Source organism: Flavobacterium erigeronis (assembly GCF_054075165.1).
This window is the reverse complement of sequence record NZ_JBSKGP010000012.1, coordinates 115,343-173,013: the sequence shown is the minus strand read 5'-3', so window position 1 is coordinate 173,013 and position 57,671 is coordinate 115,343. Positions and strand designations below refer to the sequence as shown.

At 34.7% G+C, this 57,671-nt stretch carries 51 protein-coding genes (2 of these 51 running past the window's edge); 35 read left to right on the top strand and 16 right to left on the bottom strand.

Annotated elements, in window-relative coordinates; translation table 11 throughout:
• The 7 genes from ACWA1F_RS21670 to ACWA1F_RS21640 all read right to left on the bottom strand — a co-directional run.
• A protein-coding gene (locus ACWA1F_RS21670; RefSeq protein ID WP_456896856.1) for an ankyrin repeat domain-containing protein crosses the window boundary here: on the bottom strand, positions 1 to 137 show its 5' end (the start). The gene continues 262 nt to the left of window position 1, outside the view; only the first 137 of its 399 coding nucleotides appear in the window; it begins with the start codon at positions 135 to 137; its stop codon lies beyond the left edge, outside the window.
• Positions 138 to 278: 141 nt separating this feature from the next.
• Entirely contained in the window at positions 279 to 1,412 is a 1,134-nt protein-coding gene (locus tag ACWA1F_RS21665; protein ID WP_456896854.1) for a glycoside hydrolase family 26 protein, read from the bottom strand.
• Positions 1,413 to 1,443: 31 nt separating this feature from the next.
• Positions 1,444 to 2,397, bottom strand: a complete 954-nt coding sequence (locus ACWA1F_RS21660) for a phosphoribosylaminoimidazolesuccinocarboxamide synthase (RefSeq protein WP_456896852.1) — start codon at positions 2,395 to 2,397, stop codon at positions 1,444 to 1,446.
• A gap of 92 nt (positions 2,398 to 2,489) precedes the next feature.
• Complete coding sequence (locus tag ACWA1F_RS21655) at positions 2,490 to 3,083, bottom strand: hypothetical protein (RefSeq protein ID WP_456896850.1); 594 nt, start codon at positions 3,081 to 3,083, stop codon at positions 2,490 to 2,492.
• Between the two features lie 112 nt (positions 3,084 to 3,195).
• Entirely contained in the window at positions 3,196 to 4,026 is an 831-nt protein-coding gene (locus tag ACWA1F_RS21650) for a Cof-type HAD-IIB family hydrolase (RefSeq protein ID WP_456896848.1), read from the bottom strand.
• Between the two features lie 137 nt (positions 4,027 to 4,163).
• Entirely contained in the window at positions 4,164 to 4,526 is a 363-nt protein-coding gene (locus tag ACWA1F_RS21645) for a DUF1801 domain-containing protein (protein ID WP_456896846.1), read from the bottom strand.
• 119 nt (positions 4,527 to 4,645) lie between these two features.
• Positions 4,646 to 5,596, bottom strand: a complete 951-nt coding sequence (locus ACWA1F_RS21640; protein WP_306156511.1) for a PhoH family protein — start codon at positions 5,594 to 5,596, stop codon at positions 4,646 to 4,648.
• A gap of 251 nt (positions 5,597 to 5,847) precedes the next feature.
• Between ACWA1F_RS21640 and ACWA1F_RS21635 the strand changes: the two genes are divergently transcribed.
• The 6 genes from ACWA1F_RS21635 to ACWA1F_RS21610 all read left to right on the top strand — a co-directional run bounded on the left by ACWA1F_RS21635 (position 5,848) and on the right by ACWA1F_RS21610 (position 12,117).
• Positions 5,848 to 6,675 (top strand): SAM hydrolase/SAM-dependent halogenase family protein, encoded by an 828-nt coding sequence (locus ACWA1F_RS21635; protein ID WP_306156509.1) that lies wholly within the window; start codon positions 5,848 to 5,850, stop codon positions 6,673 to 6,675.
• A 257-nt stretch (positions 6,676 to 6,932) separates the two neighbouring features.
• Positions 6,933 to 7,229 carry a putative quinol monooxygenase gene (locus ACWA1F_RS21630; RefSeq protein WP_456896844.1) on the top strand — a complete coding sequence of 99 codons (297 nt, stop codon included), beginning with the start codon at positions 6,933 to 6,935 and terminating at the stop codon, positions 7,227 to 7,229.
• Between the two features lie 190 nt (positions 7,230 to 7,419).
• Positions 7,420 to 8,145 carry a gliding motility-associated ABC transporter permease subunit GldF gene (gldF, locus tag ACWA1F_RS21625; RefSeq protein WP_456896842.1) on the top strand — a complete coding sequence of 242 codons (726 nt, stop codon included), beginning with the start codon at positions 7,420 to 7,422 and terminating at the stop codon, positions 8,143 to 8,145.
• Complete coding sequence (gene gldG, locus ACWA1F_RS21620; protein WP_456896840.1) at positions 8,145 to 9,830, top strand: gliding motility-associated ABC transporter substrate-binding protein GldG; 1,686 nt, start codon at positions 8,145 to 8,147, stop codon at positions 9,828 to 9,830. Before gldF ends, gldG begins: the two co-directional genes overlap by 1 nt.
• A gap of 108 nt (positions 9,831 to 9,938) precedes the next feature.
• Complete coding sequence (gene dnaN, locus ACWA1F_RS21615) at positions 9,939 to 11,057, top strand: DNA polymerase III subunit beta (RefSeq protein ID WP_306156501.1); 1,119 nt, start codon at positions 9,939 to 9,941, stop codon at positions 11,055 to 11,057.
• 430 nt (positions 11,058 to 11,487) lie between these two features.
• Complete coding sequence (locus ACWA1F_RS21610) at positions 11,488 to 12,117, top strand: DsbA family oxidoreductase (protein WP_456896838.1); 630 nt, start codon at positions 11,488 to 11,490, stop codon at positions 12,115 to 12,117.
• 88 nt (positions 12,118 to 12,205) lie between these two features.
• On the opposite strand, the gene ACWA1F_RS21605 is transcribed toward ACWA1F_RS21610, so the two are convergent.
• Positions 12,206 to 12,337, bottom strand: a complete 132-nt coding sequence (locus ACWA1F_RS21605) for a hypothetical protein (protein WP_456896836.1) — start codon at positions 12,335 to 12,337, stop codon at positions 12,206 to 12,208.
• Between the two features lie 224 nt (positions 12,338 to 12,561).
• Here ACWA1F_RS21605 and ACWA1F_RS21600 point away from each other — a divergent pair, with 224 nt between their 5' ends.
• The 11 genes from ACWA1F_RS21600 to ACWA1F_RS21550 all read left to right on the top strand — a co-directional run bounded on the left by ACWA1F_RS21600 (position 12,562) and on the right by ACWA1F_RS21550 (position 24,209).
• Complete coding sequence (locus ACWA1F_RS21600; protein ID WP_456896834.1) at positions 12,562 to 12,879, top strand: hypothetical protein; 318 nt, start codon at positions 12,562 to 12,564, stop codon at positions 12,877 to 12,879.
• A 14-nt stretch (positions 12,880 to 12,893) separates the two neighbouring features.
• Positions 12,894 to 13,280 (top strand): YidH family protein, encoded by a 387-nt coding sequence (locus ACWA1F_RS21595; protein WP_456896832.1) that lies wholly within the window; start codon positions 12,894 to 12,896, stop codon positions 13,278 to 13,280.
• 47 nt (positions 13,281 to 13,327) lie between these two features.
• Entirely contained in the window at positions 13,328 to 14,332 is a 1,005-nt protein-coding gene (locus ACWA1F_RS21590) for a ligase-associated DNA damage response exonuclease (RefSeq protein WP_456896830.1), read from the top strand.
• A gap of 65 nt (positions 14,333 to 14,397) precedes the next feature.
• Positions 14,398 to 15,999 (top strand): ATP-dependent DNA ligase, encoded by a 1,602-nt coding sequence (locus ACWA1F_RS21585; protein ID WP_456896828.1) that lies wholly within the window; start codon positions 14,398 to 14,400, stop codon positions 15,997 to 15,999.
• Positions 16,000 to 16,622: 623 nt separating this feature from the next.
• Positions 16,623 to 19,082, top strand: coding sequence for a ligase-associated DNA damage response DEXH box helicase (locus tag ACWA1F_RS21580; RefSeq protein WP_456896826.1), 2,460 nt, complete (start codon positions 16,623 to 16,625; stop codon positions 19,080 to 19,082).
• A 6-nt stretch (positions 19,083 to 19,088) separates the two neighbouring features.
• The gene (pdeM, locus tag ACWA1F_RS21575; protein WP_456896824.1) at positions 19,089 to 19,730 is read left to right on the top strand and encodes a ligase-associated DNA damage response endonuclease PdeM; all 642 of its coding nucleotides are present in this window, start codon (positions 19,089 to 19,091) and stop codon (positions 19,728 to 19,730) included.
• A gap of 196 nt (positions 19,731 to 19,926) precedes the next feature.
• A complete protein-coding gene (locus ACWA1F_RS21570; RefSeq protein WP_456896822.1) occupies positions 19,927 to 20,766 on the top strand; it encodes an STAS domain-containing protein in 840 nt (279 codons plus the stop codon).
• 16 nt (positions 20,767 to 20,782) lie between these two features.
• A complete protein-coding gene (locus ACWA1F_RS21565; protein WP_125723478.1) occupies positions 20,783 to 21,181 on the top strand; it encodes an STAS domain-containing protein in 399 nt (132 codons plus the stop codon).
• On the top strand, positions 21,162 to 21,578 hold the full coding sequence (locus ACWA1F_RS21560; RefSeq protein WP_306156482.1) for an anti-sigma regulatory factor: 417 nt from the start codon (positions 21,162 to 21,164) through the stop codon (positions 21,576 to 21,578). The genes ACWA1F_RS21565 and ACWA1F_RS21560 overlap by 20 nt, the downstream gene beginning before the upstream one ends.
• On the top strand, positions 21,571 to 22,584 hold the full coding sequence (locus ACWA1F_RS21555; RefSeq protein WP_456896819.1) for a SpoIIE family protein phosphatase: 1,014 nt from the start codon (positions 21,571 to 21,573) through the stop codon (positions 22,582 to 22,584). The genes ACWA1F_RS21560 and ACWA1F_RS21555 overlap by 8 nt, the downstream gene beginning before the upstream one ends.
• 5 nt (positions 22,585 to 22,589) lie before the next feature.
• Positions 22,590 to 24,209 carry a sensor histidine kinase gene (locus tag ACWA1F_RS21550; RefSeq protein ID WP_456896817.1) on the top strand — a complete coding sequence of 540 codons (1,620 nt, stop codon included), beginning with the start codon at positions 22,590 to 22,592 and terminating at the stop codon, positions 24,207 to 24,209.
• Positions 24,210 to 24,407: 198 nt separating this feature from the next.
• Here the strand turns inward: ACWA1F_RS21550 and ACWA1F_RS21545 are convergent, their stop codons facing one another.
• Positions 24,408 to 24,701, bottom strand: a complete 294-nt coding sequence (locus ACWA1F_RS21545) for a winged helix-turn-helix transcriptional regulator (protein ID WP_456896815.1) — start codon at positions 24,699 to 24,701, stop codon at positions 24,408 to 24,410.
• Between the two features lie 399 nt (positions 24,702 to 25,100).
• Between ACWA1F_RS21545 and ACWA1F_RS21540 the strand changes: the two genes are divergently transcribed.
• From ACWA1F_RS21540 to ACWA1F_RS21485, 12 genes are all read left to right on the top strand, one after another.
• Positions 25,101 to 27,455: a mechanosensitive ion channel family protein gene (locus tag ACWA1F_RS21540; protein WP_456896813.1), complete on the top strand. Its 2,355-nt coding sequence runs from the start codon at positions 25,101 to 25,103 to the stop codon at positions 27,453 to 27,455.
• A 209-nt stretch (positions 27,456 to 27,664) separates the two neighbouring features.
• Positions 27,665 to 28,267 carry a phage tail protein gene (locus ACWA1F_RS21535; protein WP_306156472.1) on the top strand — a complete coding sequence of 201 codons (603 nt, stop codon included), beginning with the start codon at positions 27,665 to 27,667 and terminating at the stop codon, positions 28,265 to 28,267.
• 50 nt (positions 28,268 to 28,317) lie between these two features.
• On the top strand, positions 28,318 to 29,448 hold the full coding sequence (locus ACWA1F_RS21530) for an ABC transporter substrate-binding protein (protein WP_456896811.1): 1,131 nt from the start codon (positions 28,318 to 28,320) through the stop codon (positions 29,446 to 29,448).
• A gap of 14 nt (positions 29,449 to 29,462) precedes the next feature.
• Positions 29,463 to 35,732 carry an MBG domain-containing protein gene (locus ACWA1F_RS21525; protein WP_456896809.1) on the top strand — a complete coding sequence of 2,090 codons (6,270 nt, stop codon included), beginning with the start codon at positions 29,463 to 29,465 and terminating at the stop codon, positions 35,730 to 35,732.
• A 29-nt stretch (positions 35,733 to 35,761) separates the two neighbouring features.
• Entirely contained in the window at positions 35,762 to 37,081 is a 1,320-nt protein-coding gene (locus ACWA1F_RS21520; protein WP_456896807.1) for an OmpA family protein, read from the top strand.
• Positions 37,082 to 37,328: 247 nt separating this feature from the next.
• Positions 37,329 to 38,261, top strand: coding sequence for a quinolinate synthase NadA (nadA, locus tag ACWA1F_RS21515; protein ID WP_456896805.1), 933 nt, complete (start codon positions 37,329 to 37,331; stop codon positions 38,259 to 38,261).
• A 29-nt stretch (positions 38,262 to 38,290) separates the two neighbouring features.
• Positions 38,291 to 39,805, top strand: a complete 1,515-nt coding sequence (gene nadB, locus ACWA1F_RS21510) for an L-aspartate oxidase (protein ID WP_456896803.1) — start codon at positions 38,291 to 38,293, stop codon at positions 39,803 to 39,805.
• A gap of 30 nt (positions 39,806 to 39,835) precedes the next feature.
• Positions 39,836 to 40,567 (top strand): iron-sulfur cluster repair di-iron protein, encoded by a 732-nt coding sequence (gene ric / locus ACWA1F_RS21505; RefSeq protein WP_456896801.1) that lies wholly within the window; start codon positions 39,836 to 39,838, stop codon positions 40,565 to 40,567.
• A 245-nt stretch (positions 40,568 to 40,812) separates the two neighbouring features.
• Positions 40,813 to 42,936 (top strand): ribonucleoside triphosphate reductase, encoded by a 2,124-nt coding sequence (locus tag ACWA1F_RS21500; protein WP_456896799.1) that lies wholly within the window; start codon positions 40,813 to 40,815, stop codon positions 42,934 to 42,936.
• Positions 42,917 to 43,081, top strand: a complete 165-nt coding sequence (gene nrdD / locus ACWA1F_RS21495; protein ID WP_306156457.1) for an anaerobic ribonucleoside-triphosphate reductase — start codon at positions 42,917 to 42,919, stop codon at positions 43,079 to 43,081. The genes ACWA1F_RS21500 and nrdD overlap by 20 nt, the downstream gene beginning before the upstream one ends.
• Positions 43,038 to 43,754, top strand: coding sequence for an anaerobic ribonucleoside-triphosphate reductase activating protein (locus tag ACWA1F_RS21490; RefSeq protein WP_456896797.1), 717 nt, complete (start codon positions 43,038 to 43,040; stop codon positions 43,752 to 43,754). The genes nrdD and ACWA1F_RS21490 overlap by 44 nt, the downstream gene beginning before the upstream one ends.
• A 233-nt stretch (positions 43,755 to 43,987) precedes the next feature.
• The gene (locus ACWA1F_RS21485; RefSeq protein ID WP_456896795.1) at positions 43,988 to 44,434 is read left to right on the top strand and encodes a copper resistance protein CopD; all 447 of its coding nucleotides are present in this window, start codon (positions 43,988 to 43,990) and stop codon (positions 44,432 to 44,434) included.
• A gap of 100 nt (positions 44,435 to 44,534) precedes the next feature.
• On the opposite strand, the gene ACWA1F_RS21480 is transcribed toward ACWA1F_RS21485, so the two are convergent.
• The 5 genes from ACWA1F_RS21480 to ACWA1F_RS21460 form a co-directional block, all read right to left on the bottom strand.
• Complete coding sequence (locus tag ACWA1F_RS21480; protein ID WP_456896793.1) at positions 44,535 to 44,879, bottom strand: hypothetical protein; 345 nt, start codon at positions 44,877 to 44,879, stop codon at positions 44,535 to 44,537.
• A 116-nt stretch (positions 44,880 to 44,995) separates the two neighbouring features.
• Positions 44,996 to 46,672 (bottom strand): aspartate-alanine antiporter, encoded by a 1,677-nt coding sequence (aspT, locus tag ACWA1F_RS21475; protein WP_456896791.1) that lies wholly within the window; start codon positions 46,670 to 46,672, stop codon positions 44,996 to 44,998.
• 137 nt (positions 46,673 to 46,809) lie between these two features.
• The gene (locus ACWA1F_RS21470) at positions 46,810 to 47,181 is read right to left on the bottom strand and encodes a hypothetical protein (RefSeq protein WP_456896789.1); all 372 of its coding nucleotides are present in this window, start codon (positions 47,179 to 47,181) and stop codon (positions 46,810 to 46,812) included.
• A gap of 38 nt (positions 47,182 to 47,219) precedes the next feature.
• Positions 47,220 to 47,915, bottom strand: a complete 696-nt coding sequence (locus ACWA1F_RS21465; RefSeq protein ID WP_456896787.1) for a LytR/AlgR family response regulator transcription factor — start codon at positions 47,913 to 47,915, stop codon at positions 47,220 to 47,222.
• A complete protein-coding gene (locus ACWA1F_RS21460) occupies positions 47,912 to 48,934 on the bottom strand; it encodes a sensor histidine kinase (protein ID WP_456896785.1) in 1,023 nt (340 codons plus the stop codon). The genes ACWA1F_RS21465 and ACWA1F_RS21460 overlap by 4 nt, the downstream gene beginning before the upstream one ends.
• Positions 48,935 to 49,075: 141 nt before the next feature.
• On the opposite strand from ACWA1F_RS21460, the gene ACWA1F_RS21455 reads away from it, so the two are divergent.
• The 3 genes from ACWA1F_RS21455 (at position 49,076) to ACWA1F_RS21445 (ending at position 53,097) form a co-directional block, all read left to right on the top strand.
• Entirely contained in the window at positions 49,076 to 51,463 is a 2,388-nt protein-coding gene (locus tag ACWA1F_RS21455; RefSeq protein ID WP_456896783.1) for a TonB-dependent receptor domain-containing protein, read from the top strand.
• Positions 51,464 to 51,629: 166 nt separating this feature from the next.
• Positions 51,630 to 52,217: a TetR/AcrR family transcriptional regulator gene (locus tag ACWA1F_RS21450; RefSeq protein WP_456896781.1), complete on the top strand. Its 588-nt coding sequence runs from the start codon at positions 51,630 to 51,632 to the stop codon at positions 52,215 to 52,217.
• 70 nt (positions 52,218 to 52,287) lie between these two features.
• Positions 52,288 to 53,097: an SDR family NAD(P)-dependent oxidoreductase gene (locus ACWA1F_RS21445; RefSeq protein ID WP_456896779.1), complete on the top strand. Its 810-nt coding sequence runs from the start codon at positions 52,288 to 52,290 to the stop codon at positions 53,095 to 53,097.
• A gap of 209 nt (positions 53,098 to 53,306) precedes the next feature.
• On the opposite strand, the gene ACWA1F_RS21440 is transcribed toward ACWA1F_RS21445, so the two are convergent.
• Positions 53,307 to 54,032, bottom strand: coding sequence for a beta/alpha barrel domain-containing protein (locus ACWA1F_RS21440; protein WP_456896777.1), 726 nt, complete (start codon positions 54,030 to 54,032; stop codon positions 53,307 to 53,309).
• A 212-nt stretch (positions 54,033 to 54,244) separates the two neighbouring features.
• Between ACWA1F_RS21440 and ACWA1F_RS21435 the strand changes: the two genes are divergently transcribed.
• Entirely contained in the window at positions 54,245 to 54,724 is a 480-nt protein-coding gene (locus ACWA1F_RS21435) for a hypothetical protein (protein WP_456896776.1), read from the top strand.
• A 266-nt stretch (positions 54,725 to 54,990) separates the two neighbouring features.
• The gene (locus tag ACWA1F_RS21430) at positions 54,991 to 55,890 is read left to right on the top strand and encodes a carbohydrate kinase family protein (RefSeq protein WP_456896774.1); all 900 of its coding nucleotides are present in this window, start codon (positions 54,991 to 54,993) and stop codon (positions 55,888 to 55,890) included.
• Between the two features lie 9 nt (positions 55,891 to 55,899).
• Here the strand turns inward: ACWA1F_RS21430 and ACWA1F_RS21425 are convergent, their stop codons facing one another.
• Positions 55,900 to 56,109, bottom strand: coding sequence for a hypothetical protein (locus ACWA1F_RS21425; RefSeq protein WP_456896772.1), 210 nt, complete (start codon positions 56,107 to 56,109; stop codon positions 55,900 to 55,902).
• A 151-nt stretch (positions 56,110 to 56,260) separates the two neighbouring features.
• On the opposite strand from ACWA1F_RS21425, the gene ACWA1F_RS21420 reads away from it, so the two are divergent.
• On the top strand, positions 56,261 to 57,671 hold the 5' portion of the coding sequence (locus tag ACWA1F_RS21420; protein ID WP_456896770.1) for an HAD-IIB family hydrolase. The gene runs 770 nt beyond the window's last position; the window shows 1,411 of its 2,181 coding nt (coding positions 1-1,411); its start codon is at positions 56,261 to 56,263; its stop codon lies beyond the right edge, outside the window.

The window sequence follows — 57,671 nt, the reverse complement described above, 5'->3', positions numbered from 1 at the left end:
CTTACTGCAAGATGAAATGGTGAGTTTCCATAAGCAGAGAATTCAACTTGGTTTTTAGCTTCTAAATCAAAGTTTGATGCAAACGAAGCATTTCCTAAAAAGAAAACTGCTCCTAAAATAATTACTGTTTTTTTCATGATGATTGTTTGTTAAATGATTGATGATGATGATTTACTATTTAGACGACTCAAAAATGAATTTGGTTGCATGATTTTGAAAAAAAAAAAGCGCAATTCGGTTTAATCCAAATTGCTCTTTCGCATAGACATAAGAATAGTCTAAATTTTAAACTTCTTGCTATAAATATTCTTTACATCTTTTTCAAATAAAGTAAACGGATCATAATAAAATTTTAGAAAATTACTTTCGCTAACCTGCTCAGGAAAAGGCGCATAATAATGCGTTGGACTTACAGCATCATTTCGCCATACTAAAACGTAAGCCAATTCTAAATTTTGAGATTTTAATGTTTTCAGCAAAACCTCTGTCCACCAATTTTCGTTTGGAATAGATTCTAATCCTGTTTCTGTAAATGCAGCGAGTTTTTTCTTTTTTAGAGCCAAATCAGAAAATATTTTAAGCTTTTTTATTCCTGCTTCTAAATCATATTTTCCGTCTCTGCCAAAATCTCCATAATCATCCATCCCCAACAGATCAACAAATTCATCATCAGGATAACGTTCCAAATATTCCGATTCAGAGTTAAATCGATTGTCTGGGGAAAAAGCGTAAATAAAATTGTGGACTCCCAAAGTGTCTTTCAAATAAGAAACCGTAAACTGCCAAACTGCAATAAAATCTTCTCGAGAAGCATGCGATTTTCCCCACCAGAACCAATCGCCATCAAATTCATGAAAAGGTCTGAAAATCATTGGAGAAAGTTTTCCATCTTTTGCTTTTACCGAATGAGCAAAATCGGCAATTGTTTTTAAAATTTCTTTATACTGCTCATGATGAGAACCTCCGGGTTTTATTAAAGACATTGAAGCTGTTGAAATTCCGTCTTTCCAATAAAATCCGCCTTCAGAAGCGGGATTATTAAAATGCCAAGAAACCGTTGTAATTCCGCCTCTTTCATAAGTGGCAATTACATTTTTTCTTAAAACTTCTTTAGCTTTTTCAATCTGTTCTGTAGGTCGTCCTGAAAAATCACTAAAATCAATCCCAATAACCGCTGGATGAGAACCCGTAACTGACTTTACATCAGAACGATTGGGTTCATTACTCCATCCGTGACCGTATTCGAGTGCGTGCTGATGCCCGAAAAGAATATGATTTTTAGAAATCGTTTTTAAATTCTGGTAAAGGTTTTTCGTTTCTTTTGTCGCATTTTTATCAATTTGCGCAAAAAGAAAATGCCCTGCTGTAAGACATACAAATAACAGGGCATTTTTTTTCGGTATAAAGTTCATGGTTTAAATAGTTCGTTTAAACCCAAAATTACTATTTTGAAGAAAGGTAATCTAATACATTTTTTTCAATACGTTGATCAATATTGTCAATATCAGCTTTTACAAATTTTTCTCCTAAAATATTCTCGTACAATTCGATATATCTTTCAGAAACAGATTCGATATATTCGTCTGTCATATTAGGAATTTGCTGCCCTTCTTGACCTTGAAAACCATTTTCGATTAACCAGCGGCGAACAAATTCTTTAGATAATTGTTTTTGCTCCTCACCTTTTGCTTGTCTTTCTGCATATCCTTCAGCATAAAAATAACGAGAAGAATCTGGTGTGTGGATTTCGTCTATTAAAACAATAACACCATCTTTTGTTTTTCCGAACTCGTATTTTGTGTCTACTAAAATCAACCCTCTTTGAGCTGCGATTTCAGTTCCTCTTTGAAATAAAGCACGAGTATATTTTTCTAAAACTAAATAATCTTCTTCAGAAACAATTCCTTTTGCTAAAATGTCTTCGCGAGAAATATCTTCGTCATGAGAACCATTATCTGCTTTTGTGGTTGGCGTAATAATTGGTTCTGGAAATTTATCATTTTCTTTTAAACCTTCTGCCATAGTAACACCGCAAATTTGTCTTCTTCCTGCAGCATATTCGCGTGCAGCATGTCCAGAAACGTATCCGCGAATAACCATTTCTACTTTAAAAGGCTCGCATAAATGTCCAACAGCAACGTTAGGATCTGGAGTTGCAATCAGCCAGTTTGGAACGATATCTTGTGTCAATTCCATAAATTTTGTTGCAATCTGATTTAGGATTTGTCCTTTGTACGGAATTCCTTTTGGTAAAACTACATCAAAAGCCGAAAGTCTATCGGTAGCCACCATTACTAAAAGTTCGTCGTTAATATTATAAACTTCTCTAACTTTTCCGCGGTAAACTGATTTCTGGTTCGGGAAATTAAAATTTGTAGTTGTGATCGTATTACTCATTATCCTTTTGGTTGTGTTGTTTTTTATGAATGCAAATTTAAAACTATTTGACAGAGCAAACAAAGAAAATATCACTTCAATTTAAAGAGGTATTATTTAAAACTTAAAATGCCTTTTCCAAATGATTTTATGGAGTTGTCTAAACTGCCAAGTGTCGTTTCTGGCAACTTTTTGATATCATGTGATGAAACAATCAAAATTTGTCCGTGATCTTTGGATGGCGCATTGGGCACAAAAACGACAGCGTTTCCGTTTTGATCTTCTTCAATTAAATGGGCTGGCTGCCAAAAATTTCCATTTTTAAGTAAAATTGGCAAATCTGTTACAGGTTTTGGAATAACATTTCTCTTCAATAATTTTTCTTCCGCTTCTTTCTTATTCTTTTCATAACCTGGCAAAAAAATCATTAATTTTTCGTCTATCCATTCTGTAAAGTGTTTTAAAACAGCCAAACGCATCAAAAAACCACTAAAATAAATTAAAGCCAGCAAAATTATTCCGCCAGCTATATCGGTAGCATATTTTCCTAAAACAAGATCCAATCGCAGCAAATGCGCAAACTTTTCTCCGTAATTCTGAAAGAACTTCCAGACTTTTTCCAGCAAAACAAAAAAAACTAAAAGCGGCAATAAAACCAATGCTCCCGAAATACAATTTCGTTCAACTTGAAGTAAAAATCTTTTCATGGTTTGAAAATTAAGGTTAAAAAAATAAGAGCTAATTCACAGAGAATTAGCTCTTATAAAAATAACTATAATTTATTATCCAGCAATAAAACTGAATATAAAACATTATGAATTAGGTTGTTGCAAATTCTTTATCTAGAATTTTAGAGGCAATATATTTTGCTACTCCATCTTCGGCGTTGGTTTCAATAACTTCTAAATCGGAAAGCTCTTCTTTTAGCGAAGCTGGTGCATTCCCCATAATAAGTCCTTTTCCAGCTGCAGAAAGCATTTGAACATCATTGTAGCCGTCTCCAAAAGCAACTGCTTCTTTTAAAGTGAAACCTTCTTTTTCTAAAACTCTTTCAATAGAAACCGCTTTGTCGATCGATTTGTCCATAAACTCTAAACAAGTCGGCAAGCTAAAAGCATGGTGCAAATGTTCTGAAGAATTCGCTAAAATTTCGTCTTTCAACTTCACTAATTTCTCATGATCTGCGCAAGAGAAGAAAATTTTAATGGCAGCAAAATCATCCAAAGCTTTATAATCAACCAATTCTGGACGGTATTTTAATTCTTCTTGAAAAGAATTCAATTTTTCATTCCATTTATTGGTTTGCCAAGTATTTTCTTTAAACAATACAACTGTAATTTCTGGATCGATTTCTACATTTAAAGCCGCTTTTACAATATCACTGTTTAAGTTGAATGCAAAAAGTTCTTCTTTATTTGGCGAATGAATTCGAGCTCCGTTTGAACTCACTAAATAAACGGGAATTTCAAGTTTATCAATGATAGCCATTGCATCCAAATGATGGCGGCCAGTTGCTACCACAATTAGATAGCCTTGATTGTGAAGTTCTTGAAAAATTGTTTTGGTATAGTCTGAAATTCTGTGCTGTGGATTAAGTAAAGTTCCGTCAAGGTCACTTACTACCACTTTTATATTTTTAAGTTTTGTCATCTTAATATTCAAATAGGTATAATTGCAAATTTACGGTTTTAAGCTCGGAAGAACAAAGTTTGAGCCATTTGAAAGCATGAAATACGGCAAGTTTATTATTTATTTAACTATTTCGTTAAATATTAAGTTTTCGATAATTAAACTTTAATAGTTCCTGATTTATATAAATTTAACGCTTTTTGAATAACCGTTTCAATTTGTTCTAAAGGCAAATCTTTTTCTGAATCCATTAAAAAAACCTTCATTCTTGATCTATTTTCTTGAATTAAAAATGGCTCATCAAAATGCTTTCCTTCTACAATTCCGATATAAGGCTGATTTAATTTTTTATGAATCCATAAATAGCAGAACATTTTCTTTTTATAGCAAAAAAATGGCATTCCGTATTTTAGAACATTTGTAATTTCTTTATCTTGACGAAGAATGATTTCGCTTAGAGCTAACAAAGTTTCTCTAAATGGTATTTTTGAATTCTCATAAAAATCATCTACTTCTTTCATTTCCAATTAAAATAAAAAAAATATTCGTTTTGCACTTTTTTTAAAACGTACAAAACGAATATTATTAAATGTTAAAACACAATTCACGATTTACATTTAACATTTCACTAAAATTAGTATTAATCGTGATTTTCAATCTGCTTATAAGCATCAATTACCTTTTTAACCAATCTGTGACGCACGATATCTTTATCATCTAGATAAATAATTCCAATACCATCAATGTCTTTTAAAACCAAAAGTGCTTCTTTAAGTCCAGAAATTGTTCTTCTCGGCAAATCGACCTGACCAGGATCACCCGTAATCATAAATTTGGCATTTTTTCCCATACGGGTCAAAAACATTTTCATTTGCGAATGCGTGGTATTTTGTGCTTCATCCAAGATTACAAAAGCATTATCCAATGTACGTCCGCGCATAAAAGCCAATGGCGCAATCTGAATAATTCCTTTTAAGATATAATCTTCCAATTTTTCATTCGGAATCATATCTCTTAAAGCGTCATAAAGAGGCTGCATATAAGGATCGAGTTTTTCTTTCATATCTCCAGGCAAGAATCCCAGATTTTCTCCTGCTTCAACCGCAGGACGCGTTAATATGATTCTTTTTACTTCTTTGTCCTTCAGCATTTTTACTGCCATTGCAACACCAGTATAAGTCTTACCAGTTCCAGCGGGACCAACTGCAAAAACCATATCGTTCTTTTTGATCGTATCCACCAGTAACTGCTGGTTGGGCGTCATGGCTTTAACTATTTTTCCGCCAACACCATGAACTAAGATTTTGTCATGATCGTAAGCTCTTTTTTCATCCTGACCGTCACTCATTATAACACGTTCAATCACATTATCATCAATATTATTGTAACGTGTAAAATGAAGCATTAATCGCTGAAATCTTTTTTCGAATTCGTCTAAAACTTCTTTTTCGCCAAATGCTTTTAAAGTTGTCCCTCGCGCTACGATTTTAAGCTTCGGGTAATACTTTTTAATAATTTCTAAATGGCTGTCTTGCGCGCCCCAAAACTCTTTTGGTGCAATATCTACTAGCTCGATTATTCTTTCGTTCAAATGAAGTAGTTTTAAATTAAATAATTCAGTTATTATTTTAGAGTTGTCGGGTTCTTTTTGTTTCAGTATTCCGTTTTCAATTGTTCTAATTTTCTAAACAAATATAACTGAATACTTAAAGCTATAAACTGATAGTATTTTAACAAATTGTGTTTTCTTTCTTTCAATTTGCGTTTACTATTATTAGCTTTGCATTTCTCAAATTTAATGAAATTTAGATTTAAATACTATCAATAGTTATAAACAAAATTATGTCAATAATTACCCTTACTACAGACTACGGCTTGAAAGATCACTTTGTGGGGTCGCTGAAGGGTAAAATACTTTCTGAAAATCCAGAGGTTCAAATCGTTGACATTTCTCATGACATTGATCCCTTTAATACTGCCGAAGCCAGTTACATCATTGGCGCTGCTTATATGAGCTTTCCAAAAGGAACGGTACACTTGATTGGCGTTGATATTGAGCGCAATAAAGAGAATCAGCACATTGCCATGCAGTGGAACGATCACTACTTTATTTGCGCCGATAACGGAATCTTGAGTATGCTGACGCAGAAAATCGTTCCGCAGAAAATTGTCGCGATCAATATTCACGATCGTTTCCCGATTGAAGCTACAGATTTGGATATTTTCATTCAGGTAGCTTCTCACCTTTCTAAAGGCGGTTTATTGAATGTAATTGGAAAAGAAATTTCAGCCATTAAAGAAGCTACCGAACTGCAAGCTCTTGTGGCTGACGACGGAAATTCTATAAAAGGCAACATCATTTACATTGATCATTTTGGAAACGTAGTTACGAATATTTCTAAAAAGCAATTCTTAGAAATTTCGCGTGGGCGTCCGTATGAAATCCTGATGAAACCAAAAAGCATCAAAACCATTTTGCCCAATTATTCGGCAATTGCAACTTCTGATAAATATCCGATTAAAACGTATGAAGGCGAAAAACTGGCGATTTTTAACGAAGCTGGTTATCTTGAAATTGCCATTTTTAGAAGCAATCCTTCTAAAGTTGGTTCTGCAAATAGTTTGTTAGGATTGAATTATCGCGATGTGATTACGATTAAGTTTTCGTAACGAAATTTTAGATTTTCAATAGATTTACCATAAAGTTTGTCATCCTGAGGAACGAAGGATCTCCATAAGTAACTCTGCAAAAATTGGAGATATACTTTATGGAACATATTGCGGAGATCCTTCGTTCCTCAGGATGACAAACAAGACTTAAAAAAAAATATAAAAACAACAATCAAATTTGGTATTTTTGCGCACCTGTAAGACTTTAGACTTTCAAAAAATCTAAAATCTGCAATCTCAAATCTAAAATAAAAAGAATGTTTGTTCGAATAGTAAAAATGAGTTTTCACGAAGAAAATATTCCCGCTTTTCTAGAGAATTTTAAATCTATAAAACACAAAATACGAAATGCTGAAGGAAATCGTTTTTTAGAATTATATCAAGACAAAAACAATAAAGAAATATTTTTCACATACAGCTATTGGGAAACTGAAGCTGATTTGGAAAATTATAGAAATTCTGAACTTTTCGATTCGGTTTGGACTTTTACAAAAAAGTTATTCAATGCAAAACCAGAAGCGTGGAGTGTTGATAAACTTGTTAGTTTAGATTAAAATTTAACCGCAAAGCACGCAAGGATTTTATCTTTAGATGCTTTTTAAAAACGCTAAGCTCGCAAAGCGTTGAGTAAAAACTTTGCGAACTTTGCGTAAAACTTTGCGTTCTTTGCGGTTAAAAAAATTAAACACAAAGTAAGGCAACTTGAAACTTGAAACAATAAAAAACTTGAAACAAAATATTTAAATGAAATCAATCATTTTACGAGAAATAAAATCCTTTTTTGGCTCTCCAATTGGCTATTTGGTCATTGCGATTTTCTTAATCAGCAACGGACTTTTTTTATGGGTTTTTAAAGGAGAATACAATATATTAGATACAGGATATGCCGATTTAACTCCGTTTTTCACTCTAGCGCCTTGGATTCTAATTTTCTTAATTCCAGCCGTAACCATGAGAAGTTTCTCTGACGAAAAAAAACAAGGAACTTTAGAATTATTATTAACCAAACCTTTATCAATCTGGGAAATCGTAAATGGTAAATTCTTTGGTTCATTTTTATTGATCATTTTGGCTATAATCCCAACTTTAATTTATGTAAAAGTGATTTCCGATTTAGGCTCGCCAGAAGGTAATATTGATATGGGAAGCACAATTGGTTCTTACTTCGGTTTATTGTTTTTAATCGCTTCTTATTCAGCAATCGGGATCTTTACTTCTACCCTTTCAGAAAATCAGATTGTGGCTTTTATTATTGCCGTATTCTTATGCTTTTTCTTTTATTTTGGTTTTGAAGGATTAAGTTCGCTAATTCCAGGATCAAATGGTTTTATTTCTACTTTAGGAATGCAAAATCACTTTAAAAGTATGAGCCGCGGAGTCATTGACACGCGTGATGTTATTTACTTTCTAAGCATTGCAATCGCATTTTTGTCTTTTACTGTTTACCAATTAAAATCTTATAAAGCTTAATGAAATCTGCTACCAAACATAATTTAAAGACATTAGGCATCACTATTTTTATTTTAGTTGTTTTAAATGTTCTTGGAACCCTATTTTTTCATCGTTTTGACTTAACCAAAGACAAACGATATACCTTATCTCCAACTTCATTAGGAATTCTAAAACAAGTTCAAAATCCGCTTTCTATAAAGATTTATATGGAAGGAGATCTTCCAGCAGATTTTAAACGTTTACAGCAGGAAACAAAACAATTATTAGAAGAATTTCAAGCTTATAATAAAAATATAGTATTCGAATTTGTTGATCCGTTAGAAAATGAAGAAGAAAGCGATGAACTTACAAAATCGCTTTTTCAAAAAGGATTAACCCCAATAAATATTACCGTTGACGACAAAGGAAAACAATCTCAGGAAATGGTTTTTCCGTGGGGAATTGCCGTTTATAACGAAAAAGAAGTTAAAATTCCTCTTTTGAAAAACATAATGGGCGCTTCGACTACTCAGAAAGTAATCGGATCGATTCAGCATTTAGAATATTCTATTGCTGATGCGATTAATAAAGTGACCAAAAACAAGCAGAAAAAAGTTGCCATTATTAAAGGAAACGGTGAATTAAGAGAAAGACACATTGCAAAAATGTTAGAGCAAATTCACGAAAGTTATCTAATTGGACCTTTCACTTTAGATTCTGTTGCCAAAGATCCAAACGGAACTTTAAACGCATTAAAAAAATACGATTTAGCAATTATTTCTAAACCAACAGAAAAATTCTCTGACGAAGAAAAAGAAGTTCTGGATCAGTTTATTATAAATGGCGGAAAAACGCTTTGGCTTATCGATCAGGCGGCTGCCGATATGGATAGTTTGTACAACGACATGGGCGCAACGCTAGCTTACCCGAGAGATTTAAATTTGAATGATATGTTCTTCAAATACGGATTCAGAATTAATCCTGATTTGGTTAAAGACGAACAAGGAAGCCCAATAAAACTAGCCACTGGCGAACAGGGAAGCGCTACGCAATATCAAGATTTTATCTGGAAATTTGCTCCGCAAGTCTATCCGACAAGCCAGCATCCGATTGTAAAAAATCTGGGCGGAATTAGATTTGATTTTGCAAACCCTATTGATACTTTGAAAAACGGAATCAAAAAAACGGTTTTATTGCAATCTTCTCAGTATTCTAAAACCATTGGAACTCCTGTAGAAATTAGCCTGAACATGGTTACCGAAAAAACAACTCCACAAGAATATTTGAACAAAGGCAACAAACCGCTTGCTGTTTTATTAGAAGGTTCTTTTGATTCGGCTTTTGAAAATCGAGTTTTGCCTTTCAAAGACAATTCATTTGCTGCAAAAGGAAAAGCAAATAAAATGATTGTGGTGGCTGATGGAGATATCGCGAGAAATCAATTAGACAAAAATAGAATGCCGGTTGAATTGGGTTACGACCAGAGAACTGGGCAATTATACGATAATAAAGACTTCATCATGAATTGCATTAATTACCTTCTTGATGACACAGGACTTATTAACATTAGAAGCAAAGATGTAGAACTGCCTTTGTTAGACAAAGAAAAAGTTTACGAAAGCTACACTTTTACCCAATTCATAACTATCGGAGTTCCAATTCTAATTTTAGCAGTTTTTGGTTTGGCATTTACTTTTGTAAGAAAAAGAAAGTATAGCAAATAGATGTTAATAAAAAAATGTAATACTTTGAATAGTTTAAGATATATTTGTAATCCGTATATTTAGCCCTTTATTTGCTAATACGGTCCATCAAAAAATAAAATAAAACAGATGAAATTTATAGTATCGAGTTCTTACTTATTAAAACAATTACAAGTTTTAGGTAGTGTAATCAACAGTAACAATACGTTGCCTATTTTAGACAACTTTTTATTTGAACTAAACAATAATGAGTTGACCGTTTCGGCTTCAGATCTTGAAACGACAATGTCGGCTACATTATCTATCGATTCTACAAGTAAAGGAAGCGTAGCAGTTCCTGCTAAACTTTTGCTTGAAATTTTAAAAACTTTCCCAGAACAGCCGTTAACTTTTACTGTAGAAGATAACAATACAGTAGAAATTAGTTCAAATTCTGGTAAATACGCTTTAGCTTATGCTGCAGGAGAAGAATTTCCTAAAGCAGTAAGTCTTGAAGATCCATCTGTAACGCTTGTTCCTGCAGAAGTTTTGGCAACTGCGGTAAGCAAAACGATTTTCGCAGCCGGAAATGATGATTTACGTCCGGTAATGTCTGGAGTATTCTTCCAGTTCTCACCAGAAGGATTAATTTTTGTTGCTACAGATGCTCATAAATTGGTAAAATATGCACGTACAGATGTAAAAGCTTCTCAAGTTGCAGATTTCATCATGCCTAAAAAACCTTTAAACATTTTAAAAAGTATTTTAGGAACTTCTGACGCAGAAGTGAAAATTGAATACAACGATTCAAATGCGACTTTCTCATTTGACAATTATATCTTAATGTGCCGTTTAATTGATGGAAAATATCCTAACTACGAAGCGGTAATTCCGAAAGAAAATCCAAACAAATTAATGATCGACCGTTCTTTATTCTTGAGTTCTGTTCGTCGTGTTGCGATTTTCTCTAACAAAACTACACACCAGATTCGATTAAAAATCGCTGGAGCTGAATTAAACGTTTCTGCAGAAGATATTGACTACTCTAACAAAGCAGAAGAAAGATTGACTTGCGATTATCAAGGTGATGATTTGCAAATTGGTTTCAACTCACGTTTCTTGACAGAAATGCTAACCAACCTTCAGTCTGATATGATTATGCTTGAAATGTCTTTACCAAACAGAGCTGGAATTTTAACCCCAGTTGATGGTTTAGAAGAAGGAGAAACAGTTACTATGCTGGTAATGCCTGTAATGTTAAATAGTTAACATTAAAGTTTCTTTCTGTTACAGGGATATTTTTTAGTTTCGAATTAAAGATATATCATTGTAAAAAAAAAAGATATCGCTATTAACCAACCATTTTTTATACCTAGAAACCGCAATTCCTCTAAAGAGTTGCGGTTTTTTATTTAGGCTTATTTTTGTTTTTTTGTTTCCGTTTTCATGTTTCAAGTTGATATGCTTTATGTTTTTTTATACCGCAAAGAGCGCAAAGTATACGCAAAGATCGCAAAGCTTTTTGAGAAGCTTTGTAAAAGCAAAGTGACGCAAAGCTTTGTGTTCTCTGCATTCTTAAAAAAAATCAAAATAAACTCTTAGCGACCTTTGCGTATACTTTGCGCCCTCTGCGTTAAAATCTCACAAGCCAAGAACTGAAACCTGAAACAAAACAAACAAAAATCCGTACCTTTACAATATGAAAATAGAAATTTGGTCGGACATCATGTGTCCGTTTTGTTATATCGGAAAAAGACAATTGGAAACTGCTCTTGCGGTATTTCCTAATGATGAATTTGAAATTGAATGGAAAAGTTTTCAGCTTGATCCAACGATAACTTCTCAGCCTGATACGGACGTTTACACGTTCTTAGCAGAAAGAAAAGGCATGTCGGTTGAACAATCTAAAGAAATGCATAAAAACGTGGCAGAACGTGCAAAAAGCGTTGGTTTAGATTATAATTTCGACAAAGCCGTTATCTCTAATTCTTTAAACGCGCACAGAATCATTCAGCTTGCTAAGACCAAGAATATGGGCGACCGAATGGAAGAAATTTTCTTTAAAGCTTATTTTACAGATGGACAAGACTTAAATAATGGTCAAACCTTGATTAAATTAGGAACTCAAGCTGGTTTAGAAGAAAATGAAATTAGAGAAGTTCTAGAAAGCGAAAACCTTTTTATTAAAGAAGTGCAAGCAGATATTAAAGAAGCTGCCGAAATTGGCGTTCAAGGAGTTCCTTTTTTTGTATTTGATCGCAAATATGCTGTTTCGGGTGCCCAGCCTATAGAAACTTTTGTAAAAACAATTCAAGAAGTTTTGAAATAAAACTTCAAACTTATAAAAATCTAAAAGCGTGCTGTTTACATTTAAACAGCACGCTTTTATTGTTTAGCTCTACTAAGAAACTAAAAAATTAATGACTTGCTCTACCTTTTGAATCGTTAGATTTTGTTGTAGCGCTTTTTCCTCTAGAACCAGTAGTTGATTTTTGAGTTTTTCCAGAATCTTTCATTCCAGATTTCGAATCTTTTCTTGAAGTTTCCATAATGTTATAATTTTTTAAATTATTAGTATTACAAATTTGCAAAATACGTAAGTGCTTATTTTACAGAATTATATTTCAGTTTTACAAAATAAGAATTAGGAATAATAGGCCTTATAAATAAATCATGTAAGATTAAAAGTAAATCCTATAATTTTTTTAAGCGTCTAATTTTCAAATTTGTATATAGCTTTTAAAAAAAACTTACTAATTTAAAATAAGCAGCCATGAGAAAAGATGCCAACAGCCGATATACTGCAGAAATAAATGATTTTAGATGCAGTAAACCTGATCATATTGACACTGCACATGAAAATGAAGCAATGGATACTGAATTTACTTCTGGAGAAAATCCTGATACAAATTACAGATGCAATGACTTATCTGATGACTGTTACGAAATCATAGAAAGCGGATTAAATCTGGCTGAAGACAATACGCCTTTTTCTTCTCATGACGAATCAAATCCGTATGACAGTTATAATCTAGATCATGAAGATGATAAATACAATTGTCCTCCTTATAGAAATTTTGATCACTACTAATTTGAAAAAACACTATGTCTCCAAAAAATGATCAGGAAATTATGAACGAATACTTGTCTAATGAAAGAACTTTATTAGCATGGATTCGTACTGGAATCGGAATAATGGTTTTTGGATTTGTAGCGGTTAAGTTTTCATTATTTCTAAAACAACTTCCCGCTAAATATATTGCCGAAACTGTTGCACCAAATAGTAATTACACCATTTATTTAGGAATTGGATTATTGATTTCTGGTGCGTTAACGATTTTGCTATCCTATCTGCGTTATATTCACACGATCAAACTATTAAAAGCAGGAAGGTATCAGTATTCAACCGCAATGCTTACCTTTATTACCATGATGCTGTTTGTACTAAGTATATCGCTTATAGCCTACTTAATAATAGCAGCCACTGCATAAAATATAATTATCTAATTGTCCAAATTTTCTAATTCTCTAATTAAAAAATGAATCAGCCACTTTTACAGTTTAACGATAAAGGAATTTACTGCCAGCAAGCAGATGTTTATCTGGATCCGTGGCGTCCGGTAAAAAATGCGATTATTACACACGGACATTCTGATCATGCGCGCTGGGGACATGAAAATTATATTACGCATTATTCTAATGTGCCTATTATTAAATATCGTTTGGGCGAAATAAATGTCTCAGGCAAAAACTGGAACGAAACTTTTACCATAAATGGAGTGAAATTTTCTTTTCACCCAGCTGGGCATATTATTGGCTCTGCTCAAATTAGGGTTGAATATAAAGGTGAAATATGGGTTTTTACAGGCGATTACAAAACAGAAGATGACGGGATTTCAGTTCCGTATGAAGTGGTAAAATGCCACTCTTTTATAACCGAATGCACTTTCGGACTTCCCGCTTTTAAATGGGAACCGCAAACCGATGTAATGACCGATATTAATAATTGGTGGGCCGAAAATCGTGCGGAAGGAAAAACGTCTGTTTTATTTGGCTATTCTTTAGGAAAAGCACAGCGATTATTAAAATATCTTGATCCAAGTATCGGGCAAATCTACACTCATGGCGCGATCGAAAATATGACCAATATTTTACGTCCTCAAATTGATTTGCCACCAACAACCAGAGTTACTGTCGAAACTAAAAAAGAAAATCTGTTAGGCAGTATTGTCATTGCACCTCCAAGCGCACACGGAAGTTCTTGGATTAGAAGAATGACTCCTTTTGTGACAGGAACTGCAAGCGGGTGGATGGCTTTTCGCGGAGCAAGACGCAGACGAGCTGTAGATAGAGGTTTTGTTTTGAGTGATCACTGCGATTGGACAGGATTACTCGAAAGTATTAAAGCAACTGGTGCCGAAAAGGTAATCTGCACACACGGATATTCAGATATATTTTCGAGATACCTCCGAGAATTAGGTTATGATGCGCGAACAGCTCATACACAATATGATGGAGAAACGAATGACACTGATGAATTATGAGTTATAAATTATAACTTCAACTAGAAATCAAACCGATAGCAATAATTCATAACTAATAACTCAAAATGAAAAACTTTGCCGAACTTATAAAAACCTTAGATAGTTCTAATAAAACATCGGTAAAAGTTGATGCGCTGACTCATTATTTCCTGAAAGCAAGCGATGAAGACAAAGTCTGGACGATTGCTATACTTTCGCATCGCCGTCCTCCCCGACCGGTTAACACGACTTTATTGCGTTTATGGGCAAACGAACTTGCCAATATTCCGCTTTGGCTGTTTGAAGAAAGTTATCACATCGTAGGTGATTTGGCCGAAACTATTGCGCTTGTTATTCCGACTACAAAAGAACATTCCGATAAAAGTCTTACGGAATATTTACAAGAAATAATTGCTTTAAAAAAGAAAACAGATTCAGAGAAAAAAGAATATTTGCAGAGTAATTGGCTGAATTTAAATTATTATGAACGCTTCGTTTTCACTAAATTAATTACTGGCAGTTTTAGAATTGGTTTAAGTCAGAAGTTGATGACGAGAGCACTTTCTAAAGCTGAAAATATTGACGAAGATACGCTTGCTTACAAATTAATGGGTGATTGGAATCCGAATACGGTTACGTTTCAAGAATTGATTTTAGACGAAAAAAGTAGCGATTATTTATCTAAACCTTATCCTTTTTATTTGGCTTATCCGATTGAAGGCGAACTAGAAAATTTAGGAAATCCTGAAGATTGGAGCGCCGAACATAAATGGGACGGCATACGTTCACAAACCATCATTCGCGATAATGAAATTTATGTGTGGAGCCGCGGCGAAGAATTGGTTACCGACAAATATCCAGAATTTAGCTCTTTCTTAGGTGTTATTCCGAACGGAACTGTAATTGATGGCGAAATTCTTCCTTTCATAGACAATCAAATTGGGACTTTCAATGACTTGCAAACTAGAATTGGACGCAAAAATGTTTCTGTTTCGGTTTTAAAGAAAACTCCAGTAATTATTAAAGCTTACGATTTATTGGAATGGCAAGGAAATGATATTCGAAATCTTCCTTATGAAGAACGCCGAAATTTATTAGAAAAACTTATTACGACTTTATTAGGAAAAGATATTCCGTTACAGCTTTCAGAAAGAGTTACTTTTTCGACTTGGGAAGACATTATAAACGAAAGGCTTAAATCTCGCGAAATGAAAAGCGAAGGTTTGATGCTGAAACGAAAAGATTCTCCGTATTTGGTTGGAAGAAAAAAAGGCGATTGGTGGAAATGGAAAACCGAACCTTTAACAATCGATGCAGTCCTCACCTATGCCATGCGCGGCCACGGACGACGTTCCAATTTATTTACGGATTATACTTTTGCGCTTTGGCAGGAAAACGGAAACAACGAACGCGAACTCGTCACTTTCGCGAAAGCGTATTCTGGTTTAACAGATGCTGAATTTAGAATGGTAGATGATTTCATCAAAAAAAATACTTTAGAGCGATTTGGACCCGTAAGAAGCGTAACACCAAAATTGGTTTTTGAAATTGGTTTTGAAGGCATTGCTCTTTCGAAAAGACACAAAAGCGGTGTTGCAACCCGTTTTCCTAGAATTTTAAGGTGGAGGCATGATAAAAAAATTGAAGAGGCTAATTCTATTGAGGATTTGAAAAGTATGATTGTTTGATGATTTTTTTTAAACACATAGAGACATAGTATTAGAGGATGGTTAAAAGGCGTTTCACTGGGTTTGAATGCACATAGTACGCTTGTCCTCCTGAGCGGAGTCGAAGGACACGTTAGAAACTCCACAATCAAAATCGCCAATCTTTGTAGAGCTACTTGCGTGTCCTTCGACTCCGCTCAGGAAGACAAAAAATGAGAATAAATCAGTGTAAAACAAAAACTTTGCGACTTAGCGACTTTGCGAGATTAAAAAAAATCGTGCCTTAGCGACTTTGTGGCAAAAAATAAAACTCTGTAAAGATTGTCGACTTAGATTGTAGAGCTAATTATGTGTCCTTCGACTCCGCTCAGGAGGACAATAAATAAGAATAAATCAGTCTGAAACAAAAACTTTGCGACTCAGCAACTTTGCGATTAAAAAAAAACTTCGAGCCTTAGCGCCTTTGTGGCAAAAGATAAAAGTCTATAAAGATTGTCGACTTAGATTGTAGAGCTAATTATGTGCCTTTCGACTCCGCTCAGGATGACAAAAATGAACAAAAAAACTTTGCGACTCAGCGACTTTGCGAGATTTAAAAAAATTTCGAGCCTTAGCGCCTTCGTGGCAAAACAAAAAAAATAAAAATGAATAGAGAAGAGTTATTTACGATCGCCAATAATTGGTTTAAAAGTCAGGGATGGAAACCTTTTCCGTTTCAGACTCAGACGTGGACTGCTTTTCTACAAGGAAAAAATGGCTTATTAAATGCTCCGACAGGAAGCGGAAAAACCTATGCGCTTTGGCTTCCGATTATTTTAAATTATATTAAAGAAAATCCGAATTATAAAGCGAAACATAATCCTGGCCTAAAAGCCATTTGGATTACACCGCTTCGCTCTTTATCGGTTGAAATCAAACAAGCTGCAGAAAGAGTTCTTAATGATTTGGATATTCCAATGACAGTTGGAATACGAACAGGAGATACTTCTACAGCTGAAAGAGCCAAACAAAAAGGAAAAATGCCAGATTTGCTTATTACTACTCCAGAAAGTCTGCAATTGCTTTTGGCTTCCAAAGGGTATGCTAATACATTTAAAAATTGCACTTCAATTGTAATTGATGAATGGCACGAATTGCTTGGGACAAAACGTGGCGTGCAAATCGAATTGGCGTTATCCAGATTAAAAACCATTGCTAAAAATTTACGTATTTGGGGAATCTCAGCTACGATTGGCAATTTACAACAAGCCCAAGAAGTTTTGCTTGGTGTTGATTCTGAAGCTTTCAACAACTCTGTTTTGATCAAAGCAGTGATTAATAAAAAAATAAAAGTTGTTTCTATTATTCCCGAAAAGATGGACACTTATCCGTGGCGCGGGCACATGGGACTGCATTTGATTGATGAAGCGGCAAAAATTATCAAAGCCAGTAAAACCACGTTGATTTTTACGAATGTTCGTTCGGCTTGTGAAATCTGGTATCAGCGTTTATTAGAAAAATATCCTGAATTTGCTGGCGAAATGGCTATGCATCACGGAAGTATCGATAGAGAAACCAGACTTTGGGTAGAAAATGCCATTCGAAATGAAGAATTAAAAGTCGTTGTCTGCACTTCAAGTCTGGATTTGGGAGTTGACTTTGCCCCTGTCGAATCGATTATTCAAGTTGGCGGACCAAAAGGCGTGGCGCGTTTCATGCAGCGTGCCGGACGAAGCGGACATCAGCCTGGTAAAGAAAGTGTTATTTATTTTCTAGCAACGCATGCTATCGAACTTATAGAAGCTTCTGCTTTAAAAAAAGCGGTGGAAAACAGTGTAATCGAAGATCGAGTTCCGTATTTAAATAGTTGGGATGTTTTGGTGCAATATCTCAATACTTTAGCCGTTTCTGACGGATTTTATCCTAATGAAATTTTCAAAGAAATCAGCGGCACTTTCAGCTATCAGACCATTACATCAGAAAACTGGAATTGGATTCTCAATTTTATTACCCAAGGAAGCCAAAGTCTCCATGCTTATGACGAATTCAAAAAAGTTGAAATCGACGAAAATGGCTGTTATAAAATCAACAGTCGAATGATTGCCATGCATCACAGAATGCAGATCGGAACTATTGTGGGAGATGCTGTTATGAATGTTAAATTTCTTAGTGGCGGTTATATTGGAACAATTGAAGAATGGTTTATTTCGAAATTGAAACCTGGCGACACTTTTATTTTCGCTGGAAAAAAACTCGAATTGTTCAAAATCAGAAATATGCAGGTTTTGGTAAAAAAGGCAAGTCCGAAGAAAGAATCAAAAATCGCCAGCTGGATGGGCGGTCGACTGGCTTTATCTTCTCAAATGAGCGAATTACTTCGAAAAGAATTATATCGCGCCAACACAGATAATCTTTCCCCAGAATTAAAAGCTTTACAACCTTTATTTCAAAGACAGCGAAAAGAATCTATTGTGCCAAGTTCCGACGAATTTCTGATTGAAACTTTCAAAACCCGAGAAGGATTTCATGCTATTTTTTATCCTTTTGAAGGCCGTTTTGTACATGAAGCCCTAGCAAGTTTACTGGCTTTCAGAATTAGCTTATTGCAATCGATCACTTTTTCTCTTGCTTATAACGATTACGGATTTGAATTGCTTTCAGATCAAGAAATAGATATAGAAGCTGTTTTAGACAATAATCTATTTTCAACCGAATATGTACATCATGATTTGCAGAAAAGCTTAAATTCGACCGAAATGGCGAGAAGAAAGTTTCGAGATATTGCGGTAATTTCGGGATTAGTATTTACTGGCTTTCCAGGAAAAATGGTCAAAACCAAACATCTTCAGAGTGGTTCTCAATTGTTGTTTGAAGTTTTTAGAGATTTTGAACCCGATAATTTATTATTGCATCAAGCTTATCGCGAAACATTTGAACATCAGTTGGAAGAAGGGCGTTTAATTTTGGCTTTAGAAAGAATTGCCAATCAGAATATCATTTGGAAGCAATGTTTAAAACCAACACCTTTCAGTTTCCCAATTATCACAGACCGATTGAGAGAAAAATTGTCGAGTGAAACTCTAGCGGAAAGAATCCAGAAAATGACGGCATCCTACATGAAATAACAGCTTATGAAAATTCAAATACAAAACGAAATATTTATACTTGACGCAAGCGGAGCTGTTTATTGGGAAGATCAAAATATCTTAATTATTTCTGATGTTCATTTGGGCAAAGTATCTCATTTTAGAAAACACGGAATCGCAATTCCACAAAATGCTGTTGCAGAAAACTTTAAAAGATTAACTGATGTGATTGAAAATTTTTGTCCTGAAAAAGTCATTTTTCTCGGAGATTTATTTCACAGTGCCAAAAACACAGAATGGAATTTGTTTGAAAATTGGGTTACAAAGTGTAAAAGCCAATTGATTCTTGTTGCTGGAAACCATGATATTATTGATGAAAAACATTATCATCAAATTGGAATTTGTGTTGTACAAATCATTGAAATTGGCAATTTCTTCTTTACACATCATCCGACAGAAAAAGACGATTTATTCAACTTTTCGGGACATATTCATCCCGGAATCATTCTACGCGGATTGGGAATGCAAAGTTTAAAACTGCGTTGTTTCTTTCATAAATCCAACCAGATGATTTTGCCTGCGTTTGGAGAATTTACCGGTAAATTTATCTTGAAGCCAGAAACAGATCATATCATTTATGCTATCGCGGGTAATGAAGTTATTTTAATAAATAGGAAACAAACATGATGTAATCAAATTACTTTTTTCTAGAACGGAAAAACATTTAAACTAAAATTAGAAATATAATTATGTAAACAACAGATAATAAGCACATTCTAAAAACAGATTTTTTTTCTTTATTGCTAATTCATTTTAGTAATTCTTTTCTTCTCTTAAAAAATAATTTTTATATTTGATAGAGAAAAATCCAAATTACAGCAAAATGCAAAACAACTTACTAGGCGTGCTAAAAGAGCACGAAAACAAATTATTAACTATATGGTCTCAAATTCTTTTAGAAAGCGGATCTGGTGATGGTGCAATGGAAGAAGAAGAGTCAAAAGAATTTGCTTCGCTATTTTTAAACGCACTAGCTAAGTCGGATGAAAAATACGACTCTCAAGAATTTGAAAAAGTTCAAGATTTGATTGTTGGAATTTCTTCTTCTAGAGGTAAACGCGGATTTTCGCCAAGAGAAAATGCACAGTACTTAATTTCGTTTAAAGAAGCTTGCTCTCAAATATTATCTGATTTGATTAATGATCCAGCAAAGCTTTATGATGCTAATCTAAAATTAAATGTAATCATAGACGACATGACGATTATGACTTTCGAAGCTTTTATGAGAGGAAGAGAAGATATTATCTCAAGACAAGTAGATGAAATCAGCGAAATCTCTACTCCTGTAATCACAGTTTGGGACGGTATTGTAGCTCTGCCAATTATCGGAACGCTAGATAGCTCGCGTACCCAAGTGGTAATGGAAAGCCTTTTACAGCAAATTGTAGACACAGGAAGTTCTATTGCGATTTTAGATATTTCTGGTGTTCCTGCCGTAGATTCTTTGGTAGCGCAACACCTTATCAAAACAGTAAGCGCAACACGTTTAATGGGAGCAGAATGCATCATTAGCGGTATTCGTCCAGAAATTGCACAAACAGTTGTCCATTTAGGAATTGACTTAAGCGGAATTACAACTAAAGCATCACTTGCAAGTGCATTACAGACAGCTTTCGACATGCTTCAGCTAGCTGTTGTAAAAAGAAAGAAAATTGTAGAATAAAGATTAAAGGTTTTTTATGGAAAGAATTCCTATACTAAAAATGGGAGATTTTCTGCTTGTTACGATACAGGTAGATTTATATGATCAATTGGCAGAAAATCTTGAATCAGACTTAATAAATACCATCAGTAAACATAGTTCAAAAGGTGTCTTAATTGACATCTCAGCCGTTTCTATTATAGACTCTTTTATGGGGCGAATATTAGGAAACATTGCCGTTATGTCAAAAATACTAGATGCTCAAACTGTTGTAGTTGGAATGCAGCCTGCTGTTGCTATTACATTGGTTGAACTAGGACTTTCTTTAAACGGGGTCTTAAGCGCCCTAAATGTTGAAAGAGGAATGGATTTACTTCGCTCAAGAATGCACACAAGCGATAACGAAGAGCTGGAGTATGACGACGATAACGAATAACAAAGAAGAATCCCTTATCGTAAGAGAACAGGACGTTGTGCCATTGCGCAATCGTGTCAAGGAATATGGCGTAAAGATTGGAATGAGTATTTTAAATCAGACCAAACTCATTACGGCCACTAGCGAACTTGTACGTAATTTGCTCAAATATGGCGGAGGCGGAAAAGTCATTATCGAATCTGTAAGCAAAGGAAAAGAAAATGGCGTACGAGTTACTTTTATTGATAATGGTCCTGGAATAGCAGATATAGAACTGGCAATGAAAGATGGCTACAGCACAGGTAAAAGCTTAGGGCTTGGCCTGCCCGGAACAAAAAGACTTGTCAATGAATTTGACATAAAATCAGAACTAGGAAACGGAACAACCGTTACTATAACAAAATGGAAAAATGGATAATACGTTTTCCACTTATAAAATAGATGACAGAAGTCTCATTGCTTTTATAAAAAGAGAAATACACAACCTAGCCCTTCAGTTGGGCTTTACTCCACATAGAGCTGCAGAAACAGATATTATTGTTGCAGAACTTACATCAAATCTAATGAAATTTGCGAATGGCGGTGAACTGCTTTATCGCGCACATTTAAATGGAGGATATAACGAAATCGAAATCTACTGCCTTGACAAAGGCGTAGGTTTTGATAATGTGGCCAAAATTATGAATGATGGCTACTCCTCTACTAATACACTTGGTCATGGCTTGGGTTCTATTAAAAGGCTGAGCAATGAATTTCAAATCTATTCCATCAAAAATTGGGGCTGTGTTCAATATGTACGAATTTGCGAAAAACCAGAAATTCAATTGCCTGCTTTAAAAAGTGGTCTTAATTTCACTACAATTGCTGTCAATTATCCAAGTGAAAAACTTTGCGGAGATGGGTATTATATAAAACAAAACAGCAAAGGTTTTCAGATATTTGTAGGCGATGGATTAGGTCATGGAGAAAGTGCCAACGAAGCGGTTGAATCTGCAATAAAAGTTTTCAGGCAATCACTCGAAACTAATCCTACAGAAATTCTTAAAGATATTCATTCAAAAGTAAAAAAAACACGAGGATTAGTTGCCACAATTGCAACAGTAGATTACAAATCAGAGCTTTGGAATATTTGTGGTATTGGCAATATCAATACCCGAATTTATAACGGACTAGAGAATAAAACTTATACTCCGTATAATGGAATTATCGGTCACAATATTCCGCGAACTTTGAACAATACTATTGTGCCTTATAAAAAGCATCAGATTATAATAATGCACAGTGACGGCTTACGTACGAGATGGAATTTAAATGATTTAAATGGCGTTTTCAAACAAAGTCCCGGCATTATTGCATCGGCTATTTATAAAGAAAATATTAGAGGTACAGATGACGCAACAATTCTTGTAGGCAAAATAAATTAAGGCGTATGAAGGAGATTATTCAAATAAATCTTGATAACGAAATGGACTTGATACTGGCTCATAAACGATGCATGAAAATTGCGGAAATGTGTGGTATGCCTTCTTCATTTCAGACAAGATTTTCTACTGCTGTATCTGAAGTGGCAAGATGTGCTATTGCAAAAGGCAAAAATTCGCTGCTCGTTTTGGGAGTTAATATTATAAAAGCTACCCAGAAAGAAATTATTGCGATAATTACAGATACAGAAGATTTAAAAAGCTCCAGCCCAGAAGCATTCATTTACGCCTCAAAAATATCAGGCAACATTGATTATAATTATTCTAATAATCAATCTACTACAACAATCAGCCAACCCATTTCATCGCCAGGCCTTCTATCAGAAACTAAGATAAAAACGCTGATTGATTATTTCAAATTTGAGCCACCTTTGTCTCCTTATGACGAAATAAGAAAGAAAAACATTGAGCTTATTGCGCTTTCAGAAAAATTGGCTGAAAGTGAAAACAAATACAAACAGTTAGCCAATACTATTCCGATTTTAATCTGTGTTATTAATGATCGAAATAATGTTTTATTGGTAAACGAATCTCTAGAAAATTATTTAGAAAGACCATTATTAGTTTTTGACCGCAAAACTCTAATCAGTTTTATTCACCCAGAAGATATTGACGCCATTTTAGAAGGCTGGAACCGAGCTAAACAAAACAGATCTAATTTTTTGGGTGAAACCCGAATAAAAAATGGAGAAAGCTATATTTGGCATTTGGTTTCGATTATACCAAACAATGCCGAAGATGGCAGTTTTAATAGCTGGCTGGTTTATTTTGTAGATATCAACGCTCAGAAAATGATGGTTGAGACATTAAAAGACAATACCGAATTAAAACTTATTCAGCGCGAATTGGAAAGTGCTAACTCAAAACTTCGCTTCAAAAACAAAGAACTGGAGCAGTTTGCCTATATTGCCAGTCATGATTTACAAGAGCCACTTAGAAAAATCATGATTATGCTTTCTCGTGCCGGAGAGCATTTAAGCGAAGACCAGAAGAAAAAATATTATTTTGACCGAATTACGCTGGCGGCTGGAAGATTGTCAAATTTAATTGCCGACGTTTTAAATTATTCGAGAATCGATAATCATGAACAATACTTTGAAGAAGTCGATCTTAACCAGGTTCTTATTGAAGTTTTAGGGGATTTGAGTTTAGTTATCGAAGAGAAAGACGCTGTAATTAATGTAAATCCGCTTCCTAAAGTTTCGGGTCTTGGCACTCAGCTTCGTCAATTATTTTATAATTTAATTAATAACGCCTTAAAATTTAATGCAACCCAACCTTCTGTAACAGTTTCTTTTGAAGATCTTCCTAAAGATGAAAACAAACCAATAGCGACTGAAAATTATGATATAATCGCCATTTCTGATAACGGAATTGGTATGGATAGCAAATATTCGAATAGAATTTTTGATATGTTCCAGCGTCTTCACGAACGCGATCAGTATGGCGGAAATGGTATTGGATTGGCGCTATGCCGAAGAATTATTGAAAACCATAACGGAATAATCAATTTCAGCAGTAAACCTGGAGATGGCACTACTTTTTGGATTTATTTTCCGAAAAAATAATTACCAAAGAATCCGAAGGATTCAAATATTTATAGAATTATATGCTGTATGGTGAGTATGACTCCTTCGGAGTTACATAACTTAAGCGCTATAAACATTTTAATCCTTCGGATTCTTATGAGCGGAATGCAAAAAATATGCGTATAAATTTATAACTTTTGAATAAACCAAACGGATTCATTTCTTACTTATTGAAGATTAAGAAAGTCCCTCTAATTGCTGAAAAACAGGTATTAGCGCTTTTCCTTTTTCTGTCAAATTGTATTCGATATGCAAAGGCTTGAGATTAATTGTTACTTTTTCTAAAAGTCCCTCTTCTTCCAATTCTTTTAAAGCCGTAGATAGAGATTGTTTGTTTGAACCCTGAATTTGCCTCAGTAAACCATTAAATCTTAAAGGAGATTCTACAGCGAGACGAAAAATCTCAGCCTTCCATTTTCCAGATAAAATCTTTAATAATCTTTGTGCTGGGCAGGTTTCTTTTTCTTCCATAATTATTGCGGGTAGTCAAAAAAAATTGACCTATTGTTTTCGAAAGTTTTTTGATTAAAATTTGTTCTGATTCTAAAGTAAAAATATAAAATGAAAGGAAAGAAACCAAGCGAAATAAGTACTGAAGACCTCTTAAAAACTCAGAAAACAATTCAATCTGCCATTAAGATCTTAATTCTAATCGCTATCTTCTTATTTATCATCATTGTATTTGCAATTCTTTAGAAAATAGATTTTTAAGTTTAATTATTTTTCTTAAAAAAAAAAGGAAATTTCTGCAAAATATTTGAAGTAAAAACTCAGAAATAGAATAGGCATAATTTCTTTTAAATTTAATTTTTCTTAACTGAAAGTCTTTCAAAAAAAATTAAATTTGGCTTCCCTAAATAGCCCTTAATTATGATTATTCAAAAAAAGACTTTTTATTTATTCCCTCTATTTGTATTTCTTTTTTTCTCGCAGTTTAATTACGCCCAACAGCAGAAAACGGTCAAAAAAGAAAGCCGAGGAAAACTATTTAATGATACTACAGCCACAGACAGTGACTACTTAATGGCTATTGAAAAAGCTGGAGAAGTATTAGAATCTGCTTATAACGATATTGATTTTGCCGGCGACACTCGTCATCTTTTTGGTGAAATGAAACGAACGGAAAGCAAACTAGACTTGATTTTAGCCAGTTTAAAAGGAGCAAATCCGAATGTGCGAAACCAGCAGATGTATCGTATCGTGCTACAAGAAATCGAGCAAGAACTGGAAGAACAAAACAAATCAATCGATGCGCGAAATCTGAATCTTGAAAGCATAAAAAAACGCGTAATCGATCTTCGTAAAGACAAAACGTTGATTACGCTATTAAAAGATACAATTCGTCGCAAACAGTTTAAGAAAGAATTTGGAGATCTTAGGAAAAGATACGTGGCTACTGATAGTCTGATGACTAAAAACCAAACGACTTTAAACAACAAAAAAAGACTTACTGTACAGCGAAAAATTTCGGTTTCTAATGCTTTAGTTGCCGTTGAAAGTAAATTGGAAAAATCTGGAATTAGTATTTTCAATAAAGAGTATCCTTCTTTATGGCAGATTAATGATTCTGTCTCAAAGAAAAAAGTGACGCATAATATAAAGGCAAAAATCATAATTGAAGAAAATGTTGCTGCTTATTACCTGAGTTACAAAGCTGGCGGACTTATTACCCTTTGTTTCTTTATGGGACTTTTGTTTTGGTATATTTCTCGAAATATCAAATATCTAAAAACAAACGGTTATGCCGAAAACCTTCAGCTTTTAAACTTTAAATATTTAAATAGAGGGGTTTTAATGCCTGTTCTAGTTATTGCATTAAACATTGCTGTGGTTACCAATTTGTATGCTCCTGCCCTATTTTTAGAGTTAATTCAGCTTTTCCTGGTTGGCGTTTTAATTGTACTTTTCAAAAATCAGTGGTCTGGCGTTGCAATGAGAAACTGGCTTTTCCTTTTAGGATTATTCTTTGCACTTTGTTTTCTAGACTTATTTATCACAATCGGATTATTGCAACGTTTGGCTTTTGTAGCGATCAATCTTTTTGGTATTCGCTACGGATTAGTTCAAATTAAAACACTTAAAGAAGAACTTTATATAAAAGGCTTTTTTAAATGGGCAAGTATCCTATTTATTGGCTTAAATGTTTTGTCTATTCTTTATAATTTATTCGGAAGAGTTTCTCTTTCTAATATGTTAAGTCTTACTGCTTTTATATCGCTTACCCAAATTGTTGCTTTAAGTGTTCTTTTAAAGATCATTTTAGAGATTATTTTACTTCAAATCTACACCACTAGAGTAAAAAGAGGTATTGAAAAAATGTTTGATTACGAAAGTTTATCAGACACCTTAAAGAAGCCTTTCATCATTGCAATCAGTTATATGTGGGTAATTGTGATTGCTTCAAATTTGAATATTTGGGAATCGCTTCGTGGGTCTTTAACAAAATTATTAAGTCATCCAAATACAATTGGAAGCATTACGTTTACTTTGGGTAATGTTGTTTTATTCTTTATTATTATTTGGGCTGCGCATTTACTGCAAAAATATGTGGCCTATTTCTTTGGCGAAATCGACGATGAAAACGAAGAAAACATCAACAAAAGACAGCATTCTAAGTTGCTTATTACTCGATTAGTAGTTTTAATAAGCGGTTATCTGCTTGCTGTTGCTGCGTCTGGAATGCCATTGGACAAACTGAGTATTCTTTTAGGAGCTTTAGGTGTCGGTGTCGGACTTGGACTTCAGAATGTGGTAAACAATTTTGTATCGGGAATTATCTTGATTTTTGATAAACCAATTCAGGTTGGTGATGTTGTAGAAATTAGTTCAGAATCTGGACGAATCAAGTCGATGGGACTTCGAACGACCAAAATTAACGCTCCAAACGGTTCCGAGATTATTATTCCGAACGGTAATTTATTGTCTCAAAATATTACCAACTGGACGTATACAGACAACTTCAAATTGGTTGAAGTTACTTTTGAAATTACTGGAGAAACAATTCCAGAAGAAATTAATTTAATTGTAAACGAAACGCTAGGTAATCTTCCGCTGGTAAACAATTCAAAACCATCACAAATATACTACAGCTCAATTTCTGATGGAAAATATAAACTTTTAATCAAGTTTTGGTGCAGTATTTACAGGACAGAAGAAACGATAAGTTCAGCCAGACAAGAACTCTATATCAGTTTTAAAAACAAAGGTTTAACATTCTCAAGCTAGAGCAAAATAAGAAAGACGGTAAATTGATTACCGTCTTTTTTTTATGATACTATTTCTATTTTTATCATGTTTTCGCAGTAATGTGTTAAATAATAGCATTTTAGTAAAAACAGGTAAAAACCCTCGTACCCATAATTTAGTTATAAAGTAATTTAGCCATGTAGTAAAATACTACTAAAACTAACATTAACTATTAAATCTTAAAAATTATGATGGAAGTCTACATGGGAACAATTCTAAGTTTCGCATTTAATTATCCCCCAAGAGGATGGGCTTATTGCAATGGTCAAATCATAGCAATCTCTACGAATAGTGCTTTATTCTCATTACTTGGAACAACTTTCGGCGGTAATGGTGTTACTACATTTGCCCTTCCTGATTTAAGAGGAAGAAGTCAGATCCACTTTGGGCAAGGACTTGGATTAAGTCCAGTAGAAATGGGTCAAATTGCAGGAACTGAAAATATTACTCTAATCACAACAAATATTCCTGCTCACGTACATACCCTTGCAAGTGGTACAGCATCAGTAAATGTAAATGTAACTGCCACTTCTATTGTAGGAGGAACAATAACAAATGAAACTGATAATGGAAATAACTCTTTTGCATCAGGTACAGCTACCGCAAATATCTATAGTGAACCAGGCGGAACTGGAACTGCAACTATTAAAGGCATAACTGCTGTTGCAGGCGCAACATTAGGCGGCAACACTGGAATAACCGGAAGTGGTCTGCCTTTTCCCTCTCGTAACCCATATCTTGGTGTAAATATGTGTATTGCACTAAATGGACTTTTTCCTTCTAGAAACTAAATAAATTTAAATAGAGGCAACTTTTGCCTCTATTTTTTTAATCTCATTTTATGGATAACGACATTAAAATAGGAGTTTTAATACCAAAGTCAAAACAGTATCCTTCATTAGATAAAGATTTTATAAGGGGGTTAAAACTTAATAATCTGAAAGTGAATTTTTTTATCGAAAATATTGGTGTTGGTGCAGATGAAAAACTTATAATTGACAAAATACAAAAGCTTAATTTCCAAGAAGAAGTATCAATCATAATTGGTTTTTTAGGACATCATAATATGTCTGAAGTTTATAAATATGCCTCTAATAATGACATTTTATTAATAGCAGCAGATTTGGGAGCAACAACTCCTTACCAAACATCTGCACTGAAGGGCATATATATTAACTCATTGGGACTAAATGAATCTTGTTACCATTTAGGCCAATATTTTACAAATAAGCAATATCAAATAGCCACATCTACTTCATTTTATGATTCAGGATATGGCTTGCTGCATGCGTTAGAATATGCATTTAAGGAAAAAATCCATTTTACAGGACATTACATCACTCCTTTTATGCCTAGAGAAAACGAAGCTTCATATATGGACCAGATTATAAATGTGCAACAACCAAATGCTGTTTTTGCTTTTTATAGTGGTTTATATGCAGAAGAAAATGCTGATTTTCTAAAAGAAAATAAATTGACTCAAAAATATCCTTTTTATGTGACACCTTTTTTTATCAATGATAAAATTTTGGACGAATATAAAAATAATCCTCACGAACTTTATGTAGTTAGTAGCTGGATGCAAAACGATACGGATACTACGGATTTTACTTCTAGATATAATGATACATACGATGAGAATCCATCTATTTTTTCCATTTTAGGTTATGAAAATGGTCTGACATTAAAGAACATACTTTTAAATACTGCTAATTTAAAAACCAGTTCTTTAATTGAAGAAATGCACAAATTAGATATTGAAGGCCCTAGAGGCAATATCAAATTTGATAAAGATACCAACAGAACAATATTCAATCATTATATATACCAATTGAATTTGGATTCATCTAATAATACGAGCTTTAAAAAAATTGAAACATTGATAAACAATGGAGATTTTGTTAAAGCTTTTGCCTCATTGCCAAAACCTGACCATATAGGAGGTTGGGACAATGCTTACTTATGTCATTAACTAAATTGTATGTTATGAAAAAAAAATTACTCTTATTTTTTACGTTCTTTTGCCTCTTTGGTTTACATCAAAATATAAAAGGACAGAATTTAGCGCCTGGTGATATTGCCTTCATCGGCTATAATAGCAACCTGCTGGATGGTTTTTCTTTTATCGTACTAAAAGAGATACCAGCGGGAACCGAAATTTATTTTACAGAAAGAGGATGGAATGCCACAGCTTCAACTTGGGTATCAGGAAGTACAGAATCTCATCTTAAATGGACAGTTCCTAACTTAACACCTGTCGGTACAATTATTTCGGTAATGGAAACCGCTGCTGGTGATACATTTACGGTTACTGGTACATCTGGTATTGGTCTTGCGCCTGGCTTCACTAACTTCAATCTATCCTCAGGTGGCGATCAAGTATTGGCATATCAATCAACAACTGGAACCGCTCAACCATCATCTCCAATATTTATTGCCGGTGTTAACGCAGATTATAATTCTGGTGACTACAATATTGATACCACATGGAACAGTAATGATACAAGCGGAGGAAACTCAAGTGCTAAACCATCAGGTTTAAAAAATGGTGAAACCTGTATCTCTCTATTTCCTAACCCACCTGGTCAAGAATATGCTAATGCAAAATATAATGGCACTTTAACAGGTACAGTTACTGACTTATTACTTGCAATTAATAATCCTGCAAACTGGCTTAAAGACACAACTAATAACACCAATTACCCAATAACAAATACTAATTATCCTACACCAAGCGTGACGCTTATCCAAGCCCCAGCCGTAACCACCACTACCCCAGTAACAAATTTTGGAGCAAAAACAGCCACATTAGGAGGTTCAAACGACAATGGTGGTGCAACAATACTTAATAGAGGAATTGTATGGTCAACAACACCAAATCCAGTATTAGCTGGCGGGGGTGTTACAAATGTTACGACAAGTAATGGGACTGGTGCTTTTACTGTAAATGCAACTTCATTGCCTGAGGGAACACTTATATATTATAGAGCTTATGCCGAAAATTCTGCAGGGACATCTTACGGAAGTAACCAATCATTTACAACCAATGCTGCCCTATCTGCAACGCAGTCGCAAACAATTGCTTGTAATGGTATTAATAATGGTACCGCTACCGTTGTACCTTCAGGAGGAAAATCACCATATTTCTATTCATGGTCTCCATCAGGAGGAACTGGAGCAACTGCAACTAACTTATCCCCAACTAATTATTCTGTTACAATAACAGATAATGAAGGAACTTCAATACAAAGAAACTTTGTAATAAGTCAAAACCCCGCTATAATAACATTGGTTCAAATTACTGATGTAAGTTGCAACGGCGGAAATAATGGAGCTATAGATATATCACCATCAGGCGGTAGCGGATCTTACACCTATAACTGGGGAGGCGGAATAACAACACAAGATAGAGCAAATCTTACTGCAGGAACTTATTCTGTTACCATTACCGACACTAACTCTTGTAATTCCACTATAAACAATATTGTCGTTGGTCAACCTGCAGCAGCACTTAACGGAATAGCACTAATTACAAATGTACTTTGTAATGGCGAAAGTACAGGAGCAATTAATCTTACTCCAACTGGAGGAACAGGCCCCTATACTTATCTGTGGAATGACAATATAACTACAACTCAAAATAGAACAGGACTTCCAGTAGGTACATATTCTGTAACTATTACGGATTCAAAAACTTGCACAAAAACCATTACTGACCTAACTATAACTCAGCCTTCTCTAATTGAAGGGACAGCAGCTATAACTAGTGTTGCGTGTAATGGCGGAAATACAGGTGCTATAAACCTTGTTCCGAGTGGAGGAACAAGCCCTTATACTTTTCTATGGAATGACGGAGTAACTACAGAAGATAGAATGGGGCTTATTGCAGGTACCTATACTGTAACAATAACCGACAATAGATTATGTACAAAAGAATTTAGTTATACAATTACTCAACCTAGCGCACCTTTAAGCGCATTGACAGGAGGTGGCAAAACAGATGTGTCTTGCAATGGCGGTGCTAATGGTACTGCAACCGTTGCGCCTACTGGAGGAACTCCAGGCTATACATATACGTGGAATACAAATCCTGTTCAGACAACTGCTACTGCAGTAGGTCTTACACAAGGTACTTATACCGTAACAGTTACCGATGCCAATAACTGCCAAACAACTAGAAGCTTTACCATTAACCAGCCAACTGCGCCTTTAAGCGCAGCCACTGGAGGAGGCCAAACAGATGTATCCTGCTATGGAGGCATGAATGGTACTGCAACGGTTTTTGCAACTGGAGGAACTCAAAATTATACCTATTCATGGAATACAACTCCTGTTCAGACAACTGCTACAGCAACCGGACTTGCTGCAGGCAATTATATTGCGACAGTAACCGACGCTAATGGATGCCAAGCAACTAGAAGCTTTACCATTAACCAGCCAACTACAGCTTTAAACATAGCTACTGGAGGGGGCAAAACGGATGTATCATGCTATGGAGTTGCAAATGGTACTGCAACAGTAGTTCCAACTGGAGGAACTGGAGCTTATACATATTCATGGGATACAAATCCTGTTCAGACAACTGCTACTGCAGTAGGGCTTACTGCAGGAACTTATACTGTGAGTGTATACGATGCGAACAGCTGCCTAAGAACCAGAAGCTTTACCATCATGCAGCCGACCGCGCCTTTAAGCACAATTGAAGGAACTAAACAAAATACAAGTTGCTATGGAGGTGCAAATGGTGTTGCGCAGGTTATAGCAAGTGGAGGAACACCTACTTATACGTATTCTTGGAATACAGCTCCTGTTCAAACAACTGCTACAGCATCTGGACTTGCTGCAGGCACTTATACTGTAACCGTAACCGATGCTAATGGATGTCAAACAACCCGAGACTTTACTATATCAGAACCACCTGCACTTGTTGCAAGTATAGATGCTCAATCTGATGTCTCTTGCAATGGCGGAACAAATGGTTATGCAACAGTAGATGTCGTAGGAGGAACTGGAACTGGAACTTATACTTATTCATGGGCTCCATCTGGAGGAACTGCTGCTACAGCTTCTGGCCTTGCTGCGGGTACTTATACTGTAACCGTAACTGATGCTAATTTATGTATGACTACACAGAGCTTTACTATCTCACAGCCGTCAATTTTATCAGCTACAAAATCACATACAGATGTACTGTGTAATGGCGGTGCTACAGGAACTGCTACAGTTACTCCAGCAGGAGGAAATGGTGGATACACCTATTCTTGGGCTCCATCTGGAGGAACGGCTGCTACAGCTACCGGACTTACACAGGGTGTTTACACCTGTACAATTACTGATGCCAAAGGATGTTTTCTCACTGAGTCTTTTACAATTAATCAGCCTTCTGTATTAACAGCTGCTACTTCTCAAATAAATGCTACTTGTACTATCGGAGGACAAGCAGGAGTTACGCCAGCTGGAGGAGCTGGAGGTTATACTTATTTATGGACTCCAGGAAATGAAACAACCCAAACTATTAACAATTTGGCTGCAGGAAATTATAGCTGTCTTATTACAGATGCTAATGGATGTACTATTACTAAAAACTTTACAATAGGTACAACCAATACTTTAGTTGCCAGTACTTCACAAACTGATTTAGCTTGTAATGATGTAAATACAGGATCTGCTTCAGTAGTTCCATCAGGAGCAACTGGACCTTTTACTTATGCATGGTCTCCTTCTGGAGGAAATTCAGATACAGCTACTAATCTAGCTGCTGGAAATTACTCCGTAACCATTACTTCAGGAAATGGATGTTCTATTGTAAAAAACTTTACAATCAACGCTCCACCTGCAATTGTAATTACCAAAAATTCGCAAACAGATGTTAGTTGTAATGGAGGTTCTAACGGCTCTATAGGCGTTACTGTCGCTGGAGGAACTGGAGCTTATACGTATTCTTGGGCACCTTCTGGAGGAACTGCTGCAACTGCAAATGGTCTTCAAGCTGGAACTTATACTTTAACTGTTACAGATGCCAATTCATGTATTCAAACACAAACTTTTACGATCACAGAACCTGATGCACTTAACACAACAACATCTAAAACTGATGTTTCTTGCAACGGAGGCACTAACGGATCTGCAACAGTAAATGTCACTGGAGGAACAGGCGCTTATACCTATTCTTGGGCACCTTTTGGAGGAACTTCTGCAACTGCAACCGGACTTTCTGCAGGAACTTACACTGTTACTGTAAAAGATGCCAATTTATGCCAAACAACAGCGACTGTAGTTATAGAAGAGCTACCTTTACTTACTGCAACAATAGCTAAAACAGATGTTTTATGTAATCAAGCAAATAACGGAACAGCTACAGTAACTCCTGCTGGGGGAACTGGAACGTATACCTATTCTTGGTCACCATCTGGAGGAACTGCTGCAACAGCAACAGGATTAAGTCCAAACACTTACACTGTTACAGTTACCGATTCAAACGGATGCTTCACAACAGCAACTGTTTCAATTACAGAGCCTACTCAGCTTTCAGCAACAGATTCGCAAACTAATGTATCTTGTAAAGATGGCAATGACGGTACTGCTTCAGTAGTGGCTACTGGAGGAACTGGCAATTACAGTTATTTATGGGCACCATCAGGAGGTACAGCTGCAACGGCAACTGGACTAAGTGCTGGAATATATACAGTTACTGTTACAGACGAAAACTCTTGTTCTGTGGTAAATACTATCACCATTACGGAACCAGATCAGTTATCTTTAACAGCAACCCCTACAGAAGTTTCATGCTATAATGGAAATAACGGATCAGCTACTGTTAGTGTAACTGGTGGTACAGCTCCTTATTCTTACTCTTGGTCTCCATCTGGAGGAAATGCAGCAACCGCAACTGGTCTAGTTGCTGGAAGTTATACAGTAACTGTTACAGATGCTAACTCTTGTTCAGCTTCTGCAACTGTCGAAATCGTTCAGCCAGCTAATCCTGTAACATTAAATACTTTAGCAGTATCTGAAGTCGGTGTTACTAGCGTATCTTTATCTGGTACAGCGTCTTCAAACGGAATAAATACGGATAAAGGAGAATGTTTAACAGAAGTTGGTTTTGTATACGCATTGCATGCAGCCCCTACTACAGCCGATACTAAAATAAATGTTACTGCTTCTTTAGGAACGTTTACAAACACACTATCAGCACTTAGAGGAAATAGAACGTATTATGTTAGAACATATGCAATAAACAGCAATGGAGTAATCAATTATGGAAATGAAGTTAGTTTTACCACACAAAAATATACGCTTACTATAACTGCAGCTGCAGGACATACTAAAGTATATGGTACCACTGATCCAATATTCAACTATACACCGCTAGGTTTTGCTAACGGAGACACAAGTGCTATCATTACAGGTCTGCTTTCTAGAGATGCTGGCGAAAATGTTGGAAAATACAATATCAAACTAGGAACAATCAGCGCAGGTGCAGATTATACCATTATCTTTACTGGCGCAGAGTTTGAAATTACTAAAGCTAACCAAATAATTACTTGGAACCAGACTTTAGAATTTGGATGTTCTGATTCTAACACTGTAGCATTAACAGCAACCACAGACAGCGGTTTACCAGTTTCGTATACTATTGCAAATGCTGCTATAGGAACCATTTCAGGAACAACTTTAAATATCTCTGGATCAGGAAGCTCAACAATTACAGCTGTACAAAATGGTGATCAAAATCATAATGCTGCAACAGCCGTTGTGAAACCAATTGAAGTAAGCCAATCAGGACTTGTAATTCAGCAATGGGCTAATGTTTTATTCTTTGATAATAAATCGAACAATTATGTGGCTTGGCAATGGTACAAAAACGGAGGGGCTGTTTCTGGTGCAACCCGCCAATATTATAGCGAAATTCTACCTTTAAATGGGACTTATTATGTAATTGCAAAAGATAAAAATGGAAATTCAATCAAATCTTGTCCAATTGAGACTAGCGGAACGATTTTCACTAAAAAAATCAAAATCTATCCAAACCCAGTTAAACCAGGAGCTGAATTTACTTTAGAATGTGATTTTAGCGAATCTCAACTAAACGGATCTGAAGTGGTAATTTATGATATTACTGGAAAATTAGTTCAGACTATTTCTAACGTAAAAAATCAAAATAAGATTATCGCTCCATCGCAGGTAGCCTTATATGTTGTCGTTCTTAAACTGGCCGATGGTCAGCTAAAAACAATCAACTTATTGGTTAAATAAAAATGAGATTCAATTTAAAATTACACGCAATGAAGATTAAAATCACTATAACTATACTACTGCTCTGTAGTGTCACGATAAAAGCCCAGGAACTTAATTTTAAGATTAATGGGGGGCCTTCAGGAATTCTTTATGATAGCAATATCGGAGAAGGTAAATTAAAATTTGGTGGAGGAATAGGTGTTGGATACACCTATTTCTTCAGCGATCACTGGGGAATCTCAACAGGAGTTGATGTTACTTATAATCAGAATAGTTTTGAATTAAATAACGGAACGACAATTTCAACTTATGAAGTTGATGACCAAACTTCTGCATTTGAATATCAAGTAACCCCGACCAATTATAAAGAAGACCAGCATTTTATTGGTGTGGCAATTCCGCTTCTTATGCAATACAGAACTTCGATAGCTTCTCAGACACAATTGTATTTTGGTTTTGGAGGAAAAATTATGTTTCCAGGAAAACAAACTGTAAAAGCTTCGGCATCAGAACTACAATTGAGCGGCTACTATCCTGATATTAATCTTTTAATTGATGACTTGCCTTCTCATGGATTTGGTCAAGTAACAAACTGGCAGGATAAAACAACGGTAAGCTTAGATCCTTCTTTTTTATTAAGTGCTGAAACCGGACTTACTTTCAAATTAAAAGAAAACACACAGCTTTACACTGGAATATACGTCGATTACGGCTTAACCGAATTAGCAAAGGAGAATATAGATGTTAATATCGTTGCCTACAATCCGAACGGACTTGACAATATTCAGGCAAATGGCACAAGCGGAAACAGAAAAATTGTTCAGGAAAGCCGTTACTTCTCTGCAGGTATTCAGCTGAAATTAGGTTTTATGCTAAATAAAAGCAAACCAGAACCTGTAGCTGCAGCTCCAAAAGCAGAACCAGTAGCTCAGACTGAAGCACCAGTTCAAAAAACAGCTCCGGTAGAACAAAAAGCTGTTGCAACTGAACCAGTTAAAAAAGATCTTACACCAACTGAAAGAAGCATCGTTGAAAAACCTCTTGCCTTTCAAGAAATTGGAAATACAAATGTAACTCCAGAATTGGCAACAAGATTAGACGAAATTGCTAAAATTCTAAAAGCGAATAAAGATACCGACTTAAATATTACAGGCTACACTTGTGATATCGGAACGGAAGCCCGCAATCTTGAAATCGGTATGAAACGAGCTGAAGCAGTTTCTGATTATTTGAAGAATAAAGGAATAGAATCTAATCGTATGCATTTGTTTTCAAAAGGAGAAAAAGAACCTTTAGTTCCAAATACTCCAGACGAAAATAAACCACTAAACAGAAGAGTTACGCTTACGCTGATAGACGCGAAGTAATCTTATTAGTTTCCTAAAATTAAAGCCTGAAAAAAGAGAAAATCTCTTCTTTCAGGCTTTTTCTTTGAAAACACAAAATCCTTTCTTTCAGCTACTTTTATAAATTAATCATCCGCGTAATATAAAAAAACAAATCTAACACACTATGATTAGAATCATGTTTTGAACAAAATGATGATAATATATTTACCCTATTAAAATGATGTACTTAAATATATTTTAAGTAAGCAGAAAATCAAGAATTAATATGGACAAGAACTTTTTAGCACAGGAGATAATCCGATTGAAAAAAGAAAAAAATGCGGTTATTCTGGCTCATTATTACCAAGATGAGAATATTCAGGAAGTGGCAGATTTTATCGGAGACAGTCTCGAATTGGCAAAAAAAGCTCAGGATACCGATGCCGATTTAATCGTTTTTGCAGGCGTTCATTTTATGGCAGAAACAGCTAAAATTCTAAACCCAGAAAAAAAAGTAGTCCTACCCGATTGGAATGCTGGCTGCTCACTTGCAGACGGCTGTCCGCCAAAAGATTTTAAATTATTTAAAGAACAGCATCCCGATCATGTTGTTGTAACTTACATCAACTGTTCTGCCGAAATAAAAGCAATGAGCGACTTAGTCTGCACTTCGGCGAATGCCAAAAAAATAATCGGGTCAATACCTGCAGAACAAAAAATCATATTTGCTCCAGATGAAAATTTAGGCAAATATCTTCAACAAGAAACCAAGCGCGAACTTGTCTTATGGAAAGGCTCATGCGTTGTGCACGAAGCCTTTTCATTAGACAAACTTATCGAAATATACAATAAAAATCCAACAGCCAAAATTGCGGCACACCCAGAATCTGAAAGCCATATTTTAAAAGCAGCACATTATATTGGCTCGACTTCGGGAATTATTAATTTCATTAAAACGGATCCTGCTTCCGTTTTCATTGTGGCCACAGAAGCCGGTATCCTGCATGAACTTGCTAAAGCAGTTCCCGATAAAACGCTGATTCCGGCTCCTACCACAGAAGACAATAGCTGCGCTTGCAGTGAATGCGCTTTCATGAAAATGAATACGTTAGAAAAACTGTATTTGTGCCTTAAAAATGAAAGTCCAGAAATGCTGATTACAGAAGAATTGAGAATCGAGGCGCTGAAACCAATAAAAAGAATGCTCGAATTATCCTAAAAACGCAATAAACTCTAAATCAAAATAACATGCTTAAAACAGATATACTAATCATCGGTTCTGGTATTTCGGGATTATTTTTTGCTATGAAAACAGCAAAAAAACGTCCAGATCTATCGATTGTTATAATGACGAAAGAAACAGCCAAAAACACCAATACAAGACTGGCTCAAGGCGGTATAGCTGTGGTAACAGAAAATTTGAATGACAGTTTTAACCAGCATATTGAAGATACACTTAAATCTGGAGGAGGTTTATGTGATGAAGAAATTGTGAAAATGGTTATCAGCCAAGCTCCAGATAGACTGAATGAATTGCTTGAAATAGGAACTTCATTTGACAAAACCGAAGACGGACAATGGGATTTAGGCTTAGAGGGTGGACATTCACAACACAGAATATTACATCATAAAGATAGCTCTGGACAGGAAATTGAGCGTAAACTGCTCAAAATGATTAAAAAGATGCCCAACATTGAACTTTTAGAAAATCATATGGTCATCGATATCAATACCGAAACAAAAAAAGCTAAAACTACTTGTACCGGAGCTTTTTTTTATGAAAAAAAATACAATCGCATTAAATACATCAGAACCCGAACTATTGTTCTAAGTACTGGCGGATGCGGACAGCTTTTTGAAAATACGACAAATCCAAAAATAGCAACTGGAGACGGATTGGCAATGGCAGCGCGCGCAGGTGCGGAAATTGCTGATATGGATTACATACAGTTTCATCCAACGGCTTTATATACAGGAAAAGAAAATCAGCTTTTTTTAATTTCAGAAGCAGTTAGAGGTTTTGGAGCGCATATTGTCAATGAAGAAGGAAAAAGATTTTTATTTAAATACGATTTACGCGGCGAGCTCGCGACTCGAGATATTGTTTCTAGCGCTATAAGCAAAGAACTTCAATCGAGTTCAAAAGATCATGTGTATTTAGACTGCAGACATTTGGATCACGAAGCTTTTTCAGAACATTTTCCTATTATTACTGCCCATTGTAACCAATTAGGCATTTATCCAGAAAAAGATCTGATTCCAATTGTTCCTGCGGCACATTATCAGTGCGGAGGTATTCGAGTAGACCAAAATGGAGTTACAACGATTAAAAATCTTTATGCTATTGGCGAATGTGCCAGAACAGGACTTCATGGAAAAAACCGCCTGGCATCCAATTCCCTTCTCGAGGCTTTGGTATTTGCGCATCAAGCTTCAGAAAATGTAGATAAAACTATAGCAGAATTTCTTTTTTCATCCAAAATATTAATTCCAAAATTCCCAAAAGCAGAACAAACCGATGATTATCATGCTTTTGAAATACTAAAAAAAGAATTGCAAAAATTGGTTACTTCTTTTTATACCAGTGAAGAACGCGATGCCGATTTGGCCTTCGAAAAAATAAAATCACTGCATAATCATGCTATTTCGCTTATAGAAAAACATGAAATAACGATTCCGTTTATAGAATTTTCGAATATGATTGCCGCTTCATTACTTATAGTTAAACAATGTAAAGCTTCGGCAAACAAACAAATGTGCTGAAACCAAAATTAATCTATACCCCCTACCACTATGAAACTAACAAGCAATACCACAATTGGTGAAATCGTAGCAGACGATTTCAAAACAGCGGCCATTTTTACCAAACTGCATATTGATTTTTGCTGCAAAGGACATCGCACAATCGAAGAAGTCTGCAGAAAAAGAGATATTGAAGAAAGTGTTTTAATTGAACATATAGAAAAAGCAAGAAACGGTTCTGCCAATCAGTCTTTTGATTATAAAAGCTGGACTGCAGACATGATAGCAGATTATATTACTAAAATCCATCATAGATATGTTGAAGAAAAATCCCCAATAATTCTTCAATATTTAGATAAATTATGCGGTGTTCACGGTGCGATCCATCCGGAGCTGCACGAGATCCACACTATTTTTTCAAAATCGTATCTGGATCTGACAGCTCACATGAAAAGAGAAGAGTTGGTTGTTTTTCCTTTCATCAAAAAAATGAAAATCGCCCACAGTAAAGGTACAGAACTGGAAACACCGCCTTTTTTATCTATAGAAAATCCAATTGCAACATTAAAAGACGATCATGTTACCGAAGGAGAACGTTTTAGAAGAATTGCAGCGTTAAGCAACAATGATATTCCGCCTATTGATTCATGCAATACTTATAAAGCAGCATTTGCCATGCTCGAAGAATTTGATAAAGATTTGAAAAAACATATTCATTTGGAGAACAATATCTTATTCCCAAAAGCAATTGAGCTTGAAAAAACATTTGAAAAAGTATCTTAATGGATCTTGCGTAAAATTTAACCGCAAAGGACGCAAAGGTTTACGCAAAGAGCGCGAGGCTTTTTTTTAAGGTTATTAATACTGAAAAGTTCGTAAAGCTTTAATTGAAATAAAGTTTGTGTAGAGAAAGCTTTGCGAACTTAAAATAAAGATTCTGCTCAGTTTCTTTATAAAATAACTTTGCGGACTTTGCGGTAAAAAAAAATGACCCCAAAGAAAAAACAACTTGAAACCTGTCATAAATAATGGAAAAATATGTAATCAAACGCAATGGAGAGTATAAGCCTTTTGAAGCTTATAAAATTCAGGATGCAATCTCAAAAGCCTTTCAAAGCGTTAATCAGCCAGTAGACAAGAGAATCTTTAAAGTTGTTCTTGCTGGTCTTGAGGCAAAATATTCGTGGCCAGTCGAAGAAATTCAGGACATAATAGAAAGAGTGCTTTTTGAGAATGGGTATTTTCAAGTGATTCGTTCGTTTATAATTTATCGCCATACGCGAAAATTACAGCGAGAACATATTAATGGTTTAAATGATGACACTACATATATAGACAGTACACAAACTGTCGAAGAATACATCAATCAATCCGATTGGAGAATTAATGCCAATGCTAATATTTCGTATTCAAATGCTGGTTTAGTCAGTAATACTGCAGGAAAAATTATTGCCAATTATTGGCTCGATAAAATATATAATAAAGAAGAAGGTTCTGCTCATAGGAATGGCGACATACATATTCATGATTTGGATTGTCTTACCGGATACTGCGCTGGTTGGAGCTTGCGTGTGCTATTAAATGAAGGTTTTAATGGCGTGCGTGGCCGTGTCGAGAGCAGACCTCCTTCTCATTTTAGAGAAGCATTAGGGCAAATGGCTAATTTCTTGGGAATTTTGCAAAGCGAATGGGCAGGCGCTCAAGCTTTCAGTTCTTTTGACACTTATTTGGCTCCTTATGTTTTTAAAGATCAGCTTACTTATGATGAGGTTTTAAAAGCCATTAGAAGTTTTGTCTACAATCTAAATGTGCCAGCGCGTTGGGGCCAGTCCCCTTTTACGAATATTACTCTGGACTGGAATGTTCCAGAAGATCTAAAAGAACAGATTCCGACTCAAAACGATCAGCATTTATTTTTAAATAGCAATAGTGAAAACCTGATTTTAGAAGCTCAGAAAAGAGGTGTATCGAAACTGATAGATTTAAAATATGCCGATTTTCAAATCGAAATGAATCTTATCAATAAGGCCTATTATACGATCATGACTGAAGGAGATGCCAACGGGCAGCCGTTTACTTTTCCAATTCCGACAGTAAATATTACAGAAGATTTTGATTGGCAAGGAGAAAATGTCGATTTATTATTTGAAAACACAGCCAAAATTGGTTCGTCTTATTTTCAGAATTTCATTGGAAGCCAATATATTTTGGACGAAAATGGCAATCGTATCGAAAATCCAGACGCTTATAAACCAAATGCCGTTCGAAGCATGTGCTGTCGTTTACAGCTCGATTTGCGAGAATTGTTAAAACGAGGAAACGGTCTTTTTGGAAGTGCTGAGATGACGGGAAGTATTGGCGTAGTTACCATCAATATGGCGCGTTTGGGATATTTTCATAAAGGGAATATTATCAGCCTATTTCAACATTTAGATGAATTATTGCAAATTGCAAAATCGACCTTAGAGAAGAAAAGAACCTTTATACAGCAAATGTACGACCGCGGACTCTATCCGTACACGCAGCGTTATTTGAAACATTTTAGAAACCATTTTTCTACAATTGGCGTAAACGGAATGAATGAAATGGTTCTGAATTTTTCTGAAGGAAAGCAGAATATCACTTCAAATTCAGGAATTCATTTTGCTACAGAAATTCTGGATCACATTCGATTGAGAATGAAAGAATTCCAAGAAGAAACAGGAAATCTATACAATCTTGAAGCGACTCCCGCAGAAGGAACAACGTATCGTTTTGCTAAAGAAGACAAAAAACGTTTTCCTGAGATTCTGCAAGCGGGACAAAATGAAAATATTTATTATACGAATAGTTCACAAATTCCGGTAGATCATACCGACGATCCTTTTGAAGCCTTATTGCTTCAAGACGAATTGCAATGTAAATATACTGGCGGTACAGTTTTACATCTTTATATGAGAGAAAAAATAAGCAGTCCTGAAGCCTGTAAAAACTTCGTGAAAAAAGTTTTAACCAATTTTAAACTGCCTTACATAACAGTAACTCCAGTTTTCAGCATCTGCCCTATTCACGGCTATCTTAACGGAGAACATGAATATTGTCCAAAATGCGACGAAATTTTACTCAATACAAACAATGAAAAACACTTGGCTTATGAAAACGAAAACGCATAAAGTTCTAGAAGAAAACAAATCCCAAAGAAGCAAATGTTTGGTTTACACACGTGTAATGGGATATCATAGACCTGTAGAAAGTTTTAATATTGGAAAAAAAGGTGAACACCAACAGCGTACACATTTCGAAGAAACCATTATCTAGTAAAGGAATATTTAGCCTCACGCCTTTTACTTTATTAGATTATCCGCACAAAACAGCCTGCATAGTGTGGTTTGCGGGCTGTAACATGCGGTGTTTGTACTGCTATAATCCAGATATTGTTTTAGGAAAAGGAAAGATAAGTTTTGACGATGTTCTTTCGTTTCTCAAAACCAGAAAAGGATTGTTAGACGGTGTGGTTTTAAGCGGTGGCGAATGCACTTTACACAAAAAAATAATTGATTTTATAAAAGAAATAAAAGCAATGGGATTTGCGGTTAAAATTGATACCAATGGTTCAAATCCAAAAATATTGAACAGCCTGATTCATGATCTATTAATTGATTATGTCGCGTTAGATTATAAAAGTCTTCCTCATACCTTTGAAAAGCTAACGCAATCAGGCTTATTTTCTGAATTTGAAGAAAGTCTCGAGCTTTTAATTCGTTCGGGGATTCCGTTTGAAGTCCGCACCACTTTTCATTCTTCCTTAATTACAGAAAATGATTTTGTGAAAATGATTGAATATTTGGAAAAACAGAATTTTGAAGGAAATTATTATGTCCAGCATTTCATGAACAATGTACCAACTCTTTCAAAATTAGACGATTCGAATAAAAGAATACAGCTTAAAGACTTTTCAACTCCAAAAATAAAAGTTATTTTTAGAGAGTAACAAACTTAAAAATCAAAATATTACAACTATAAACATTCCGTAGGAATGTCTCATCGGTAGAATTCATAGATTAGACGTTCCAGAGGAACGTTTGACAGGCAAAAGAATTATTTGGATTCTATAAAACAGGTGTCCCTACGGGACACTTTCTCGAATCGTGACATTGGCTTACCAACCAAATATCCCTACGGAATATAAAATTTATCGACTTTTAATTTGAAAATAAACATATTATGACTTTACATCATTATGTACTTATAATTCATCTATTGGCAGCGACAATTTGGGTTGGCGGTCATTTGCTTTTAGCTATTTGTTATCTTCCGACAGCATTAAAAAAAAGAGATCCGCATATTATTTTAAATTTTGAAAAGAGATTCGAAAAACTCGGAATGTCTTCTCTCGCTTTATTAATTATAACTGGAATTTGGATGGCATACGATTTCGGCGTTACAGCAGAAACCTGGTTTCGTTTTTCTAGCGGATTTGAAAAAGTAGTTTCTATAAAACTTATTCTGCTTCTCTGCACTTTTATCTGTGCAGTTATTGCACAGCTCTATGTTATTCCAAAACTCAATATATACAATATCAAAAATATGGCCGTGATTATTTTAACCGTTACTTCAATAGGAGTTGCAATGCTAGTTTTAGGATCAACATTGCGTTATGGTGGGATTTAACTTTAGTTAAGTATAACCATTTTACAGTAGATTTTTTTGTTCCTAGTTTTTTACGGGCGGGGTTAAAAATAATAATTGATTTTTAAATTGTAATAAGGCGTCATGTTGTGTCAATCATTTTTTGAAAAGTAGCAATATTACTTTTAGTATAATTTTGGTTATTTTTTAAATCTTGATAAACTTTATCAGATAAATCTTTTTCAAAACCTTGTTTGTACATATTCAACAAATGCTGAAAAGTTATATCAGGATAAATAAAATGTTCAGCTCCGTTATTATCATCTATATATTTTTGAAGAAGAGACTGAACTTCCAAATGAAGTTTTTGAGTAGTTAGAAAAGTGCCTAAAAGATTATCTTTTTCCTCTTTAGGTTTAGAGTAAAATGTCTTTTGAAATGTTAACCAAGCAATTATAAGTCCTGCTATTGCTATAAATATTTCCATACTTGTTTTTATTATTCAAATATAAGAAATAATTAATCCTCTAAATTGCTAGAGTCTTTTTTGCATTTACTTACGCAACCTTAAATAGAAGCCGTAATGCCTTGCGTAAGCAAGAATTAAGACATCATCCCTACAAGTATTGGTCCGAATGCGGTCAATAATATATTTGCTAACGCGTAAGGAATAGTGTAGCCCAAAACTGGAAATTTACTGCCTGCTGCATCTTGAACTGCTTTTAATCCAATTGTTGATGTACCTGCGCCTGTTTGCGCGCCAAGTAAGATTAAGGGGTTTATTTTTAATATGTACCTACCAAAATAGAGTCCGATGATGTGAGGGATTAGGGCAACAGCTACGCCAGCAAACAAAATACCAAAACCGGTTTCTTTAAGACCTGAAATAAAACTTGGACCGGCAGCTAGACCAACAAGTCCAATAAATGCAGCAAGACCAACGTTGTCAAATATCCATAGAGCAGGTTCAGGAATTCTGCCAAAAACTGGAGTTCTAGAATGCAGCCAGCCAAAAATAAGCCCCATAACCAATGCACCACCGCTTGTTGTTAAAGTTACTGAAATTCCAAATAATGTTACCGACAGCAAACCTAAGAGTCCTCCAAGGACAATACCCAAACCAACAAAAATAATATCTGTCTCTGGGCTTAAACGATCCAGATAACCAATTTCTTTTGCAGCCTCTTCCAGTTTTGCAAATCTGCCCGAAAGATTCAAAATATCACCTCTGTTTAAAACCGTATTCGATTCGAGCGGTATCTCATGGTTTTCTCTAGTTATGCTGTTAAGCATTAATCCATGATAAAAACTGCTTTTTCGAAGAAACTTTACCGTTTTTCCTTCAATAGCCTCATTGGTTATCGTAACATCTAAATGCGCTAACGGGAAATTCAACAATTCTTCATCCAAGACTTCTGGTCCTATAGAAAAGAGGCTGTCTAAAATGATTCCGTGCTGTGCCATAATAACCATGACATCGTCTTTTTGAATGATTATATCAGGTTTCGAATCTAGCAATTGATCTTTACGGCGTATTCTTTGAACAACAATATTTTTGTTCGAAATTAATTTTTCAAAATCACTTACACTGATTCCAATCCATTTCTCATTGGTTATTCTATACGCACGAATAATCCATCTCTGATAAGCACTTTTCATTCCTGGGCCATATTCCGTTTCTCCTGAAATGATTTCAGCCAGTTTATCACTTTCTTTAACTAAATCAACACCAAGCAATTTTGGAGCAATTCCAGTCAGAAAAAAAACAAAAGCTGCTGCTCCTACCAAATAAGTTACAGAATAAGCCACCGGAATATTATTGATTAATCTGATTTTTTCTGCTTCATCAATATTTAAGTGGCTGATAGCATCTGAAGCGGTGCCAATAACAGTAGATTCAGAAAACGCTCCTGCTAATAATCCCGCTGCGGTTCCTACATCATAACCTAAAAAAACAGAGATAGAATAGGCTACTACTAGACACGATAAACAAATTACCAAAGTGAGCAATAATTGCGGAAAAGCATTTTTTTTAAAACCTTGAAAAAATTGAGGTCCTACTTTATATCCTGTTGAGAAGAGGAAAAGATCAAAGAAAATGGTTTTTACAATATCAGGAATTTGAATATCCAACTGACCAATGAGCACTCCAGAGAATAAAGTTCCTAATACTACACCGATTTTAAATGTACCTATTTTAATGCGCCCGATTAAGAATCCAAGAGCCAAGCATAAAAAAAGTGCCAGTTCAGGATGTTCTCTAAGTATAGTTGTAAACATATTGCTTTATTTTCAGATAAATTTAATCAAAAAAAGAACACGCCACACCTAAAACACTCACAAACAATTAATTACATTTTTATTTTTAAGTAATTTATCCGTAAACATTCAATCTTTGTTGATTACAGAAAATGATTTTATTTACTTTTCATTAAATATTCTTCAGCCATCTTTTTTGTTTTTTCATCTAAAAACTCCTTATCGGTCATTAAAATGTCATACACATCAAAAGAAGCTCGTTTATAATTGTACTTATTTGACATTATTAAGGCGTAATATAAAAAACCACTAAACTTCTGTTCTCCAATATAATGAATGCCTTTTAATTCATTATAAGCCAAGGTATCACCTTTATTTATAACAAGATAATTCAGACTGTCCATAAGTTTTTTATCATCCAACTTCCTTCTAAAATAACTTCCCGAATTATCTGAGGTTACAGCTACATCTTCATTCTTCTTATTACAAGAAATTAGCAAGAAAATAAAAATAATAATGTTCCATTTCATAAGTTGCTATTTTAAAATTTTAAAGCACTAATTAAAAACTATCTAAACCACTCACTAACCAATTTTCTATACGTCTCCCCAATAGGCAAAGTCACTCCACTTTTCATTACAATCTGATTCCCGTCAATCACTTTAATTTTATTTTTTGGAATAATGTACGAACGATGAATTCTAATGAATTGATTGGAAGGCAGTTTCTCCAGAATATCTTTCATGTTTTCTAAAGCCATAATTTTTTCGTCATTCGTATGAATTCGGATATAATCTCGCAAACCTTCTATATATAAAATATCTTCAACCGCAATTTTATAATGTTTTCGGTCTGCTTTTACGAATAAGAAATCTTCGGAACTTTCATTCGTTTGGAAACTTTCCTGCCAACGAATAAACTTTTCCACACTCTGATAAAACCTATTAAAAGTAATCGGTTTCAATAAATAATCAATTACATGAAACTGAAACGCTTCCAACGCATATTGCGGATAAGCCGAAGTAATAATAAAATTATATTTCTGATTGAACATTTGCATCAATTCAATTCCCGTTAACTGTGGCATTTGAATGTCGATAAAAATCAAATCAACCGATTCGGTATTCAAAACTTCAATAGCTTTAAAAACATCACTGTCGGCATATAAAACATTTAATCTTGAGATTTTAGAAGCGTAATCGGCAATCAGTTTTACAGCAAACGGTTCGTCGTCTAGAATAATGCAGTTTATTTTTTTATTCATTTTAAATCTATTTCAAGTTCGGCTGTAAAATGGCTTTGGTCGTTTTCTATTTTTAACCGATGTTTTTTAGGATAATGAATCTCAAGACGTTTTTGCAGATTGTCCAAACCTATTCCGCCAAGACTGTCTTTTTTCTGTGTTCCGATTTTATTTTTTACTTTAAAATTCAATTGGTTTTCTGAAACTTTCAATTCAATATGTATCGGTTCGACATTAGAAACTTCTCCGTGCTTTAAAGCATTTTCTACCAAGGGCGATAAAATATAAGGCGGAATTTCTTCAAATTCATTTTTTACTTCGACCTTAAAATCAACCAAAATAGTATCCTGATGTCTTAGTTCTTCGAGTTCAATATACGCTTTTATATAATCGATTTCGTCTGTTAATTTAATCTTTTCCTTCTGTGATTCGTAAGTCGTAAAACGCATAATTTGGCTCAGTTTATCAATTGCAGTTAATGACTTATCTGACTGAAAATAAACCATCGAGTAAATGTTATTTAAAGTATTGAATACAAAGTGCGGATTGATCTGTGCTTTCAAAAATTTGATTTCGGTATTCTTATTTTCTTCCAAAATTAATTGGTTGTATTCGAGAAGACGAATCGAATAAATGACAAACCAAAGAAGCGAACTCAAAATAATGGTCATACTGCTATACTGAACATTATCGAGCAAATAATTGACAAAATCTGGTTTAGTATAATTGATACGATCAAATAAAATTCCGGTAAAAACTTGCTCAATTACCCATCTTAAAAAAGTAAAAACCAAATACGAAACAAAGACTCCTACGAATAGTTTTTTCCAACTAAAGGATTTAAAAACCTGTTTCATTACAATTAAATAATGAAAATAGAACGTTAGAATAAAAACAATAAAGTACGTCCAAATGAATAAATCCGGGACAACAAACTTGGTTTTGATTGCATTTTTCACGAAAGTGAAATAAAAAATTAAAAGCCAATAAATGATATGAATTATGAATTCGAGTTTTTTGGTTAAAGTGCCTTTATACATTCGGTTTGATTTTAAAACAAAGATATGCATTCAGAAAAAAGCATTTGAACGGGTTTGCAGATTAATCGAAGGGGTTTGTCGATAAAAGTGGTTTTTGGGTTGTAAATGAAACAGTTTTGCTCTGTAATTAATTTTTAAACCATGAACAGAATCATTTTATTATCTGCTTTATTTCTATTTCAAATCACTGTATTTGCCCAACAGTTTTCTGTAAAAGGAAAAATTATCAACCAGAATAAAATAGCGTTGGAATTTGCCACAGCAACTTTATTAAAAACAGATAAAACCTTGTATCAGCAAGCTTCGACAGATAGCTTGGGAAATTTTATTTTAAAAGCCGAAAAAGGAAATTATCAATTAATAATAGAACAATTTGGTACTGAATTCAGCAATAAACCAATTGTCGTTGATCAAAATATTGATTTGGGTGAATTGGAAGTTAAAGAACAAATTCAGCTTGATGGAGTGACAATCCAATCGAAAAAGAAACTCGTAGAACAAAAAGTAGATCGTTTGGTTTTTAATGTCGAAAATTCGGTTACAGCAACTGGCGGAACAGCTTTGGATGCCTTAAAATCTACTCCAACTGTGCGAGTTCAAAACGAAACGATTTCTATTGTTGGAAAAGGAGAAGTTCTGGTGATGATTGATGACCGTTTAAATAAAATGACGCAGGAAGATTTGGTTGCTTTTCTAAGGTCGATTCCAGCCGATAACATTAAAAGTATTGAAGTAATTACAACGCCGCCGGCAAAATACGAAGCCGAAGGAAACAGCGGTTTAATCAATATTAAATTGAAAACTGCAAAAGCCAATTCGTGGAATGCAAATCTTGGAACTACTTACACGCAAAGAAGTTATGCAAGCGGAAACATAAACGGATTGTTTATTTACAATTACAATAAACTTTCGCTCCAGGCTTCTATAAATAAGGGAACAGATCAGTTTCGAACGACTTCCGATAACCGAATTTATTATCCTAATGAAGTTTGGAAACAAGATATTACAACCAAATCAAAAACCAATTTATTGAGCATTAGTTTTGGTGGAGATTATAAACTGACCGAAAAATGGACTTCTGGCATAAAATATTTAGGAAGTTTTAATGATCGAAATTCATCGAATAATCCGTTAACGACGCGTTTTGATAATTCAGCACAAATCAATTCTTATATTTTGTCTGATGTGAATGCGCAGAACAAACCTCAAATGAATTCGCTAAACTGGAATAATGCTTTTACTTTAAACAATGAAGGGAAAAATATTACTATCGATTTAGATTATTTCGATTATCAAAAAGAGGATTCTCGTACATTTTCAGGTAATGAAATGGACAATCAAAAAGAAAATATTGAAGGGACTTATTTTTCTGCCATCAATTCTAACTTAAACCGATTGAAAAATTATTCGGCTAAAATTGACGTAGCACTTCCCTATTCTTGGGCGAATATCAGTTTTGGCGGAAAAGGATTTTATACAAACACAAAAAACAATTTAAGCGTTTTTGATAACGAAACTGGAACTCCAATTTTGAATACAAATTATTCTAATGTCTTCACTTACAAAGAATATAATCAAGCTTTATATTTTTCTGCGAATAAAAAACTAAACGAAAAATGGGAAACGCAAATTGGTTTAAGAGCCGAAGCCACGCAGACAGAAGGTTATTCTGAAAACTTGAATCAAACCAATAAAAACAACTATTTAAAGCTATTTCCAACGGCTTATGTGACTTATAATGCGAACGATAACAATTCGTATTCTTTAAACTACAGCCGAAGAATCCGCAGACCCGATTTTGAATATTTGAATCCGTTTGTGATTAGAACGAGTCCGTTTTATTATTCTGAGGGAAATCCGTTTCTGAAGCCTTCGCTTATTGATAATCTTCAATTTACTTATATCCGCAATCAAAAATGGGTGAATTCGGTTTACTTTTCTCAGGTTTCAGATTTCGGACAGGAATTGGCAATCATTAATCCAGAAACTAATATTACCAAAAGCACGCCGATTAATTATGCCAATACCTATCAAATCGGACTTTCGACTTATTACAATTTCAACAAATCCAATTGGTGGAACAGCTACATGGGATTCAATTTAAACTATCAAAATGTAAAATCTAAAACTAATCTTATTGCTTCTGTAGATGGTTACAATGGTTATATTTATGCTAATAACGATTTTACCATAAATCAGTCCAAAACTTTATTTCTGGGATTGAATTACGGATTACAGCTGCCGGGTCGTTATCAAGTTTTTAATATTTCGACTTTGAATATTTTAGATTTTTCTGTGAAAGTTCTGGCTTTAAAAAAGAGTTTATCGATTACGTTAACTGGAGAAGATGTATTGAATGCGCAAAAACCGTTGATTTCTTATAATTCAAACGGAATTAAAAACACGATGAAAAATTACAACGATTCAAGAGGTTTCAGAATTGCTCTAAGTTACAAATTCGGAAATGAAAATGTAAAATCTAAAGAAAGAAACTTTGGAAATGAAGAAGAAAGGAATAGAGTAATTTAATTTCTCTGTTTTATTCTTTTAAAAAAAAAATCTCTTGAAGCCCTTAATTTTAAAGGATTTTCAAGAGATTTTTATTTGAAGTAAAAAATTAAATTGAAAAAAAATAGTAAAACATTTGCAGAAATGACCAATCGGTCATATATTTGCATCGTAAATACAATGTATCATGACAAAAGGTGAAGAAACCAGACAGTTCATTATAGAAAAAGCCGCTCCTATTTTTAACACAAAAGGAATTGCAGCCACTTCTATGAGCGATATTATGGAGGCAACCAAATTGTCTAAAGGAAGCATGTACGTTCATTTTGAAAACAAAGACGTTTTGGCTTGCGCCGCTGTAGATCATAATATGAAATTGCTGAACAGCAAGCTTCAGGCAGAAGTAACTCAGGGAAAAACTGCTGAAGAACAGCTTTTTGCTTATATCGATTTTTTCAGTAATCCGTTAAATCCACCGGTTACTGGCGGTTGTCCATTACTAAATTTTGGTACAGAAGCCGATGACACCAATCCTATTGTGAAAGAAAAAGTAAACAACGTGATCAAACGCGGACAGCATCTTTTGACTTCTATTATAGAAAAAGGAATCGAAAATAAAGAATTTGATCCAAATTGGGATGCGGCAGAATTTGCAACTGTCCTTTTCGCCATGCTGGAAGGCGGACATTTAATGTCTAGAATGTCTGGCAATAATGACAGCATGAAAACCATAGTACAATCACTCAAAAAAATTATTGCTGAAAGAAAGCTGTAATTTTTTTTACCATAAAAATGACCGATTGGTCATATTTTAAATTTATTAATAATTATAAAAAACAAATACAATGTCAAAAACAATTTTAATTACAGGAGCATCAAAAGGATTCGGGAGAGCTTGGACCGAAGCATTTTTAGCAAAAGGATACAATGTAGCAGCTACGGCCAGAAATTTAGAAACTTTAAACGACCTTAAAGAAAAATATGGAAAATCTATTCTGCCTTTAGCATTAGATGTAAACAAAAGAGAGGAATCTCTAGAAGTAGTTCAGAAAGTAAAACATCATTTCGGAACTATTGACGTTTTGATTAATAATGCTGGTTATGCGCTTACAGGTGCTGTAGAAGAAGCAAGCGAAAGCGAAGCCAGAGAACAGTTTGAAACTAACTTTTTCGGAACTTTATGGTTAACGCAAGCCGTGCTTCCAATTATGAGAGAACAAAAAAGCGGACATATTATTCAGGTTTCTTCTATTTTAGGTTTGGCGACTTTGCCAACTGCAATGGGACTTTACAGCGCTTCTAAATTTGCGATCGAAGGTTTGAGCGAAACTTTAGCTTCAGAAGTAAAACAATTCGGAATCAAAGTAACTTTATTAGAACCAAATGGTTACGCATCGAACATTTGGCATACTGGAATTGCCAGCGAAAGTTTACCGTATTACGACGAAATTAAAAAAGCGCAAGCCGAAAGAGAAAATATCTTCGGAAAAGTTGAAGCTACAGCTCCAATAATTGTAAATCTTGTTGAAAACGAAAATCCGCCGTTACGATTACTATTAGGAAAAGTGGCGCTTCCATTCGTAAAACAAAGCTACGAACAACGCTTAGAAAGCTGGGAAAAATGGAATGATGTTTCTGTTGAAGCTCATGGATAATTAATCACATTTTCAATTCAAATATAGCCCAAGGTTTCATCTTTGAGTACGAGAAGGAATTTCTTCTGTTTGTGTACCCAAGTTGAAACCTTGGGCTATGTTTAATCTTCGAATCTTAAAAATTCCCAAAAGATTGAATTCTATTTTCTATTTTCTATTTTGATTCAAATTATCTAATTGACGAATTACCTAATTATCTAATTAAAAAATCAACCAAAAGTCTTTCTATACTTATCCATTACAGTTTTAAACAAATCCTTATTGGACGGCGGCGAAAGTACAATTGCTTTAGAACCAGAATTTATCGATTCATTAATGCTTTCCAAATTTTTACCGCCAGTTGCCATTACAGGAAAATCAGGAAATTGAGCTGTTATTTCTTTTACAATTTCATTTGTGTTCGCTCCGCCTGAAACATGGAAAATAGTTACTCCTGCTTCGATTCTTTCTTTTAAAAATTTATAATTAGAAGTAGTAACTGTTGATATAATTGGTATTGCGACTTTCTCTCTGATTTTTTTGATATCCTTATTTTCAAACGGAACATTTACTATAATTCCTGCCGCTCCGGCTTCTTCCGCATAAATAGCCATTTCTAAAGACTTTTTGCCTTTTGTTTTCCCTCCTCCTACGCCACAGACAATAGGTTTCCCTGCAAATTCAATTAGTGTTTTAATGATTTTTGGCGAAGGCGGAAAAGGATAAACAGCCAAAATTGCATCGGCGTCGTTGTTTTCGATAAGCGCCATATCGGTAGAAAACAAAAATGATTTTACATTATGATTCCCAAATTGCAATCCATCACAATTTTTATTTATAATTTCTGGCGTAGTTAGCTCTTTCTCTTGGGCTTTATTTCTTCTGAATAATCTTTCCCAGAAAGAAATTTTCCTTTTATTCTCCCAAATTGATTCTGTAATTAAATTGATTTCCATGGCCGTTTATTTTGTATTATGACCAAATTTAGGAGATTGAAATTTATTATTTTTATAATATAAATTAGAAAAATTACATCTTGTAATGAGTTAAGGAAAATTTGTAGTGAAATGAAAAATCGAAACTTTTAAATGCAAATTCTTATAATTATTATGTAACGGAATTCGATTAGAAACCAATTAAATTTGACTTTACATTAAAAATCTCAATTATGAAAAATCTAACCCTTCTCTTTTTTTGTATTTTCTGTCTTTCGTGCGGAAAAAAAGAAAATAAAATCGATAATTCTTTAGAAACTGCTCAAGACACCACAGAGCAACTTAAAGTCACCGAGAAAGATCCACTTGTTGAAAAAAACATGCAAGAAGGAGACACCATTTTTATGAATGTAAAAAATGACAAAGGCTTATATACAGCTGAAGGAACTTTGAGTTCTGCTACTTCGAAAGTTTACATAAAATTTAAAAACGAAAATTCTGCAAACCTGAAAGCAAAAATCGTACTTCCTGAAGGCGGAAACATTCGCTTTAATCAAATCATAGCTCCGGATAAATCTTCAGACGGGCCATTTGGTATGGATTTAGAAAAAAAACTGGAACAGAAAGGAGATTATATTTTAGTTATTGGGCATTCTCAAATGGCCGATAATCCTTATGTGGGGAAATTTGAAGTGCAGTTGGAGATAAAATAATACTTCCAAAAAACAATAAAAGCGCAAAACCATACAGATTTTGTGCTTTTCGCTTTTTAAAACTGGTGTAGATCGATAATAAAACCATTAGAAACCAAATATCTAATTTTCAGTATTTTACTACTTAAATTTTAATCCATTGTAAGTTAAGGAATCGTTTCTTAATAAAAAACGGGTTGCATAAACCGTCAATCTTTTCTATTTTTATAAAATCGGAGAACCACTTTTTATCCGATTTAATGTTTTAAAACGAGAAAAAAATTAAAATGAGCCACGACAAAAAACTAAAAGCTGTCGCTTTCGGAGAAGTACTTTGGGATATTTTTGAAAATGAGAAAAAAATTGGCGGAGCGCCTTTAAATGTGGCTCTTCGAATGAAAGCTCTAGGCGTTGATTCTAATATGATTAGCTGTGTAGGAAATGATGAAGATGGAAAAGCGATTATAAACGAAGTCAATAAATTAGGCTTAGAAACCAATACGATTCTACAATCTGATGATTTCCCAACAGGATTGGTAAACGTAACTTTAGACGAAAGCAAATCGGCTACTTATGAAATTCTCTATCCTTCTGCTTGGGACAAAATTATGCTGAACGAAGAAGCGAGAGAATTAGTCGTAAACTCAGATGTTTTAATCTACGGAAGTTTGGTTTGCAGAGATCAAGTTTCGAGAGAAGCACTAGACGAACTGCTCCACACACACACCTATAAAGTTTTTGATGTCAATCTGCGAAAACCGCATTACGATTATGAAACGTTGCAGCACCTAATGCAATCTGCTAATTTCATTAAATTTAATGATGAAGAACTAACCGAAATCAGCGCTGCTTTTGATTCTCCCTATACTACTTTAGAAGAAAATATGAATTTTATCTGCTCTTTAACCAATGCCACAGCAATCTGCGTTACAAGAGGAAAAGATGGTGCACTATTATTATGGGACAAACATCTTTATGAAAATGAAGGTTATACGGTAAAAGTTCAAGATACTGTTGGTGCAGGAGATTCATTTCTGGGAGCTTTAATCACTTCTCTTCTAAATGGAAAAGAACCGCAGGCTGCTTTAAATTTTGCTTGTGCAACGGGAGCTTTGGTAGCGGGATCAGCAGGCGGAAATCCTGAAATTTCAATTTTGGATATTGAGAATCTGATTAATAAAAATTAAAAATATATTTTAAATATATCCATCAAAATATACATCGAAACCCGACAGGTTTTTAAAACTTGTCGGGTTTATTATTTTTAATGAATTGCCTCCAGCTTTAGCTGGAGGTACAGTTTTTTTTAACAACAAGGCTTTAGCCAAATCGCAATTTTGGCTAAAGCCATTCACAAATTGAAATTCAAACCTCCAGCTAAAGCTGGAGGCAATTGAATATTCCATTATTCATATAAATTTTTAATAGACATCACATTTACACTATAAACACCATCTTCAACCTAAAAACATGGGAACTATGTAAATTTAAAATGGAATTATTTCTTCTTAATCGATGTGGGCGCTGTAACTTGCATTTTCATATAATTAAGGAAAAATGATGAAAAAATTACGAATTTCACTTATCAATATACACGGACTCCTAAAAGGTTCTGGTCTAGAAATTGGACGGGATGCCGACAACGGAGGACAGACCAAATACATTTACGAATTAGCCGAATTTTTATCCCAGCACGAAGATGTAGAGCATGTGCATCTTTTTACCCGATTAATTGATGATCCCGCTCTTTCTCCCGAATATGCGGTGCCTGTAGAAGTTATCAATGACAAATTAGACATACGCCGAATTCCATTTCTCGGAAAAAAATATAAGGCAAAAGAACAGCTTTGGGAAGGCCTAGACACTTTCGTGAATGGAGCGATGCAGCACATCAAACAGCATAATATTTTCCCCGATTGGATTCACTCTCATTATGGTGATGCGGGATACGCCGCAGCCGAATTATCTGCCGTTTTAAATATACCTTTCGCCCATACGGGACATTCTTTAGGTTTTTACAAAAAGAAAAAACTAATCGAAAGCGGAGAAACAGAAGAAGAACTAGAAAAAAAATTCAAATTTAAAGCCCGAATTGCTGCCGAAGAAAAAACCTTAGAACTCGCAGAATTCATTGTAACTTCTACCGAACAGGAAATTGAAACCTACAAAGCATATAAAAATTTTGAACTCGGAAAATACCACGCTATTTCTCCAGGAATTGATACTAGAAAATTTGTTCCGTATTATTATCAGGAAAATGATTCGGACAAACATATGGAAGAAGCGCAACGAAAATATTGGGTTGCCGAAACCATTTCTAAATTCTTAACTAATCCGCATAAGCCTATTATTCTGGCACTTTCGAGACCAGACAGACACAAAAATCTGCATACTTTAATTGACGTTTACGGAAAAGATAAAGAGCTTCAAAGCATTGCCAACCTCGTTATTTTTGCCGGAATTCGTAAAGACATTGCAAAGATGCCAGAATCGGAAAAAAATGTTCTGACTGATTTGCTTCTGCTAATGGACAAATACGATTTGTACGGAAAAATGGCTATTCCGAAGAAACATGATGTGGAAAATGAAGTTTCGATTATCTATCGTTATGCGGCAGAGAAAAGAGGTGTTTTTGTGAATTTGGCTTTGCATGAAAACTTCGGCCTGACCGTAATTGAATCAGCTAGTTCGGGGCTTCCTGTTGTCGTGACCAAGAACGGCGGACCATCGGAAATTATTCCTGTTTGTCAGAACGGAGAATTAGTAAATCCGCAAGAAGAAAGCCAAATTAAAAAAGCGCTTCGAAACATTCTAACCGATGAAAATCAGTGGAAATATTATTCGAACAACGGCGCCATCAATATTCAGAAACATTACAGCTGGGTTAGCCACGTTAATCAGTATGTTGATTTAGTAAAAGAAAATCTATCGCTTTCCTCTGGTGCGGGAATCAAAAAACAGCATTATC

Bases quoted from the DNA above. Each gene is read 5' to 3' on its own strand.
- ACWA1F_RS21485 (WP_456896795.1), top strand. From the start codon at position 43,988: ATGACTTTACATCATTATGTACTTATAATTCATCTATTGGCAGCGACA.
- ACWA1F_RS21565 (WP_125723478.1), top strand. From the start codon at position 20,783: ATGGAAAGAATTCCTATACTAAAAATGGGAGATTTTCTGCTTGTTACG.
- ACWA1F_RS21580 (WP_456896826.1), top strand. From the start codon at position 16,623: ATGAATAGAGAAGAGTTATTTACGATCGCCAATAATTGGTTTAAAAGT.
- aspT (WP_456896791.1), bottom strand. From the start codon at position 46,672: ATGTTTACAACTATACTTAGAGAACATCCTGAACTGGCACTTTTTTTA.
- ACWA1F_RS21425 (WP_456896772.1), bottom strand. From the start codon at position 56,109: ATGGAATATTCAATTGCCTCCAGCTTTAGCTGGAGGTTTGAATTTCAA.
- ACWA1F_RS21455 (WP_456896783.1), top strand. From the start codon at position 49,076: ATGAACAGAATCATTTTATTATCTGCTTTATTTCTATTTCAAATCACT.
- ACWA1F_RS21605 (WP_456896836.1), bottom strand. From the start codon at position 12,337: ATGGAAACTTCAAGAAAAGATTCGAAATCTGGAATGAAAGATTCTGGA.
- ACWA1F_RS21530 (WP_456896811.1), top strand. From the start codon at position 28,318: ATGGATAACGACATTAAAATAGGAGTTTTAATACCAAAGTCAAAACAG.
- ACWA1F_RS21585 (WP_456896828.1), top strand. From the start codon at position 14,398: ATGAAAAACTTTGCCGAACTTATAAAAACCTTAGATAGTTCTAATAAA.
- ACWA1F_RS21570 (WP_456896822.1), top strand. From the start codon at position 19,927: ATGCAAAACAACTTACTAGGCGTGCTAAAAGAGCACGAAAACAAATTA.
- ACWA1F_RS21550 (WP_456896817.1), top strand. From the start codon at position 22,590: ATGAAGGAGATTATTCAAATAAATCTTGATAACGAAATGGACTTGATA.
- dnaN (WP_306156501.1), top strand. From the start codon at position 9,939: ATGAAATTTATAGTATCGAGTTCTTACTTATTAAAACAATTACAAGTT.
- ACWA1F_RS21560 (WP_306156482.1), top strand. From the start codon at position 21,162: ATGACGACGATAACGAATAACAAAGAAGAATCCCTTATCGTAAGAGAA.
- ACWA1F_RS21595 (WP_456896832.1), top strand. From the start codon at position 12,894: ATGTCTCCAAAAAATGATCAGGAAATTATGAACGAATACTTGTCTAAT.
- ACWA1F_RS21440 (WP_456896777.1), bottom strand. From the start codon at position 54,032: ATGGAAATCAATTTAATTACAGAATCAATTTGGGAGAATAAAAGGAAA.
- nrdD (WP_306156457.1), top strand. From the start codon at position 42,917: ATGAAAACGAAAACGCATAAAGTTCTAGAAGAAAACAAATCCCAAAGA.
- pdeM (WP_456896824.1), top strand. From the start codon at position 19,089: ATGAAAATTCAAATACAAAACGAAATATTTATACTTGACGCAAGCGGA.
- ACWA1F_RS21645 (WP_456896846.1), bottom strand. From the start codon at position 4,526: ATGAAAGAAGTAGATGATTTTTATGAGAATTCAAAAATACCATTTAGA.
- ACWA1F_RS21590 (WP_456896830.1), top strand. From the start codon at position 13,328: ATGAATCAGCCACTTTTACAGTTTAACGATAAAGGAATTTACTGCCAG.
- ACWA1F_RS21545 (WP_456896815.1), bottom strand. From the start codon at position 24,701: ATGGAAGAAAAAGAAACCTGCCCAGCACAAAGATTATTAAAGATTTTA.
- ACWA1F_RS21525 (WP_456896809.1), top strand. From the start codon at position 29,463: ATGAAAAAAAAATTACTCTTATTTTTTACGTTCTTTTGCCTCTTTGGT.
- ACWA1F_RS21635 (WP_306156509.1), top strand. From the start codon at position 5,848: ATGTCAATAATTACCCTTACTACAGACTACGGCTTGAAAGATCACTTT.
- ACWA1F_RS21540 (WP_456896813.1), top strand. From the start codon at position 25,101: ATGATTATTCAAAAAAAGACTTTTTATTTATTCCCTCTATTTGTATTT.
- ACWA1F_RS21500 (WP_456896799.1), top strand. From the start codon at position 40,813: ATGGAAAAATATGTAATCAAACGCAATGGAGAGTATAAGCCTTTTGAA.
- ACWA1F_RS21470 (WP_456896789.1), bottom strand. From the start codon at position 47,181: ATGAAATGGAACATTATTATTTTTATTTTCTTGCTAATTTCTTGTAAT.
- ACWA1F_RS21655 (WP_456896850.1), bottom strand. From the start codon at position 3,083: ATGAAAAGATTTTTACTTCAAGTTGAACGAAATTGTATTTCGGGAGCA.
- ACWA1F_RS21450 (WP_456896781.1), top strand. From the start codon at position 51,630: ATGACAAAAGGTGAAGAAACCAGACAGTTCATTATAGAAAAAGCCGCT.
- ACWA1F_RS21665 (WP_456896854.1), bottom strand. From the start codon at position 1,412: ATGAACTTTATACCGAAAAAAAATGCCCTGTTATTTGTATGTCTTACA.
- ACWA1F_RS21465 (WP_456896787.1), bottom strand. From the start codon at position 47,915: ATGAATAAAAAAATAAACTGCATTATTCTAGACGACGAACCGTTTGCT.
- ACWA1F_RS21630 (WP_456896844.1), top strand. From the start codon at position 6,933: ATGTTTGTTCGAATAGTAAAAATGAGTTTTCACGAAGAAAATATTCCC.
- ACWA1F_RS21610 (WP_456896838.1), top strand. From the start codon at position 11,488: ATGAAAATAGAAATTTGGTCGGACATCATGTGTCCGTTTTGTTATATC.
- ACWA1F_RS21520 (WP_456896807.1), top strand. From the start codon at position 35,762: ATGAAGATTAAAATCACTATAACTATACTACTGCTCTGTAGTGTCACG.
- nadB (WP_456896803.1), top strand. From the start codon at position 38,291: ATGCTTAAAACAGATATACTAATCATCGGTTCTGGTATTTCGGGATTA.
- ric (WP_456896801.1), top strand. From the start codon at position 39,836: ATGAAACTAACAAGCAATACCACAATTGGTGAAATCGTAGCAGACGAT.
- ACWA1F_RS21460 (WP_456896785.1), bottom strand. From the start codon at position 48,934: ATGTATAAAGGCACTTTAACCAAAAAACTCGAATTCATAATTCATATC.
- ACWA1F_RS21660 (WP_456896852.1), bottom strand. From the start codon at position 2,397: ATGAGTAATACGATCACAACTACAAATTTTAATTTCCCGAACCAGAAA.
- ACWA1F_RS21435 (WP_456896776.1), top strand. From the start codon at position 54,245: ATGAAAAATCTAACCCTTCTCTTTTTTTGTATTTTCTGTCTTTCGTGC.
- ACWA1F_RS21555 (WP_456896819.1), top strand. From the start codon at position 21,571: ATGGATAATACGTTTTCCACTTATAAAATAGATGACAGAAGTCTCATT.
- ACWA1F_RS21480 (WP_456896793.1), bottom strand. From the start codon at position 44,879: ATGGAAATATTTATAGCAATAGCAGGACTTATAATTGCTTGGTTAACA.
- ACWA1F_RS21445 (WP_456896779.1), top strand. From the start codon at position 52,288: ATGTCAAAAACAATTTTAATTACAGGAGCATCAAAAGGATTCGGGAGA.
- ACWA1F_RS21535 (WP_306156472.1), top strand. From the start codon at position 27,665: ATGATGGAAGTCTACATGGGAACAATTCTAAGTTTCGCATTTAATTAT.
- ACWA1F_RS21600 (WP_456896834.1), top strand. From the start codon at position 12,562: ATGAGAAAAGATGCCAACAGCCGATATACTGCAGAAATAAATGATTTT.
- nadA (WP_456896805.1), top strand. From the start codon at position 37,329: ATGGACAAGAACTTTTTAGCACAGGAGATAATCCGATTGAAAAAAGAA.
- ACWA1F_RS21650 (WP_456896848.1), bottom strand. From the start codon at position 4,026: ATGACAAAACTTAAAAATATAAAAGTGGTAGTAAGTGACCTTGACGGA.
- ACWA1F_RS21430 (WP_456896774.1), top strand. From the start codon at position 54,991: ATGAGCCACGACAAAAAACTAAAAGCTGTCGCTTTCGGAGAAGTACTT.
- gldF (WP_456896842.1), top strand. From the start codon at position 7,420: ATGAAATCAATCATTTTACGAGAAATAAAATCCTTTTTTGGCTCTCCA.
- gldG (WP_456896840.1), top strand. From the start codon at position 8,145: ATGAAATCTGCTACCAAACATAATTTAAAGACATTAGGCATCACTATT.